This is a genomic window from Nesterenkonia cremea (genome assembly GCF_014642675.1).
Taxonomy (GTDB): domain Bacteria; phylum Actinomycetota; class Actinomycetes; order Actinomycetales; family Micrococcaceae; genus Nesterenkonia; species Nesterenkonia cremea.
In genome coordinates this window covers 1-56560 of sequence record NZ_BMIS01000010.1, presented here as the reverse complement: position 1 = coordinate 56560, position 56560 = coordinate 1, and the positions used below count along the sequence as shown (strand labels likewise).

Annotated in this window: 50 protein-coding genes, 3 tRNA genes, 1 rRNA gene and 2 pseudogenes (1 of these 56 cut by a window edge); 21 read left to right on the top strand and 35 right to left on the bottom strand. The window is 67.5% G+C overall.

All coding sequences use genetic code 11. The annotated features are described in order from the left end of the window. On the top strand, positions 1–1070 hold the 3' portion of the coding sequence (locus tag IEW85_RS10910) for an alkene reductase (RefSeq protein ID WP_188685598.1). Its footprint begins 7 nt before the window's first position; only the last 1070 of its 1077 coding nucleotides appear in the window; its start codon lies off the left edge, out of view; its stop codon occupies positions 1068–1070. Positions 1071–1173: 103 nt separating this feature from the next. Here IEW85_RS10910 and IEW85_RS10905 read toward each other — a convergent pair whose 3' ends face one another. Both IEW85_RS10905 and IEW85_RS10900 read right to left on the bottom strand, forming a co-directional pair. Then, positions 1174–2037 (bottom strand): EamA family transporter, encoded by an 864-nt coding sequence (locus IEW85_RS10905; RefSeq protein ID WP_188685596.1) that lies wholly within the window; start codon positions 2035–2037, stop codon positions 1174–1176. After that, a complete protein-coding gene (locus IEW85_RS10900; RefSeq protein ID WP_188685593.1) occupies positions 2034–2831 on the bottom strand; it encodes a MurR/RpiR family transcriptional regulator in 798 nt (265 codons plus the stop codon). The genes IEW85_RS10905 and IEW85_RS10900 overlap by 4 nt, the downstream gene beginning before the upstream one ends. A gap of 223 nt (positions 2832–3054) precedes the next feature. Between IEW85_RS10900 and IEW85_RS10895 the strand changes: the two genes are divergently transcribed. Then, positions 3055–4650, top strand: coding sequence for an MFS transporter (locus IEW85_RS10895; protein ID WP_188685591.1), 1596 nt, complete (start codon positions 3055–3057; stop codon positions 4648–4650). 131 nt (positions 4651–4781) lie between these two features. Next, positions 4782–5096, top strand: a complete 315-nt coding sequence (locus IEW85_RS10890; RefSeq protein WP_188685589.1) for a putative quinol monooxygenase — start codon at positions 4782–4784, stop codon at positions 5094–5096. Positions 5097–5237: 141 nt separating this feature from the next. On the opposite strand, the gene IEW85_RS10885 is transcribed toward IEW85_RS10890, so the two are convergent. The 5 genes from IEW85_RS10885 to IEW85_RS10865 all read right to left on the bottom strand — a co-directional run bounded on the left by IEW85_RS10885 (position 5238) and on the right by IEW85_RS10865 (position 9166). Beyond that, on the bottom strand, positions 5238–5441 hold the full coding sequence (locus tag IEW85_RS10885) for a cold-shock protein (protein ID WP_188685586.1): 204 nt from the start codon (positions 5439–5441) through the stop codon (positions 5238–5240). Positions 5442–5593: 152 nt separating this feature from the next. Continuing rightward, entirely contained in the window at positions 5594–6571 is a 978-nt protein-coding gene (locus IEW85_RS10880) for a glycine betaine ABC transporter substrate-binding protein (RefSeq protein ID WP_188685584.1), read from the bottom strand. Continuing rightward, positions 6568–7329 (bottom strand): ABC transporter permease, encoded by a 762-nt coding sequence (locus IEW85_RS10875; protein ID WP_188685582.1) that lies wholly within the window; start codon positions 7327–7329, stop codon positions 6568–6570. The genes IEW85_RS10880 and IEW85_RS10875 overlap by 4 nt, the downstream gene beginning before the upstream one ends. After that, a complete protein-coding gene (locus IEW85_RS10870; RefSeq protein WP_188685580.1) occupies positions 7329–8528 on the bottom strand; it encodes an ABC transporter ATP-binding protein in 1200 nt (399 codons plus the stop codon). The genes IEW85_RS10875 and IEW85_RS10870 overlap by 1 nt, the downstream gene beginning before the upstream one ends. Then, on the bottom strand, positions 8525–9166 hold the full coding sequence (locus IEW85_RS10865; RefSeq protein WP_188685578.1) for an ABC transporter permease: 642 nt from the start codon (positions 9164–9166) through the stop codon (positions 8525–8527). The genes IEW85_RS10870 and IEW85_RS10865 overlap by 4 nt, the downstream gene beginning before the upstream one ends. Positions 9167–9506: 340 nt before the next feature. Between IEW85_RS10865 and IEW85_RS10860 the strand changes: the two genes are divergently transcribed. The 3 genes from IEW85_RS10860 to IEW85_RS10850 all read left to right on the top strand — a co-directional run bounded on the left by IEW85_RS10860 (position 9507) and on the right by IEW85_RS10850 (position 13273). Next, positions 9507–10256, top strand: coding sequence for an SDR family oxidoreductase (locus IEW85_RS10860; RefSeq protein WP_229658971.1), 750 nt, complete (start codon positions 9507–9509; stop codon positions 10254–10256). Between the two features lie 66 nt (positions 10257–10322). Then, a complete protein-coding gene (locus IEW85_RS10855; protein ID WP_188685574.1) occupies positions 10323–11837 on the top strand; it encodes an FAD-binding oxidoreductase in 1515 nt (504 codons plus the stop codon). A gap of 14 nt (positions 11838–11851) precedes the next feature. Continuing rightward, a complete protein-coding gene (locus IEW85_RS10850) occupies positions 11852–13273 on the top strand; it encodes an FGGY-family carbohydrate kinase (RefSeq protein WP_188685572.1) in 1422 nt (473 codons plus the stop codon). A 39-nt stretch (positions 13274–13312) separates the two neighbouring features. On the opposite strand, the gene IEW85_RS10845 is transcribed toward IEW85_RS10850, so the two are convergent. From IEW85_RS10845 to IEW85_RS10825, 5 genes are read right to left on the bottom strand one after another with little or no spacing between them, the layout of a single operon-like run. Continuing rightward, the gene (locus tag IEW85_RS10845) at positions 13313–13882 is read right to left on the bottom strand and encodes a glycerol-3-phosphate responsive antiterminator (protein ID WP_188685571.1); all 570 of its coding nucleotides are present in this window, start codon (positions 13880–13882) and stop codon (positions 13313–13315) included. Then, positions 13872–16247, bottom strand: coding sequence for an FdhF/YdeP family oxidoreductase (locus IEW85_RS10840; protein WP_188685569.1), 2376 nt, complete (start codon positions 16245–16247; stop codon positions 13872–13874). Before IEW85_RS10840 ends, IEW85_RS10845 begins: the two co-directional genes overlap by 11 nt. Positions 16248–16256: 9 nt before the next feature. Continuing rightward, complete coding sequence (gene fdhD / locus IEW85_RS10835) at positions 16257–17141, bottom strand: formate dehydrogenase accessory sulfurtransferase FdhD (RefSeq protein ID WP_188685567.1); 885 nt, start codon at positions 17139–17141, stop codon at positions 16257–16259. Between the two features lie 4 nt (positions 17142–17145). Continuing rightward, the gene (locus IEW85_RS10830) at positions 17146–18462 is read right to left on the bottom strand and encodes a molybdopterin molybdotransferase MoeA (protein WP_188685565.1); all 1317 of its coding nucleotides are present in this window, start codon (positions 18460–18462) and stop codon (positions 17146–17148) included. 28 nt (positions 18463–18490) lie between these two features. Then, positions 18491–18814 (bottom strand): DUF6457 domain-containing protein, encoded by a 324-nt coding sequence (locus IEW85_RS10825; protein ID WP_229658970.1) that lies wholly within the window; start codon positions 18812–18814, stop codon positions 18491–18493. Between the two features lie 139 nt (positions 18815–18953). Between IEW85_RS10825 and IEW85_RS10820 the strand changes: the two genes are divergently transcribed. Continuing rightward, positions 18954–20498 (top strand): OFA family MFS transporter, encoded by a 1545-nt coding sequence (locus tag IEW85_RS10820; protein WP_229658969.1) that lies wholly within the window; start codon positions 18954–18956, stop codon positions 20496–20498. Positions 20499–20577: 79 nt separating this feature from the next. Here IEW85_RS10820 and IEW85_RS10815 read toward each other — a convergent pair whose 3' ends face one another. The 4 genes from IEW85_RS10815 to IEW85_RS10800 form a co-directional block, all read right to left on the bottom strand. Continuing rightward, entirely contained in the window at positions 20578–21243 is a 666-nt protein-coding gene (locus IEW85_RS10815; RefSeq protein WP_188685563.1) for an NTP transferase domain-containing protein, read from the bottom strand. Next, complete coding sequence (locus tag IEW85_RS10810) at positions 21203–21721, bottom strand: HNH endonuclease (protein WP_188685561.1); 519 nt, start codon at positions 21719–21721, stop codon at positions 21203–21205. Before IEW85_RS10810 ends, IEW85_RS10815 begins: the two co-directional genes overlap by 41 nt. Before the next feature lie 257 nt (positions 21722–21978). Continuing rightward, a complete protein-coding gene (locus tag IEW85_RS10805) occupies positions 21979–22863 on the bottom strand; it encodes a C40 family peptidase (RefSeq protein ID WP_229658968.1) in 885 nt (294 codons plus the stop codon). 474 nt (positions 22864–23337) lie between these two features. Continuing rightward, positions 23338–24072 carry an iron-dependent transcriptional repressor DtxR gene (locus IEW85_RS10800; RefSeq protein WP_188685558.1) on the bottom strand — a complete coding sequence of 245 codons (735 nt, stop codon included), beginning with the start codon at positions 24070–24072 and terminating at the stop codon, positions 23338–23340. A 28-nt stretch (positions 24073–24100) separates the two neighbouring features. Here IEW85_RS10800 and serC point away from each other — a divergent pair, with 28 nt between their 5' ends. Then, positions 24101–25225, top strand: a complete 1125-nt coding sequence (gene serC, locus IEW85_RS10795; protein ID WP_188685556.1) for a phosphoserine transaminase — start codon at positions 24101–24103, stop codon at positions 25223–25225. Between the two features lie 304 nt (positions 25226–25529). Here serC and IEW85_RS10790 read toward each other — a convergent pair whose 3' ends face one another. Both IEW85_RS10790 and IEW85_RS10785 read right to left on the bottom strand, forming a co-directional pair. Next, entirely contained in the window at positions 25530–25889 is a 360-nt protein-coding gene (locus IEW85_RS10790; protein ID WP_188685554.1) for a DUF3027 domain-containing protein, read from the bottom strand. 16 nt (positions 25890–25905) lie between these two features. Next, positions 25906–26286, bottom strand: a complete 381-nt coding sequence (locus IEW85_RS10785; RefSeq protein WP_188685552.1) for a cold-shock protein — start codon at positions 26284–26286, stop codon at positions 25906–25908. Positions 26287–26389: 103 nt separating this feature from the next. Between IEW85_RS10785 and IEW85_RS10780 the strand changes: the two genes are divergently transcribed. From IEW85_RS10780 to IEW85_RS10755, 6 genes are all read left to right on the top strand, one after another. Continuing rightward, positions 26390–26614 carry a hypothetical protein gene (locus IEW85_RS10780; RefSeq protein ID WP_188685550.1) on the top strand — a complete coding sequence of 75 codons (225 nt, stop codon included), beginning with the start codon at positions 26390–26392 and terminating at the stop codon, positions 26612–26614. Beyond that, complete coding sequence (locus IEW85_RS10775; protein ID WP_188685548.1) at positions 26611–28755, top strand: helicase-associated domain-containing protein; 2145 nt, start codon at positions 26611–26613, stop codon at positions 28753–28755. Before IEW85_RS10780 ends, IEW85_RS10775 begins: the two co-directional genes overlap by 4 nt. Beyond that, the gene (locus IEW85_RS10770; RefSeq protein WP_188685547.1) at positions 28752–30428 is read left to right on the top strand and encodes a DNA repair helicase XPB; all 1677 of its coding nucleotides are present in this window, start codon (positions 28752–28754) and stop codon (positions 30426–30428) included. Before IEW85_RS10775 ends, IEW85_RS10770 begins: the two co-directional genes overlap by 4 nt. 132 nt (positions 30429–30560) lie before the next feature. Further along, positions 30561–31289 carry a response regulator transcription factor gene (locus IEW85_RS10765; protein WP_188685545.1) on the top strand — a complete coding sequence of 243 codons (729 nt, stop codon included), beginning with the start codon at positions 30561–30563 and terminating at the stop codon, positions 31287–31289. Positions 31290–31373: 84 nt separating this feature from the next. Next, entirely contained in the window at positions 31374–33047 is a 1674-nt protein-coding gene (locus tag IEW85_RS10760) for a sensor histidine kinase (protein ID WP_188685543.1), read from the top strand. 129 nt (positions 33048–33176) lie between these two features. Next, entirely contained in the window at positions 33177–33467 is a 291-nt protein-coding gene (locus tag IEW85_RS10755) for a WXG100 family type VII secretion target (protein ID WP_188685541.1), read from the top strand. 166 nt (positions 33468–33633) lie between these two features. On the opposite strand, the gene groL is transcribed toward IEW85_RS10755, so the two are convergent. The 3 genes from groL to IEW85_RS10740 all read right to left on the bottom strand — a co-directional run bounded on the left by groL (position 33634) and on the right by IEW85_RS10740 (position 36437). Further along, a complete protein-coding gene (gene groL, locus IEW85_RS10750) occupies positions 33634–35271 on the bottom strand; it encodes a chaperonin GroEL (protein ID WP_188685539.1) in 1638 nt (545 codons plus the stop codon). 258 nt (positions 35272–35529) lie between these two features. Next, positions 35530–36192, bottom strand: a complete 663-nt coding sequence (locus IEW85_RS10745) for a LytR C-terminal domain-containing protein (protein WP_188685537.1) — start codon at positions 36190–36192, stop codon at positions 35530–35532. Then, positions 36189–36437: a DUF3263 domain-containing protein gene (locus IEW85_RS10740; RefSeq protein ID WP_188685535.1), complete on the bottom strand. Its 249-nt coding sequence runs from the start codon at positions 36435–36437 to the stop codon at positions 36189–36191. Before IEW85_RS10740 ends, IEW85_RS10745 begins: the two co-directional genes overlap by 4 nt. 156 nt (positions 36438–36593) lie before the next feature. On the opposite strand from IEW85_RS10740, the gene IEW85_RS10735 reads away from it, so the two are divergent. Then, on the top strand, positions 36594–37304 hold the full coding sequence (locus IEW85_RS10735) for a uracil-DNA glycosylase (RefSeq protein WP_188685533.1): 711 nt from the start codon (positions 36594–36596) through the stop codon (positions 37302–37304). Positions 37305–37338: 34 nt separating this feature from the next. On the opposite strand, the gene IEW85_RS10730 is transcribed toward IEW85_RS10735, so the two are convergent. The 6 genes from IEW85_RS10730 to IEW85_RS10705 form a co-directional block, all read right to left on the bottom strand. Further along, the gene (locus IEW85_RS10730; protein WP_188685531.1) at positions 37339–39564 is read right to left on the bottom strand and encodes a threonine/serine exporter family protein; all 2226 of its coding nucleotides are present in this window, start codon (positions 39562–39564) and stop codon (positions 37339–37341) included. Between the two features lie 105 nt (positions 39565–39669). Next, positions 39670–39746: transfer RNA gene (locus IEW85_RS10725), tRNA-Val, on the bottom strand. A gap of 105 nt (positions 39747–39851) precedes the next feature. Beyond that, positions 39852–40538 (bottom strand): SDR family oxidoreductase, encoded by a 687-nt coding sequence (locus IEW85_RS10720; RefSeq protein ID WP_188685529.1) that lies wholly within the window; start codon positions 40536–40538, stop codon positions 39852–39854. Between the two features lie 347 nt (positions 40539–40885). Then, positions 40886–42418 carry an MDR family MFS transporter gene (locus IEW85_RS10715; RefSeq protein WP_229658967.1) on the bottom strand — a complete coding sequence of 511 codons (1533 nt, stop codon included), beginning with the start codon at positions 42416–42418 and terminating at the stop codon, positions 40886–40888. A gap of 211 nt (positions 42419–42629) precedes the next feature. Continuing rightward, positions 42630–42702: transfer RNA gene (locus IEW85_RS10710), tRNA-Thr, on the bottom strand. 39 nt (positions 42703–42741) lie between these two features. Then, positions 42742–43638: a DsbA family protein gene (locus tag IEW85_RS10705; RefSeq protein ID WP_188685527.1), complete on the bottom strand. Its 897-nt coding sequence runs from the start codon at positions 43636–43638 to the stop codon at positions 42742–42744. 194 nt (positions 43639–43832) lie between these two features. Here IEW85_RS10705 and IEW85_RS10700 point away from each other — a divergent pair, with 194 nt between their 5' ends. Both IEW85_RS10700 and otsB read left to right on the top strand, forming a co-directional pair. Continuing rightward, positions 43833–45332 carry an alpha,alpha-trehalose-phosphate synthase (UDP-forming) gene (locus tag IEW85_RS10700; protein ID WP_188685525.1) on the top strand — a complete coding sequence of 500 codons (1500 nt, stop codon included), beginning with the start codon at positions 43833–43835 and terminating at the stop codon, positions 45330–45332. Then, positions 45329–46108 carry a trehalose-phosphatase gene (otsB, locus tag IEW85_RS10695; protein ID WP_188685523.1) on the top strand — a complete coding sequence of 260 codons (780 nt, stop codon included), beginning with the start codon at positions 45329–45331 and terminating at the stop codon, positions 46106–46108. The genes IEW85_RS10700 and otsB overlap by 4 nt, the downstream gene beginning before the upstream one ends. Before the next feature lie 121 nt (positions 46109–46229). Here otsB and IEW85_RS10690 read toward each other — a convergent pair whose 3' ends face one another. Continuing rightward, positions 46230–46715 carry an Lrp/AsnC family transcriptional regulator gene (locus IEW85_RS10690; RefSeq protein ID WP_188685521.1) on the bottom strand — a complete coding sequence of 162 codons (486 nt, stop codon included), beginning with the start codon at positions 46713–46715 and terminating at the stop codon, positions 46230–46232. A 131-nt stretch (positions 46716–46846) separates the two neighbouring features. On the opposite strand from IEW85_RS10690, the gene ald reads away from it, so the two are divergent. Then, entirely contained in the window at positions 46847–47938 is a 1092-nt protein-coding gene (gene ald / locus IEW85_RS10685; protein ID WP_188685519.1) for an alanine dehydrogenase, read from the top strand. A 116-nt stretch (positions 47939–48054) separates the two neighbouring features. Here ald and IEW85_RS10680 read toward each other — a convergent pair whose 3' ends face one another. Then, a complete protein-coding gene (locus tag IEW85_RS10680; protein ID WP_188685516.1) occupies positions 48055–48861 on the bottom strand; it encodes an IclR family transcriptional regulator in 807 nt (268 codons plus the stop codon). A gap of 66 nt (positions 48862–48927) precedes the next feature. Here IEW85_RS10680 and aceB point away from each other — a divergent pair, with 66 nt between their 5' ends. After that, a complete protein-coding gene (gene aceB, locus IEW85_RS10675) occupies positions 48928–50529 on the top strand; it encodes a malate synthase A (protein WP_188685514.1) in 1602 nt (533 codons plus the stop codon). Between the two features lie 57 nt (positions 50530–50586). On the opposite strand, the gene IEW85_RS10670 is transcribed toward aceB, so the two are convergent. Continuing rightward, positions 50587–51171, bottom strand: coding sequence for a TetR/AcrR family transcriptional regulator (locus tag IEW85_RS10670; protein WP_188685512.1), 585 nt, complete (start codon positions 51169–51171; stop codon positions 50587–50589). Positions 51172–51208: 37 nt separating this feature from the next. Then, on the bottom strand, positions 51209–51838 hold the full coding sequence (locus IEW85_RS10665; RefSeq protein WP_188685510.1) for a hypothetical protein: 630 nt from the start codon (positions 51836–51838) through the stop codon (positions 51209–51211). A gap of 131 nt (positions 51839–51969) precedes the next feature. On the opposite strand from IEW85_RS10665, the gene IEW85_RS10660 reads away from it, so the two are divergent. Further along, positions 51970–52046, top strand: a tRNA-Pro gene (locus IEW85_RS10660). A 244-nt stretch (positions 52047–52290) separates the two neighbouring features. Here IEW85_RS10660 and IEW85_RS10655 read toward each other — a convergent pair. The 3 genes and pseudogenes from IEW85_RS10655 to IEW85_RS10645 form a co-directional block, all read right to left on the bottom strand. Then, positions 52291–52506: pseudogene (locus tag IEW85_RS10655) on the bottom strand (IS3 family transposase); the annotation flags it as partial. 7 nt (positions 52507–52513) lie between these two features. Next, positions 52514–53911 carry an IS30 family transposase gene (locus IEW85_RS10650; RefSeq protein ID WP_188685508.1) on the bottom strand — a complete coding sequence of 466 codons (1398 nt, stop codon included), beginning with the start codon at positions 53909–53911 and terminating at the stop codon, positions 52514–52516. Between the two features lie 47 nt (positions 53912–53958). Further along, positions 53959–54909: pseudogene (locus tag IEW85_RS10645) on the bottom strand (IS3 family transposase); the annotation flags it as partial. Positions 54910–55075: 166 nt separating this feature from the next. Between IEW85_RS10645 and IEW85_RS10640 the strand changes: the two are divergent. Next, positions 55076–56359 carry an ABC transporter substrate-binding protein gene (locus IEW85_RS10640; RefSeq protein WP_188685506.1) on the top strand — a complete coding sequence of 428 codons (1284 nt, stop codon included), beginning with the start codon at positions 55076–55078 and terminating at the stop codon, positions 56357–56359. A gap of 84 nt (positions 56360–56443) precedes the next feature. Here the strand turns inward: IEW85_RS10640 and rrf are convergent. After that, positions 56444–56559: ribosomal RNA gene (gene rrf, locus IEW85_RS10635) — 5S ribosomal RNA — on the bottom strand. Position 56560: the final 1 nt, after the last annotated feature.

Below are 56560 nucleotides of genomic sequence, written 5' to 3'. Positions count from 1 at the left end.
CCCTCTTCTCCCCCACCACGCTGGGATCCACCGAGCTGGCCAACCGTCTGGTGATGGCGCCGCTGACCCGCATCCGCTCCGATGAGAACGGCGTGCCCACCGACGACGTCGTCGAGTACTACCGCCAGCGCGCCTCCATGGGCCTGATCGTCACCGAGGGCACCTGGCCCGTGGGCGAGGGACGCACCTGGCTGGGCCAGCCCGGCATCGAGGCCGAAGAGCACGTCGAGGGCTGGAAGCGCGTCACCGAGGCGGTCCACGCCGAGGGCGGCAAGATCGTCATGCAGATCATGCACGGCGGGCGCATCGGCCACTCCACGCTGTCCACCACCGGCCGGGTCACCGCACCCAGCGCTCTGGCGGCACCCGGCGAGATCCGCACCCCGGAGGGCAAACAGCCGCATCCGGTGCCACATGCGCTGACCACTGAGGAGGTCGCCGAGACCATCCAGCAGTTCGTCCGCGGCGCCCAGAACGCCATCGCCGCCGGCATGGACGGTGTGCAGATCCACGGCGCCAACGGCTACCTGATCCACGAGTTCACCGCCCCGGCCTCCAATGAGCGCACCGATCAGTACGGCGGCACGCCGGAGAACCGCGCCCGGCTGTCCGTGGATATCGCCGCCGCAGTGGCCGAGGCCATCGGCGCGGACAAGACCGGCATCCGGCTCTCCCCGCAGCACAACATCCAGGGCGCGCTGGAGGAGGACTACGACGACGCACTGGCCACCTACCGCGCCATGGCCGAAGGCTTCGCTGCGCTGAACCTGGCCCACATCGACATCCTCCACGCGGAACCGGCCTCCGAGCTGGTCCAGATGATTCGGAAGGTCTCCGGCACCCCGCTGATCGCCAACTCCGGCTTCGGCGTACAGACCACCCGCCAGGAGGCCATCTCCCTGGTGGAGCAGGAGGTGGCCGAGACCGTCGGCGTCGGACGCGCGGTGATCGCCAACCCGGACCTGGTCCGCCGCTGGCAGGAGATCCTTCCGGAGAACGAGCCCAACCCGGCCACCTTCTACGTGGGCGGTGAACGCGGGTACACCGACTACCCGTTCTACGAGGGCTGAAGGGTTCGAACCCTCCACCCCTCACGTCGATTGGGCGAAGAGTTGCCGTCTCAGTGCCTCGGAGGCGCTGAGACGGCAACTCTTCGCCCAAACAACTGCTGGATCAGCTCACCGCCACCAGGCTGATCCCGACGACGACCACCAGCGCCCCGGCCACGCGCCGCACCGGATCCGGCTCCTTGAACAGCCACCAGGCCAGCAGCGCCCCGATGACGATCGAGGACTCGCGCACCGGCGCCACCAGCGCCACCGAGGTGGTGGTCATCGCGTAGAGCACCAGGACATAGGCCAGCGGCGACAGGGCCGCGATGATGCCGACCTGTCGCCGGTCGGAGCGCCAGGTCGGCCTGATCAGCGCCCGCTTGCGGATCACCCAGGGCAGCATGATCAGGCACTGGACCGCCCCGCTGAACCCGAAGTAGAGGATCGGCTCGATGGCCAGATCGTTCACCGAGTAGTTGTCCCACAGCGTGTAGGCGGCGATGGCCGCACCGGTGGCCGAGCCGTAGAGCAGCCCGGCGCCCAACCCGGAGGCCCTCTGGAAGAGCCGGCGCCCGGTGACGATCAGGATCCCGCCGATGATCACCAGACCGCCCACCAGCGCCAACGTCTCCGGGCGCTCCCCCAAGACCGCGACGGCGACCACGATGGTCAGCACTGGGCCCACTCCGCGGGCCACCGGATACACCACCCCCAGGTCAGCCTTTCGATAGCCGGTCTGCAGCAGCATGGCGTAGGTGATGTGCAGCAGGGCGGTGATCATCGCAGCATAGAGCAGCTCCCAGCCGTAGCTGTCCCCACGCATGACCAGCAGCGTGAGCCCCACCGGCAGGCACAGCATGGCACCGGCGGTGTAGTACATCCAGACGAACACGGTGGTGTCCCCGCTGGAGCTCTTGGCCGCGATGTTCCACAGCGCATGGGCCACGGACGCGCCGAGGACCATCAGCAGCGCCAGCGTGCTCACTGTTCACCTCCGGGCAGGGCCAGTGCGGCGCAGAGCATGTCCACCACGGCCAGATGGGCGATCCGGCTGGAGGACTCCACCAGATGCTGGGCCTCCGAGACCCCCATGGCCACCAGCGGCAGATCGGCCACCTTGGACAGCGTGGAGCTGCTGAAGCTGGTGATCGCGATGATCTGTGCCCCGCTGCCCTGTGCGGCCTGGACGGTCTCCAGGGTCTGGCGGGTCTCCCCGGAGTGGCTGACCGCGATCACCACATCCTCGGCGTCGAGCTGTCCGGCCAGCAGCACTGCGGAGTAGCTGTCGGCCGAGTGCTGGACGGTGATCCCGTTGAGCGTGAGGCGGAAGGCGGCGTCGGCGGCCACGGCCAGCGAGGTGCCGGAGGCGACGAGCAGCACCCGGCGCGCTCCGGTGAGCAGAGTCCCGGCGCGCTCGATGTCGGTCGTCTCCAGTGTGGAGCGGACGGCCCGCAGGCTGCGGATGTGGCTGGCACTGATCAGCTCGATGACCTCCTGGGGTGATCCGGCCCGGCTGATCTGCGCCGCAGGCTCCTCTCCTGCTGCGGAGGACCGGGCCAGCGCCAGGCGCAGATGCGGCAGCCCGGTGAAGCCGGCCGCGCGGGCCGCGCGGACCACTGTCGCCGCGGAGACATCGGCCCGGGCGGCCACCTGTTGGGCATTGGCGTTGAGCACGAAGCCGGGGTCTTCGAGGCAGAGTCCGAGCACGCGCTGATGCCCGGGCCTCAGCCCGGGGAGCTGGGAACGCAGCTGGAGGAGGAAGGAGTCGCCATCGGCCACGTTTCATACCATATCACTGACGATGAAACGTAGTTTCCATCAATCCGGAGGCCTCCATCACTAAACATTACACATGTATAGTTTGAGTGCTACGCTGGGGAACACCCGGGAATCTCCCGGCAGGACGGTTCGCTGCCGATATGCCCCAGGCAGCAGGTTTTCCTCCTCGGATGCGCTGCGCCCCACCGTCCCGCGCAGCTGATCGAGAAAGGTAGAGGGGACGATGTCCTCCCAGTTCGTCGACTCTGTCGAACAGCCCACCCCTGCGTCTGCGCCCGACGCCGACCAGAACCGGCCGCTGCGCCGCACCGGCATCAAGCCCTGGCTGGGCCTGGCCACCCTGGTGCTGCCGGTACTGCTGATCTCCATCGATATGACCGTGCTGGGCTTCGCCGTGCCGTACCTGAGCGAAGCCCTCTCCCCCACCGGCAACCAGCTGCTGTGGATCGTGGACATCTACGGGTTCATGATCGCCGGTCTCCTGGTGACCATGGGCTCGCTGGGCGACCGGATGGGCCGGCGTCGTCTGCTGATGATCGGCTCGGCGGCCTTCGGCGCCGCCTCCGCAGTGGCCGCCTTCAGCGTCTCCGCGGAGATGCTGATCCTGGCCCGCGCCCTGCTGGGAGTGGCCGGTGCCACCCTGATGCCCTCCACGCTCTCGCTGATCCGCCACCTCTTCCCCGACCAGCGGCAGCGGATGATCGCCGTGGCAGTCTGGGCCTCGGCCTTCTCCGCCGGTGCGGCCTTCGGCCCGATCCTGGGCGGCCTGCTCCTGGAGCGCTTCTTCTGGGGCTCGGTCTTCCTGATCAACCTGCCGGTGATGGCGCTGATCCTGGTCTGCGCGCCGCTGCTGATCAGCGAGTCCAAGGACCCCAATCCGGGCCGCATCGACGTGCTCAGCGTGCTGCTCTCCCTGGCGGCCATGCTGCTGAGCGTCTATGGCATCAAGAAGCTGGCCGAGGGTGAACTGGCGGCCACCAGCTGGGCCTCCTTGGTCATCGGTCTGCTGGCCGGCGTGCTCTTCGTCCAGCGCCAGCGCCGCCTGACCCACCCGCTGATCGACCTGAGCCTCTTCGCCGTGCGCCGGTTCCGCGCGGCGATCACCGCGAACTTCATGCTGGTCTTCGCCCTGGTGGGCTCGCTGTTCTTCCTCTCTCAGCTGCTGCAGCTGGGCTATGGGATGAACCCCTTCGACGCCGGCCTGGCCCTGGTGCCCGGCCTGGCGATCTCGGTGCTGGCCAGCTTCGCGGTCATCCCGATCGCCAAGCGCTGCTCGCTGCGCGGCGTGATCAGCGCCGGCATCCTGATCGCGATGTCCGGCTTCGTGCTGCTGACCCAGACGCCGACGACGGACGGGATCCTGCTGGTGCTCATCGCCTTCGCCCTGCTGGGGCTGGGCATGGGACTGGCCGAGACTCTGACCAACGACGCCGTCCTCACCGCTGCTCCCCCGCAGCGGGCCGGCGCCGCCTCGGCCATCTCCGAGACCGCCTACGAGCTCGGCGGCGCCCTCGGCGTCGCCGTGCTGGGCAGCGTGCTGACCTTCGGCTACCGCACCGGTGTGCAGAGCGCCGAACTGGAGGGGGTCAGCGGATCTGCCCTGGACAGCGCCTCGGAGACCCTGGGCACGGCCACCGCCGCCGCGCAGGATCTGGAACCGGCGGCCGGCGAGGCGCTGCTGGCGGCCGCGCAGTCGGCCTTCGTGGACGGCGTCCAGCTGACCAGCGGCATCGCCGCGGGCATCATGGCACTGGCCGCGGCCACCGTCTTCGTACTGCTGCGCGGGGACCGGGAGAAGGCCTCGGCCGCCGCGAAGTGATCCTGAGGCGGCAGATCTGAGCCCGGCCGGGCGGAGGCCGTCGGCGTCGGCGGCTGATCCGGCCGCGATAGGCTGAGCGGGAAGGGCGATCTCGTCCTTCCCGCTCATCGTGTCTGACCGGAAGGATCGCTATGTCTGCCGTCATCGTCACCGCCGTCTTCCACCCCAAGGACGGGAAGAAGCAGGAGCTCGCCGATGCCATGCGCCGCGGCATCGAGGCCGTGCACACCGAATCCGGCTGCGAGCTCTACTCCATCCACGACGCCGAGGACGGCACCGTCACCATGATCGAGAAGTGGTCTTCGGCGGAGGAGCTGGACGCCCACGGCGAGGGCGAGCCGGTGAAGACTCTGCTGGCCGATATCGACGGCCTGGTGGAGGGCGCTCCCACGGTGACTCGGATGCACCCGCTGCCCCGCGGCACCCAGGAGCAGGGCTCCCTCTGAAGCGACAGGCACAGACAGAACCGGCCCCCGGTCTCGCAGTGAAGCGAGTCCGGGGGCCGGCCTGTGTCGGTTCAGACAGAACCCACGAGCTCCGGGTCCAGCGGAGACGCTGGTTCGCCGAGCTCAGAAAGCCTAGAAGACTTAGAGGGGGGTGACGTTCTCAGCCTGCAGACCCTTGGGGCCGCGGGCGGTCTCGAACTCAACCTGCTGGTCCTCCTCGAGGGAGCGGAAGCCGGAGGAGTTGATCGCGCTGAAGTGCACGAACACGTCGTCGGAGCCGTCCTGGGGGGCGATGAAGCCGTAGCCCTTTTCAGCGTTGAACCATTTAACGGTGCCAGTGGCCATGATGTTTCCTTACTATTACTTACTTTGCACCGATCTCACGATGCTTATTCCGTGCCCGACCTGGCCGGGCAGGCACGGAGTTCTGTGCGGCCACCAACTTGAAGAGGGCATGCGCCCTCTGGAGATGCATGACGTACATGCTTCAGCCTACGCTATTGACCCTCGGTCACATAACCCTCTTCCAGCAGAAATTCCCAGGCGACGTCGGCCGGCTCCTCACCGTCCACGTCCACCTGGGCGTTGAGCCCGGCCATCGTGTCATTGTCCAGCCGCTCGGTGAGCGGCATGATGAGGTCCTCCAGCTCGGGATTCTCCTCCAGGATCTCCTCCCCGAACACGGCTGAGAGGTTGTACCGCGGGAAGAAGTCCTCATCGTCCTCGAGCACCACCAGGTCCAGGGCGGGGATGCGCCCATCGGTGGCGAAGACCAGGCCCATGGTGCAGGCACCGTCGGCCGTGGCCTGGTAGATCGCACCCGAGTCCATGGTCCGCTGGGCATCGCCCTCCGGCACGGGCAGGTCATAGTGCTCGATCATCGGCTCGAAGCCGTCGTTGCGGGCGGCGAACTCGGCCTCCACGCAGAAGGTCTGCTCAGCCTCATCCAGCTCGGCGATGTCGGAGAGCGAGGTGATCCCCTGCTCCGCGGTCTCCTGGGTGACCGCCATCGCGTAGGTGTTGTCCACAGTGGAGGGCTCCAGCCAGACCATGCCGTGCTCACGGTCCTGGTCGCGGACCGCCTCGTACTGCTCCCACTCGTCGATGATGGGCTCCTCATGGCCCAGGTAGGTCAGCCAGGCGGTGCCGGTGTACTCCCACTGAAAGTCCAGGGCGCCCTGCAGCATCGCCTCACGGACGGCGTTGGAACCGGGGATGTTGGTCAGGTTCTGCACATCGGCCCCGGCGGACTGCATCAGGATCACGGCCATCTCGCCCAGAATGATCTGCTCGGTGAAGTCCTTGGACCCGACGTCGATGCTCACCCCCTCCAGGTCGATGCCTTCCACCGGGCCGGCCAGCTCGCCGGAGGGCGAATATCCCGCGGCGGTGCCCAACCCGCAGCCGGAGAGCAGCCCGACGGCGGCCAGGCCTCCTGCCAGGGTTCCGATACGTGTGCGCGCAGACGTTGTCATGCCAGTCCCTTCGGCTTGAGGAAGAGCTCCAGGATGCGGCCCACCCACTCGACCATCAGCGCGAGCAGGGCCACGAAGATCGCTCCGGAGACCAAGATCGGATAGCGGAACATGATGATGCCGGTCTGGATCAGCGTGCCCAGTCCGCCGGCGTCGATGAAGGTGGCGAAAGCCCCGGCACCCACCAGCAGCACCAGGGAGGTCCGCACACCGGTCATGATCACCGGAAGCGCCATGGGCAGCTCCACCCGCAGCAGCACCTGCCAGGAGGACATCCCCATTCCGCGGGCGGCCTCCACCACGGCCTGGTCCACGCCCCGCATACCGGTGATGGTGTTGGCCAGCACCGGCAGGAAGGCGTAGAGGCTCAGCGCCAGCACGGCGGTGCCGAATCCGAATCCGATGATCAGGGCCAGCAGCACCAGCACACCGATGACCGGTGCGGCCTGTCCCGCATTGGCCACGGCCATCACCGGCGGAGAGAAGAAGCGCAGCGCCGGGCGGGTCAGCAGCGTGCCCAGCGGCACAGCAAGTCCCACCACCAGCACTGAGCTGACCACGACGATCTGCACGTGGTCCCAGGTCATCTGGGTGATGTTGCCGGCGGTGATCAGCCGCGCCTCGATGGAGTCGAGGTCTGCGGTCAGCCGCCACACCACCCAGCCGGCCAGCACGGTGAGCACGAAGATCGGCAGCCCGCAGAGCAGGCCCTTGTCCTCGCGGGAGAGCCCGGCGGTCCGAGAGAGCAGCTGTCTCATCAGCTGGCCTCCCAGCCTGCCGAGGGCACTGCCCTGATCTGTCCGGTCTGGGTCTGCAGCGTGCGGATGTGCTCGGTCACCGTGTCATAGCTGATCACGCCCAAGTAGTCGCCCCGGGAGCCTCCGGTGACCATGGCGCCGCCGTGGCTGGAGACCAGCATGGCGTCCAGCGCATCGGAGAGCGTGGAGCGCTGGTCCACCACAGTCTGCAGCTCGTGGCTGAAGACCGGCACCGTCTGGTGCCGCTTCAGGCTGCGCAGGAACAGGTACTCCTTGGGGCGGTTCTGCGCATCCAGGATGACCACGGAGCGCTCACCGGCGGCCTCCACGCGGCGGACCACTTCATCCACGGATTCGCCCACCCGGCAGGTCTGCGGCTGGCTGAGCGGCAGATCGCCCACACGCAGCAGGGAGAGCTGCTTGAGCTTGGAGCCGGAGCCGATGAAGTCGGCCACGAAGTCATCGGCCGGCGCGGCCAGGATCTCCTCCGGGGCGCCGTACTGGGCGATCTCCGCACCTTCGCGCAGGATGAGGATCTGGTCGCCGAGCTTGATGGCCTCGTCGATGTCGTGGGTGACGCAGACGATCGTCTTCTGCAGCTCCTCCTGGATGCTCATCAGCTCGTCCTGGAGGCGCTGGCGGGTGATGGGGTCCACCGCGCCGAAGGGCTCATCCATCAGGATCACCGGCGGGTCTGCGGCCAAGCCGCGGGCCACGCCCACGCGCTGCTGCTGCCCGCCGGAGAGCTCCCGCGGGAAGCGGTCACGGTAGACGGCCGGGTCCAGCCCGACCATCTCCAGCAGCTCCTCCACCCGCCCCTTGGTGCGGGCCTTGTCCCAGCCGAGCAGTCCGGGAACCAGCCCGATGTTCTCGGCCACGGACATATGCGGCAGCAGGCCGCCGCCTTGGATCACATAGCCGATGGAGCGCCGCAGCTGGGTGGCATCCTGGCCGGTGATGTCCTCGCCGTCGATCAGGATCTGACCCGAGGTGGGCTCGATCAGCCGGTTGATCATCTTCAGCGAGGTGGTCTTCCCGCAGCCGGAGGGGCCGACGAACATGACGGTCTGCCCGGCCGGGACGGTCAGCGAGAGCCCGTCGACCGCCGGCCTGCTCTGCCCGGGGTACTTCTTGACGACGTCGACGAGCTCCAGCTGAGCTCCGGAGCCGTCAGGTGCTGTGGCGGTGGTCTGGTTCATGCTCGGATCCCCTTGGATGTGGTGAATCGGGACAGCAGGACGAGGAGGGCATCCAGGATCAGCGCCAGGATGATGATGCCGAGGGTCCCGACGAGCGCGTAGTTCAGCGCGTTGGCCCCTCCGACCTGCGTCAGTCCGGTGAAGATATAGGTGCCCAGCCCCGGACCCAGGGCGTAGGCGGCGATGGCGGCCACACCCATGGCCATCTGCGCCGAGACGCGGATGCCGGTCATGATCACGGGCCAGGCCAGCGGCAGGCGGACGCGCCAGAGCACGGCGGCGCCGCTCATGCCCTGGCCTCTTGCGGACTCGATGAGACTCGCCTCCACACCCTGCAGGCCGACGACGGCGTTGCGCAGCACCGGCAGTGCGGCGTAGAAGGACACCACGATCACCGAGGGGACGGTTCCGATCCCCACGATCGGCAGCAGCAGACCGAGCAGCGCGAAGGAGGGAATGGTCAGCCCGACGGCGGAGACCGCGTTGGCCACCGGGGTCAGGCGACGACAGCTGGTCACCAGCACGGCCAGCGCCACCGCGATGACGGTGGCCAGCAGCAGCGACTGGATGACCAGGGAGGAGTGTTGGTACGAGCGGAAGAGTATGTCCGCCCAGCGCGCGTCGATGAACTCGATCATCAGATGAGCTCCTCTCCAGAATGCGGGCGAATCAGACGCAGTAAACGCTAACGCAGTCTTGATATAAGTCAAGCCGATGGATAATCTAAGACTTTCAGGAGCTGCTTGAATTCGCGCCTGACCAGGATTTTGTGAAGAAGCACGACTCTCGGCACGTGACACACAGCGCACATCATGTAAGCTGTTCCGCAGCCAAAGCTTCATATCGACAGGGCCAGGGCGCCCGGTCACTCAGACACGAGAGAACAGTGACCCCTTGACCAGAGGGGATGACTGTTCTCTTTTTTGTTGCACGCGAGGTGGTGAGCACGGGATGAACAGCTATGATTTTTCAACAGATATGTTTTGCCTGAAAGGGAAACGGGCAATTGTCACCGGAGGAAATTCCGGGCTAGGTCGAGCTTTCTCCTATGCGCTCGCGCAGGCTGGCGCTGATATTTTTGTCCCGAGCATCACCGATGACGATGGCACCACGGAGCAGATTGTCACCGAGGCGGGACACTCCTACGAGTTCCTGGAGATCGACCTGACCACTCCGGAGGCACCCCGCCGGGTCATCGATGAGGCCCGCGAGCGCCTGGGCGGTCTGGACATCCTGGTGAACTCCGCGGCGATCAACCGGCTGGGCGACGTCGAGGAGTTCGACCGCTCCAAGTGGGACCCGATGGTCGCGGCAAATCTGACCGCTCCCTTCGCCCTGGCGCAGGCCGCAGCCGGCCACTTCATCGACCAGGGCAGCGGGAAGATCATCAACATCGCCTCGCTGTTCTCCTTCCTGGGCGGACAGCGCTCCCCCGCCTATGCCGCCACCAAGCACGGCGTGGCCGGGCTGACCAAGGCCTATGCCGATGAGCTCGCCGGCCACGGCATCCAGGTCAACGCGATCGCACCGGGCTACTTCGCCACCGCCCTGACCGAGGAGACTCGCCGGAATCCGGGGGCCAACCGGAAGATCCTGGAGCACATCCCGGCCGGCCGCTGGGGCGAGTCGAAGGACCTGATGGGAGCTCTGGTCTTCCTGGCCTCCTCGGCCTCCGACTACGTGAACGGCCACGTGCTCACCGTCGACGGCGGATACCTCGTCCGCTGACACCCCTGATGCGGGCGGCCTGTGCCGCCGGCACCCTCACGACCCTGTGAAAGGAACCGTCCCCTCATGATCGAGTCCCTGAGCTCCCTGAGCCGCGAGCAGATCGCCGAGCAGCTGCAGCAGCTGCTGCCCGCCGATCAGGTGGAGACCGCCCAGGAGGTGCTGGACGAGGCCCGAGTGGACCGCTTCAAGAAGTACCAGTCGGTCCACGGCCTCTACACCGCGCCGCGGCCGGCGGCCGTGGTCAGCGTCCGCTCCACCGAAGAGGTCTCCCGGATCCTCGCCTTCGCCCAGGAGCACCGGACCAACATCGTGCCGCGGACCGGCCGCACCGGCACCGAGGGCGGACTGGAGACCTCTGTGGAGGACAGCATCGTGCTGGACTGCTCCGCCATGGATGGAATCCTCTCCATCGACCCTGAGAACATGCAGGTCACGGTCCAGGCCGGCGTACCGCTGCAGCGCCTGGAGGACACGCTGCGCGCCCAGGGACTGACCACCGGCCACTCCCCGCAGTCCAAGCCCCTGGCCCAGTACGGCGGCCTGGTGGCCACCCGCTCCATCGGTCAGTTCTCCACGCTCTACGGGGCCATCGAGGATATGGTCACCGGCCTGGAGATCGTCTTCCCCGGCGGGGAGGTCAGCCGCATCAAGTCGGTGCCGCGCCGTGCGGCCGGCCCGGACATCCGGCATATCGCCATCGGCAACGAGGGCGCCCTGGGAGTGATCACCGAGGCGACCGTCCAAGTGTTCCGCTTCGAGCCGGAGAACTACGCCTTCCACGGCTTCCTGGTGGATGACATGGCCACCGGCACCGCCATCCTGCGCGAGGTCATCGTCAACGGCTTCCGCCCCTCAGTGACCCGCCTCTACTCCCCTGAGGATGCCGACCAGCACTTCTCGCACTTCTCCGAGGACCGGTGCGTGGTGGTGTTCGTGGCGGAGGGGCCGGCGTCGTTGGCCGCCGCCACCAGCGCCGAGATCGAGCGGGTGGCCGCCCAGCATGAGCACACCCGGGTGGATCCGGAGCTGATCCGCGAGTGGTTCGAGAACCTCAACTGGGGCGCCGAGAAGATCGAGGCGGAGAAGCGGGCCATGCTGGAGACCGCGCATCTGGGCTTCACCACGGAGATCTCGGTGAACTGGTCCGAGGTGGTCAGCCTGTACGACAGCATCATGACCCGCATCCGTGAGGAGTTCCCGCGTGCGGAGGATCTGACCATGCTCGGCGCCCACTCCTCGCACAGCTACCAGACCGGCACCAATCTGTACTTCGTCTACGACTACACGATCGGCTGCGAGCCGGAGCAGGAGCTGGGCGTCTACCACGCTCCGATCAACGCGATCATCGTGGAGGAGACCCTGCGCCACGGCGGCTCCATGGTCCACCACCACGGGATCGGCAAGTACCGCACTCCGTGGACCGAGCAGGAGCATGGCAGCGCCTACCCGATGCTGCAGAAGCTCAAGGAGTCCTTCGACCCGCAGGGCATCATGAACCGCGGCACGATCTTCCCGGCCGCCGGCGCCATCCCGCCGGAAGCTGAGAAGCCGGAGCTCGGGCAGCCCCAGCTCGACTGACTAGGCTTCACCGCATGCGTTATCTGGTCGGCATCGACAACGGCTCGCAGAGCTCCAAGGTCACCATCTTCGATGAGCAGGGACAGGTGGTCAGCCGCGCCGCCGTCGCCCTGCATCCGCTGCAGGCACCGGCTCCCGGCCTGGCTGAACACCCCGGGGACGACCTCTGGGAGTCCATCGGTGAGGCCTGCCGCCGCGCCATGGCCGCGTTCCCCGGCGCGCCGGAGGAGATCGCCGGCGTCGGACTGTGCACCATCCGGTTCTGCCGGGCGCTGCTGCGCGCGGACGGCACGCTGGCTCATCCGGTGCTCAGCTGGATGGATCCGCGGGTCTCCCGCTCCCATGATCCGCAGGACTACCCCGACGCCGACGCCGCCCACCCCACCTGGATCACCACCTCCTCGGGCTACATCGGCCAGCGGATGACCGGACGGTTCCGGGACACTGCGGCGAACTGCCAGGGCCTGTGGCCCATGGACACCGCCGCCTGGGACTGGAGCACGGAGCCGGAGGACTATGCGGCGGCAGGCATGGCCCGCGAGCAGCTCCCCGAGCTGGTCCAGCCCGGTGAGGTGCTCGGCGAACTGACCGAGGAGGCCGCTGCGCACACCGGTCTGCCGCAGGGTGTTCCGGTGGTGGCCACCGCCAATGACAAGGCGGTGGAGGCGCTGGGCTGCGGACTGCGGGAGGACAGCGAGCTGCTGATCTCCCTGGGCACCTACATCACCGCAATGTCGGTGCAGGATGAGCCGGTCGAGGCGCCTGAGGGTGAGTTCTGGACGAATTTCGCCTCCGAGCCCGGGCGTCATCTCTGTGAGAGCGTCGGGATCCGGCGGGGCATGTGGACCGTCAGCTGGTTCCGTGACCTGGTGGGCGAGGCCTCCGTGGAGACGCTCAACGCGCAGGCCGAGCAGGTCCCGGCCGGCTCCGACGGGCTGATGGCAGTGCTGGACTGGCTGGCTCCTGAGGAGGCACCGCACCGGCGCGGCAGCCTGGTGGGCTTCGACGCCCGGCACGGCCGCGGGCATATCCACCGGGCCATCCTGGAGGCCATCGCGCTGACCATGCACCGGCACAGCCGCGCCATGGAGGAAGCGCTGGGCTCAGGTGGGCAGCGGCGCTTCACCCGGGCCACAGTCTCCGGCGGCGGGGCTCAGTCGGATCTGATGATGCAGATCATGGCCGATGTCTTCGGGCTGCCCACCGAGCGAGCCGCCGGAGGGGCCGACCGCGGTGCGGCCCTCTGCGCCGCCGTCGGGACCGGAGTGACCGCCGGCTTCGAGGAGGCCGCGGCCGCTATGGTGCCCAGTGCCGAGGTCTGGGAGCCGGACCCGCAGCGGCATGCGCTCTACCGGCGGCTGGGCGCGCTGCACGGGCGCATCACCGATCACACGGATCAGCTCTACCGGGAGCTGGCCGAGCTCGAGCTGGAGTGAGCTGAGGCTGGGCCGCTCCGGCCGGCTGAAGGCTCCCGCCTACATCTCCCAGACTTCGCGGCTGGAGGAGGCCACGGCCACCGCTCCGGCGGCGAGCGCCTCCATCACGTCGGTGCGGTCGCAGACCAGGCCGCCGGCGATCATCGGGACCTCGGTATCCTCCTTGAGCCAGGTCAGCACCCGCGGCACACAGCCGGGCAGGATCTCCAGCAGATCGGGCTGGGCCTGGCCGACCACGCGGGGCAGCTGGCCGTAGGACATGGAGTCCACCAGGAAGAAGCGCTGCACGGCGCAGAGTCCGTGCCGTCGGGCGGCGCGGATCATCGAGGTCTTGGTGGAGAGGATGCCGTCCAGCCGGGTGTTCTCCACCAGCCAGTCCACCACCACGTCCCGGCCGGAGAAGCCGTCGATGAGGTCCACGTTGACGAAGACCACACGGCCGGCCTCCTTGGCCCGGGTCACTGTGCGGGCGATGTCCAGCACGGAGCCGTAGAGCAGGAAGAGCACCTGACGATCGGACCGTAGTGCGGCCTCCAGCCCGTGCTCATCTTTGATGTTGGCGACGATCGGGTCGTCGTGCAGCAGCTGCTGGACCGCCTCAGACTGCAACCGCTGACTCCAAGCCCTGCTCCTCTTCCTCACGGGCCTCCTCGGAGGCCGGCTCGAACCTGACCATCATGGCTTTGAAGCCCGGGGTGTTGGACTCCCGGGCCACCAGGTCCCGGTGCACCAGGGCGTTGGCCTCCGGGTAGTAGGCGGCCACACAGCCGCGCGCCGTCGGGTAGGCCACCAGGCGGAACCGTGCCGCCCGGCGCTCCTCGCCGCGGAACCTGGAGACCACATCCACCACATCGCGGTCGGAGAAACCGGTCTGGACCAGATCGTCCGGGTGGATGAGGATGACCCGGCGGCCTCCGGAGATCCCGCGGTAACGGTCGTCCAGGCCGTAGAAGGTGGTGTTGTACTGATCGTGGGAGCGCATGGTCTGCAGCACCAGGTGGCCCTCGGGCGGCGCCAGGTACTCCAGGTCCCGCACGGTGAATCCGGCCTTCCCGTCCGCCGTGGCGAAGGAGCGCTGATCCCGCGGCGGGTTGGGCAGCACGAACCCATACTTGTCCCGGACCCGCTCGTTGAAGTCCTCGGTGCCGGACACCACACGGGAGGCGTGGTCGCGGATGACGTCGTAGTCATCTGCCATGGCCTTCCAGTCCACGGCGTGGTCCTGACCGAAGACCGCCTCGGCCATGCGGGCGATGATCACCGGTTCGGCCAGCAGGTGGTCGGAGATCGGGTCCAGGCGTCCCTGGGTGGAGCTGACCACGGACATGGAGTTCTCCACGGAGAGGAACTGTGCCCCGCCGGGATGCTTATCATCCTTGTCCGAGCGGCCCAGCGTAGGCAGGATGATCGATGTCTTGCCGTGGACCACATGGGAGCGGTTGGGCTTGGTAGAGATGTGGACGGTCAGCCCGGTCTTCTTCAGCCCAGACTCCATCAGGGCGGTGTCCGAGTTGGCCATGGCCAGGTTTCCGCCCAAGGAGACGAAGACGTCCACGTTCCCCTCGGCCATCTGATACATGGACTCGGTGGAGTCGAAGCCGTGCTCGCGCGGGGACTCGATACCGAATTCGGCGTCGAGCTTGTCCAGGAACCACTCGGCGGGCTTCTCCCAGATGCCGAAGGTGCGGTCGCCCTGGACGTTGGAGTGGCCGCGGACCGGGCAGGCGCCGGCGCCAGGCTTGCCGAAGTTCCCCTGCAGCAGGAGCAGGTTGATGATCTCCTTGATGGTGTCCACCGAATGCGGCTGCTGGGTGATCCCCAGCGCCCAGCAGAAGATGGTGGCCTTGGACTTGGCCAGCAGCTCGCCGATCTCCTCGATCTCGTCCCGCTGCAGGCCGGTGGCCAGCTCGATCTCGTCCCAGTCCAGCTCGGCGCGGGCGGCCCGGTACTCCTCGAAGCCCTTGGTGGAGGACGCCACGAACTCGCGGTCCACCACGCTGCCGGGGTTCTCCTCCTCCTTGCGCAGCAGGATGTGGCCCAGCGCCTGGAACAGCGCCTGGTCTCCGCCCACCTTGATCTGCAGATACTCATCGGAGATCCGGTCGCCCTTGAGCATGCCCTGTGGAGTCTGCGGGTCCTTGAAGCGCAGCAGCCCCGCCTCGGGCAGCGGGTTGACCGCCACCACCTTGCCGCCCTTCTTGCGCGCCTCGGCCAGGGAGCCCAGCATGCGCGGATGGTTGGTGCCGGGGTTCTGCCCCACCACGAAGATCAGCTCGGACTGCTCGATGTCCTCCAGGGAGACGGTCCCCTTGCCGATCCCGATGGTCGGGTTCAGCGCCGTGCCGGAGGACTCGTGGCACATGTTGGAGCAGTCGGGGAGGTTGTTGGTGCCCAGGCTGCGGGCGAAGAGCTGGTACATGAACGCCGTCTCATTGGCGGTCCGGCCCGAGGTGTAGAAGGTGCAGCGTTCCGGCGTCGTCGCTCGGACGTGCTCACCGATGGTCTCGAAGGCCTCGGCCCAGCTGATCGGGGTGTAGTGGGTCTCGCCCTCGCGCACGATCATCGGGTGGGTGATCCGGCCGGACTGGCCCAGCCAGTACTCGGTCCTCTGCTCCAGCTCGGCGATGGAGTGCTGGGCCCACCACTCGGGGGTGGCCACACGCTTGGTGTTCTCCTCGGCCAGCGCCTTGGCGCCGTTCTCGCAGAACTCGACCTTCTTGCGGTCTCCGGTGACCGACTCGGGCCAGGCGCAGCCGGGACAGTCCACGCCCCGGTCCTGGTTCACCCTGAACATGGAGCGCACCGTCCGGGAGAACCCTCCCTGGGTGAGGCCCCGCTGGAAGGAGACCGTCACGGCCTTGAGCCCGGCGGCATAGTCCTTGGGCCCGCTGACCTTCAGCTTCCGTTCGTCGATGTCCTCGAGCTCAACCGTGTGTCCCCGCACGTCATCCTGGTTGCGTCCCTGGTCATCCATACCTAGATTCTACCGGCCGGCGGCCTGCTGGAGGGAGGGGTCCTCGGCTGAAATTCGGTGCTCATGGGTGTAGAGGTTCACGCTGCGTCCCCGGGAGAAGCCGGCCAGGGTCAGCCCGGAGCGTTCGGCCAGATCTGCGGCCAACGACGACGGCGCCCCCACGGCGCTGAGCATCTCGATGCCGGCCAGCGCGGCCTTCTGCACCAGCTCGAAGGAGGCCCGCCCGCTCACCTGCAGGACAGTTCCGGTCAGCGGCAGACGGCCTTCGGTGAGCGCCCAGCCCACCACTTTGTCCACAGCGTTGTGCCGGCCCACATCCTCGCGCAGGCACAGCAGATTCCCCTCCCCGTCGAAGAGCCCGGCGGCATGGACTCCGCCGGTCTTGGAGAAGACCTTCTGGCTCTCGCGCAACGTATCCGGCAGCTGCAGCAGCGTCTCAGCGCTGATGCTCAGCTGGGGCCCGGCGTCCGGCGCGGGCGGCAGCGTCTTCTCCACCTCGTCGATGCTGGTGGTCCCGCAGATGCCGCAGGCCGAGGTGGTGACCACATTGCGCCGCTCGCTGACGGAGGTGCGCATGGGGGCCAGCAGCGGGTCCAGGTCGGCGTCGAGGACGTTATAGGTCTGGTTGCCCTGCTCATCGGTGCCGGCGCAGTAGCGCAGCCCGCGCAGCTCCTCGGGGCTGCGCACGATCCCCTCGGAGACCAGGAAACCGGCGGCCAGCTCGAAGTCGTGGCCGGGGGTGCGCATGGTGACGGTGAAGGACTCCCCGCCCAGCCGGATCTCCAAGGGCTCCTCGACGGCCAGCGTATCGGCGCGGCTGCGCGTGGTGACCTCGCCGGTCTCCTGGTCCCGCATCATGCGGGTGACCCTGCGGCGCTGGGTGACGCGTCCCATCTGGCTAGCTCCTCCTCGGCGGGCCGCTGTGCGGCATCGGGCTTCTGACATCGGAACGGCCCAGCACCTCCAGGCATTCCGTCGGGTCTCCGGCGGCCAGGCCCTCGGCGGGCACCACAGCGAAGATCTCGGCCTGGGCCAGTCCGCGCATCATATGGGCCTGGGTGTGTTCCGACAGGTGGACCACAGGACCCCCGACACCGGCGCTGAGCCGGGCAGGCACCAGCCGCACTCCCCCGCGGCCGCGGCGGGGAGCTCCGGAGACCTCCCCAGCGGCCTGGGCCTGCAGCGGCTCCGGAGGACGGCGGCCGCCCAGGGCGATGATCAGCGGCAGGCCCAGGACGGTCAGCGCGGCGAATCCGGCCAGCGGGTTGCCCGGCAGGCCCAGGATGTAGGTGCCGGGGCGAGTGCGGTCCGCCCCGGGGATGCGGGCGAGCAGCGCCGGGTGGCCAGGGCGCATATCCACATGGCTGACCAAGATCTCGGCGTCGAGTTCGGCGAGCACCGGGCGAAGGGTATCGGCGCGGGAGGCGGCCGTGCCTCCGGTGGTGATGATCAGATCCGGGGCGGGCTGCTGGTCGATGAGCGCACGGAGCGCGGCGGGATCGTCCTGGATCCGGTGTACGTCCTCGACCTGCGCACCGGCCTCCTGGAGCATAGGCGGCAGGGCCAGGCCGAAGACGTCGCGGACCTCGCCGGGGCCGGGCAGCCCGGAGGTGATGACCTCGGAGCCGGTGAGGATGAGCCTCACCCGGGGGCGCGGGATCACCTGTACCGTGTCATAGCCGGCCACGGCGGCCGCGGCGGCACCGGCGGCGGTGAGTCGCTCCCCGGCGGGGAGGATCAGGTCCCCCGCGGCGGCCTCCACGGCCACGGGGCGGATATTGCGCCCGGGCTCCAGATCCGGAGTCTGCTCGGCGGCATACAGCGTCCCGTCCTGCAACTGGGCACGTTCGGACCGCAGCACGGAGACGGTGCCCGCAGGCACCGGAGAGCCGGTCACGACGCCGACCGCCTCCCCCTCGGCCAGCGGGGCCAGCAGTGTGCCGGGCCCTCCGGCGCCGTCGGGACGGGCGCGCCAGGAGGGTGCTGGGTGGCTCTGTCGGTCGTGGCTGTGCGGCTGGTTCTGCTGATGCAGCGCCGGCGTCGGGGTTCCCAGCGCCCAACCGTCCATGGCGGAGGTGGCGGCATGGGGCACATCCAGCTGGGCATGCAGGGCCCCGGCCAGCACGCAGCCGGTGGCCTGGTGCAGCGGCAGCGGCTCAGCCGGCAGGGCAGGCTGGGCGGCTGCAGTGCTGCGCGCCTGGTCGAAGCTCGCCATCACAGGGTCCGCGGCCGGCGTCGGGAGCTCATCCCACCGCCTGGGAGCGGCGCTCCAGCAGCTGTTCGGCCACGCGGGAGGCCGCGCGGACGGCTTTGGTGTAGTCAGCCTGACCGGAGGCCTCGGCCAGTCCGGTCACGTAGCCCACCAGGAAGGTGGTGATCGGGGCCGAGGGACGCACGATGGTGTGGGCTGCCTGGCCGGCGAGCTTGAGCAGGGCGTCGATGTCGATCTCGACGTCCTCGATCTCCAGATGGTGCGTCAGCTCCCTGACCCACAGATCGATGGCTTCACGGGCGGCCTGCTGCTCGGTCTTCTGCGGGCCCTCGGCAAGCGGGTTGCTCTCAGCCATCGTCGGTCTCCTCACAGGTGGATTCGAGAGGGTTCTGCTCTCAGGTTCTCACAGGTCGGAGCCACAGGGCCCATCCCCATCGATGATAGTGCTAGCGTTGTGACGCTACTCACGGACTCGTCTCAGAAGGAGAGGACTCATGTCCGCTGCGGCACCACCGCGCTCTGCTCCTATGCAGAAGATCACCGCTGGTCCCGACTTCAACAGATGGCTGATCCCGCCCGCAGCACTTGGCATCCACATGTGTATCGGGCAGGTCTACGGGACATCGGTCTACCGCGATGCCATCCAAGTCCACTTCGATGCCAGCCATACCGCCATCGGGATCATCTTCTCCCTGGCGATCGTGATGCTGGGGCTCTCCGCCGCACTCTTCGGCAGCTGGGTGGACCGCAACGGGCCGCGGCGCGCCATCCTGGCCTCAACCGTCTGCTGGGTCTCCGGGTTCGTGATCGGATCAGTCGGCATCTTCGCCGAGCAGCTGTGGCTGCTCTACCTGGGCTACGGCGTGATCGGGGGCATCGGCCTGGGCATCGGCTATATCGCGCCGGTGTCCACACTGATGAAGTGGTTCCCCGACCGCCCCGGAATGGGCACCGGCATGGCCATCATGGGCTTCGGCGTGGGCGCGATGATCGCCACCCCGCTGTCCAACTTCTTCATGAACATCTACAACGGCGGTGCCCCCGGGGACGGAGAGGTCCACTCCGGATCCTCAGTAGGAATGCTCTTCCTGACCCTGGCCGCCCTCTACCTGTGCATGATGCTCTTCTCCGCCTTGATCGTGCGAGTCCCGGCCCCCGACTGGAAGCCTGCCGGCTTCGAACCCGCCGCGCAGAAGAAGAACGTCTCCCAGAACAATGTGCGGGTCAACACCGCGATGAAGACCCCGCAGTTCTGGCTGCTGTGGACCGTTCTGTTCGTGAACATCACAGCCGGCATCGGCATCTTGGAGCAGGCCAACGCGTTCGTGCGCGACTTCTTCCGCGACGGCGACGGCAACACCGCCGTAGCGCTGGCCGCCGCCGGCGGCTTCGTGGCCTTCCTGTCCCTGACCAACACCCTGGGCCGGTTCATCTGGGCCTCCACCTCGGACAGGATCGGGCGGAAGCCCATCTACATGATCTATCTGGGCCTGGGCGCTCTGCTCTACTTCTCCTTGGCCACGTGGGGGAACACCTCGATGGCGCTGTTCATCGTGCTGGCCGGCATCATCCTGTCCTTCTACGGAGGCGGATTCGCCACCATCCCGGCCTACCTCCGCGACCTCTTCGGCACGTTCCAGGTGGGCGCGATCCACGGCCGCCTGCTGACAGCCTGGGCCTGCGCCGGCGTGGCCGGCCCACTGATCGTCAACGGCTTCCTCGACGCCGCCGGCGGCGAGCCGGGAACACTGACCGCCGATGCCTACCGCCCGGCGCTGTACACGATGGTCGGTCTGCTGGTGGTCGGGTTCATCGCCAACCTGCTGGTCCGCCCCGTGTCGGCGGAGCACCACATGGAGAACGAATCCAGGGGCGCTGATGAGCATTCAGCCGACTCCGGCAACGCGGAGGAGCCCGTGGCGGAGCCCACCGGCAAGCCGATCGTCCCGGTGCCGGCAGCCTGGCTCATAGTGGGGATCCCGATCCTCTATGGCCTGACGTACACCTTCATCAACGGGGTCCAGCTCTTCCTGCACTGACCACTCGCCCCTGCGTTCAGGCCGGAGTCCCTGCCAGCAGTCCGACCCCACGGACGGCAGCCTGGCAGAGGCTTCGGCCTCATCCAGGCCTGTGGACGTGCAGACGACGAGCATCCTCAGGTGTGTCCACGTCGGCGCCGAGCCCTTCCGGCAACGTCGGGTGCAGTGCGTCGATGCCCTCCAACAGGATGCGCAGCGGTCTGCCTTCCGCCTCCTGCGCGGTGATCTCCCTCGCGCGGGCACGCAGCGGGCAGCCCGGGATGAGCGAGGCCAGGTGCTGCAACGCTCCGGTGCCGTCCTGCGGGATCACCGCCCGCTGACCGGCCTGGTCCAGCTGGGCCCAGAGCCAGTCCAGCAGCGGAACCGGATCCACCACGTCGACGGCGGCCAGCAGGACTCGTCCCGGACGTTCAGTCAGCAGCCCTGCCTCTTCCAGGGCGAGCACCCCCGCTCGGGCCGCAGCAGCCGGCCCTCCCAGCGGCGGATCCTCCCGTGTGAGCAGCGTGCCCGCCGGCAGGTCCGCCCGCAGACTCTCAGGCCCGACGACGACGGTGGGAACCCCCCGCTGGGCCAAGGCCTCGGTCCAGTGCTGCATGAGAGTGGATCCGTCGCGGCGCAGCCGCGCTTTATCAGCGCCACCGAGCCGTCGGCCGGCGCCGCCGGCCAACAGCACTGCGGTCAGCCGGTCAGCCTCGCGGTGTCCTTCAGGCCGCTGCAGCGCCGGCTCCGAAAGCGGTGTGGTCAAGGAAGGGCCTCCAGGATTCGTAGGGTGCGTCGAGCTCCTGCGGAAGCCACATGTGCTGGGTGGGTGCGGCCGGCGTCGTAGTGAGCTTCCAGCCGAGCTGGTCGAGGGTCTTATCGCCCTTCTTGACGTTGCAGGGGCTGCAGCAGGCCACCAGGTTCTCCCAGCTGGACTGGCCGCCGCGGGCACGGGGCACCACGTGGTCCACAGTGCCGGCCGGGCGGGAGCAGTAGACGCAGAGCCTGTGGTCCCTGCGCAGGACGCCGCGGCGCGAGGGTGAGCTGGGCCGATGACGGGCCACACGCACATAGCGGTGGAGCAGGATCACAGCCGGCCGTGGGATCAGGGCAGAGGGAGAGACGATCGGTGCGCCCTCTTCGGCGAGCACACTGGCCTTACCGCGCATCACCAATAGGGCGGCGCGGCGTGAAGACACGACGCTCAGCGGCTCGTAGCCGGCATTGAGCACCAATGTGCGCATGTCCGGTCCTCCCTGACATGGGAGCCAGAACCAGCCGGAACCCTCAGCCGAGGCCGAGGATGGGGCCGGTGCGGCACCCTCCGTCATTCTGGACCAAGAATAGGACGAAATCGCTCACAGCCAAATTCTCATGACATCCACAGCATGGCGGAACCGCCGTCCGGGCACAGAGAAAGCCGCGAGCCCGGCTCCCGGAGGAACCAGGCTCGCGGCCCGAGATTTTCTGTTATGCCTTATGCGCTATCCGGCTGAAGCACTCAGGCGCGGTAGTAGCCGGTCGGGTTGTGCCAGCCCTCGTGCAGGCCGTGCAGGCGCACGCCGCCGGAGGGGGTGGCTGAGATGACCTGGCCGTTGCCGACGTAGATGCCACCGTGGGAATCGCCGTTGGCGAGCACGATGTCGCCCGGCTCAGGGCTGCTGACGGAGGTCAGGGAGGAAGCCATGCCATAGGTGGTGCGCGGAAGTGACTTGCCGGCCTGGTTGTAGGCCCAGTTGATGAAGCCGGAACAGTCGAAGCCTGCAGTGGTGGTGCCGCCCCAGGAGTAGGGGGTGCCGACGCCGGCGTAGGCTGCGGAGACGATGGAGCCGCCGCCGGCCGGAGCGGATGCCGGCTCGGGCTGGGACTCAGTCTCAGCTGCGGGCTCGGACTGCTGCTCCTGCTGAGCGGGAGCCTGCTGGGTCTGCTCAGCCTGCTGTGCGGGGGCCTCCTGAGCAGGGGCCTCCTGGACCGGAGCCTCCTGCTGTGCGGGAGCCTCTTCCTGGACCGGAGCCTCTTCCTGGGTGGTGGGCTGCGGAGCCGGCTCGGGCTCAGGCTCAGGCGCCGGAGTGGAGGAGACGACCGGGCGGTCGAAGGTCAGCTCAGCGCCCTTGGACGCAGTGACCGCGACGTTGGAGCTGCTGCTGGCACGCTCCACGTTCAGGTCGGACTGTGCGACCTGGAGCGTGGTGACCTCGCGCCCCTGGGAGTCGTCAGCTGCCGCGTTGGCTGCGGCGCCGGAGGTGATGACCAGGCCGGAGGTGGCCATGGCTACGGCTGCGCCGCGGCCGACGGTGCCGGCGTTGCTGGCCACAGCGCGTGCGATGGACGGCTTGGCCTGGCGGCGACGCTCACGGCGCGAGACGAAAGTCTGGATGTCTGTCACTTCTAGAAAACCTCTCCCTGTTCGGACGAAGCTGCCGGTGTGGAGTTCCGAGCTGGGAAGCTCGTCTGCTCCAGGTCCTGTCATGACCGCTGGCTTCGTCCCCTGCCTTATGCGGTAGTTATTGCGAACGGCTCCGATCAGCGGCAGGTGGCAATACCTGACCGGAGGAGCCCAGGCGCCATGTCTGTCCTGAGCACGGATACGACTGTATAACGGATCGATATAAATGTCACGCTGAGATCACGGAGCGTGTCACCGAGCCGTGATCCACGGACACCCAGTCCTCCCCGCAGGCCGCTGACCTGCGGTTTCAACGAGCAGTGCTTGGATAACGGCTCGTTACAAAGGATCACAACGGGCCGTTGGAGGGCCGATCTCCCCCGATTTCGGAGGCACATGGCACGCAGACCCAGCTGAATCACAGCTGAATCACAGCTCCAGCTCCCGTGGCCGGACAATGTCACCTAAGGACGGTCAGGCCTGCTCGGCCACGAAGATGTGCTGAGCGACCTCCAACGGCAGCTCCACCTCCAGGGCCCCGGCCTCCTCGCCGTTCTCGGCCGGGGTGACCACCAGGGTCACATAGGCCTCGGAGAGCTCACCGAGCTCCACCTGAGCGCCGGGACGCAGGCCGGCGTCGAGAAGCTGCTCCAGGACTTCAGGCTCCACCTGGATGGACTCAGCAAGGCGCTGCACGACCCACAGCCTCCGCCCGGATCCGTGGCCGCTGTCCTCGGCCGCCTGGCGCAGCGTTGTCAGAGCCAGCGCAGCCGCGTCGGCGCTGCGCGGCAGCCCCAACTTCTCCAGCCCCGGGATCGGATTGCCGTAGGGGGACTCCACCGGGCTGTCCAGAATCTCCACCAGACGACGCTCCACCCGCTCGGACATCACGTGCTCCCAGCGGCAGGCCTCCTCATGGATATAGGGCCAGTCCAGACCGATCACATCGGAGAGCAGCCGCTCGGCCAGCCGATGCTTGCGCATCACCTGCACGGCCAGATCACGGCCGTCCTCCGTGAGCTCCAGGCGCCGCTCCTCCGTCAGGTTCAGCAGACCGTCGCGCTCCATGCGGGCGACGGTCTGGGAGACCGTCGGGCCGGAGTGCTCCAGGCGCTCGGCGATCCGCGCACGCAGGGGCACGATGCCCTCCTCCTCGAGATCGAGGATGGTGCGCAGGTACATCTCCGTAGTATCGATAAGATCGGTCACGAGACCAGCATATATATAAGGAGTATCGATGCCTGCTGAGCGGGTCACCATCCCGAGCGAACTGCTTCCCTCCGACGGACGCTTCGGCGCCGGCCCTTCCAAGGTCCGGCCCGAGCAGGTGCAGGCGTTGAACGACGCCGGACGCTCCCTGCTCGGCACTTCTCACCGGCAGGCCCCGGTGAAGGACCTTGTGGGCGAGATCCGTGAGGGGCTCCACACCTTCTTCCACGCGCCCGAGGGCTACGAGGTGGTGCTCGGCGTCGGCGGCTCCACCGCGTTCTGGGACATCGCCGGCTTCGGACTGGTGGAGCAGAAGGCCCAGCACCTGAGCTTCGGCGAGTTCGGCTCCAAGTTCGCCAAGGCCACCGACAACGCCCCGCATCTGCAGCCCTCCAGCATTCTGAAGGCTGAGCCGGGCACACGCCCCGCTCCCCAGGCAGAGCCCGGCGTGGACGTCTACGCCTGGCCGCACAACGAGACCTCCACCGGTGTGGCCGCCGACGTGACACGGGTCCAGGGCGCCGACGCCGGCTCGCTCGTCCTGGTCGACGGCACCTCCGCCGCAGGCGGACTGGCCGTGGACATCAGCCAGACCGACGCCTACTACTTCGCCCCGCAGAAGAACTTCGCCTCCGACGGCGGCCTCTGGCTGGCCATGATGTCGCCGGCAGCCCTGGAGCGCGCCGAGAAGCTCGCCGCCCAGCGCTGGATCCCGGACTTCCTGAGCCTGACCACCGCCATCGACAACTCGCAGAAGAACCAGACCTACAACACCCCGGCCCTGGCCACTCTGGTCACCCTGGCCGAGCAGGTCCGCTGGCTCAACGACTCCGGCGGCATGGACTTCGCCGCAGCACGCACCGCCGACTCCGCCGGCCGGGTCTACGCCTGGGCCGAGGGCCACGAGCTGGCCACGCCCTTCGTCCAGCGGCCCGAGGACCGCTCCAACGTCATCGTGACCGTGGACTTCGACGACAACGTCGACGCCGCCGAGATCGCCTCCACGCTGCGCGCCAACGGGATCGTCGACGTCGAGCCCTACCGCAAGCTGGGCCGCAACCAGCTGCGCATCGCCACCTTCGTCAGCATCGAGCCTGAGGACATCACCCAGCTGCTCCAGGCGATCGACTTCGTCCTGGAGCGCCAGCGCTGACCGTGGCTTGAGCCCGTCGGAGGGCCCGGTCTCTCGCGCGCCTGGCGTTTTCCGGCCCTGCCCAAAAGCCGCGCATGGCTGCCGGCCGAAGCACCATCGATCGGCACGGATGAGTCGTCAGGTTGCGCCCGGCCCCACCCAGACGTGCCGATCGACGCCCGCACGAGGTCCGGGTGTGTGATCAGATACGCGCGTTATCAGCGCCGAATCGGGCGATATGACGGCCTGATCTGATCACACCTCCGCTCACGGCGCCGGCGGCTGAACTCCCCCGGCACGACGAAGAACTCGGCAGAACCAGGAACTAAGCAGAAGCCGGCTCGGCGTCGGGGACGACGTCTCCCAGCTTCTCCTTCTCCTTCTCGTTCATCCGCTCGGCCCAGGGGATCCATTTGGGGGCCAGCAGCGAGTCCTCGCCGGGCAGCAGGCCCAGCTCGCAGACGGTGACCTTCTTGGTGCGCGGGGCGCGTGCCACGGTCACGTACCACTCCCAGCCGCGGTACCCGGGCTTATCGGCGGCGAACCGGTGGGTCAGCAGCCGGTCCTCCTCCGGGACGGCGGACACATGCGGTCCGATCTGTTCGATCGGCGCGATCTCCTTCAGCGCGTCCAGCGCCAGCTGAGTGGCTTCGGCGAGGACGGCGTCCTTCTTGGGCTTGGGCATGGTGTTCCTTCGGCGCTCAGGCGTCGAAGTCGTCGGCGACGCGGCGGAGCATCGCGGCGATCTTCTTCGACTGCGCGGACTGGGGGTAATGGCCGTTGCGGAGCTGGCCGGTGGTGTTGTCGAGGAGGGTCACCAGGTCTTGGACCAGGGTGGCCATATCTTCTGCGGGGGTGCGCTTGGCGCGCGCCACGGAGGGGCCCCTGTCGAGGACTCGGACCGAGAGGGCCTGTTTGCCGCGACGGCCGTCGGCGATGCCGTACTCCATCCGGGTCCCCGCCTTGACGGTGACACCGGAGGGCAGGGCCGAGGAGTGCAGGAACACTTCCTGCCCGTCGTCGGAGGTCAGGAATCCGAAGCCCTTATCGGCGTCGAACCACTTCACTTTTCCGGTCGGCACGTTCGTTCTACCTCGTTCTGGTCGGTCTCCCGCCAGGGCGGCGGGGGATGATGATGGGCCTCTAAGACTACCGCTGTGGCGCGTCAGGGATAGAATCGGTGCTATGTCCCGTTCTGCCCGTGCGATGCTCCTGGCCGGTGTGGCCATCACTGCGGCCTCCTTCCTGGCCCTGCTGGCGATCTTGGGGCTCTACTTCGCTGGAGCCGATCCGCATCCGAGCCTCTATTTCACTGCGCTGTGGGGCTTCCCGGTGGGCTTCACGCTGATGATCGTCTACATGCTGATGGCGATGAGCCGGCGCCGCCGTCGCCGCACCGCCCTTGGATGAGCGGCACCACCACCTTCGGGCTCACTGAGCTGAGCGCGCACTGCGCGCAGCTGGACGACGCCGGCCTGGCCGCACTGCTGCGGGTCCGCCCGGATCTGCTGAACCCTGCCCCGGCGGATATGACCAGCCTGGCCGCCCGTGCCCAGTCGGAGATGAGCCTGCGGCATCTGGTCCAGCATCTCGACGCCGGCACGCTGCATCTGCTCCAGGCGCTGAACCGTGGAGAGCCCTACTCCGCCCAGGCGGCTCCTGAGGCCGCCGCCGCTCTGGAGCGGGCGGGCGTCCTGCTGGAGGTCGCCGGCGAACCTGCCCTTCCGGCCAATCTCCCCCATGTCCTGGAGAACGTCCCGGCCGGGCCGCCGGCCCCACCGCGGCCGGGTGCGAAGCCGGTGATGTCCGCACTGGTGGAGAACGCCTCTCTGGCGGCGATCTCGGAGCTGCTGAGCGAGGTGGAGGATCTCCTGACCACTCTGGAGGAGAGCCCGGCGGCCACGCTGCGCACCGGCGGGGTGGGAATGCGTGAGCTCAAGCGCATCACCTCGGCCCGCAGCGGGGCCAGCTCCCCGAAGGACCCTGAGGTGGGTGAGACCGGCTGGCTGGTCGAGCTGTCCGCCGCGGCCGGGCTGATCGAGCCCGACGCCGACTCCGGCCATTGGGCTCCCACCCGTCTGGCCGCCCAGTGGCACCGTGCCGGCCGCCATCACCGTCTGCAGCTGCTGGTCTCCGGCTGGCTGCTGGCCCCACGCTCTCCGCTGCTGCTGCGCGGCCCGCACCCTTCGGCCCGGCTGGCCCCGGTGCTGACTCCGGAACGCCAACGCGGCGACGCCCCGGCCCTCCGCGACCGGCTGCTGCGCACCGCTGAGGCGCTGACCGGGCCTAAGCCCGCTGAGCTCTACACCCTGGACTGGCCCGACGACGCCGAGCCCGGCCCGGAGACCTTCTCCGGCCCCCTGCTGGAGCAGCTGGCCTGGGACCGACCGCTGCTGACCGCCCGCACCCGGCATGTGCTGCTGCCCATGGTCCGGGAGGCTGAGCGTCTGGGTCTGCTGGCCATGGGCGCGCTGAGCGCCGCCGGCCGCGCCGTCGTCGAGGATGCCGATCTGCTGGCCGCCGGGGAACCGCCGTCGTCGTTGAGCTCACATCTGGAAGCGGCCCTGCCGCCGCTGGTGGAGACGGTGCATCTGCAGTCAGATCTGACCGCGGTGGCCACCGGCACCCTCTCCCCCGGCACCGCCCAGGCGCTTGGTCAGCTGGCCGCCAAGGAGACCCGCGGCGACGTGCCCACCTACCGCTTCAGCGCCGAGACCCTGCGCGGCGCCCTCGAGTGCGGCTGGAGCCCCGAGGGAATCCGCGAGTTCCTCACCCAGCACAGCCTCAGTGAGATGCCCTCTCCGCTGAGCACTCTGATCGACGACGCCGTCCGCACCACACCCAGCGTGCGCATGGGCTCCGCAGGGGCCTGGATCGTGGAGCCGGATCCGCAGCTGCGCGCGGCCCTGCTGGCCCAGCCGGAGCTGAGCAGCCTGGGTCTGGAGCATCTCAGCGGGGAGGTCCTGGTCTGCGAGGCCTCGGCGGAGCAGCTGCGCAGTGCTCTGCGCCGGGCCGGGGTCCGCACCTCACATCCCGACGGCGCCCCCGCCCCTGCCGCGCAGACCACGGCGAGCGCGCCACCCGCCTCGACAGGCGCCGCCGCGAACAGCGCGGTGCGGATGACGGCCGCCGACAGCCCGGGCTCATCGCCGGCCGCGGCGGCGGCCTGGCAGCTGACCGCCTCGCCCTGGCAGCAGTCCCCGGTGCGCACGGTGACCCCACAGATGCTGGCGCGGAATCCAGAGGTGATCGACCGCGCCCTGACCGCCCTGCGTTCCGGCGGGACCGGCACCAAGGTCTCGGAGCTGGGGAATGACTCGGCCCTGGCCGGCGCTGATGTGGTGGGCACGCTGCGCGAGGCCATCCGCCGGCGTCGCACCGTCCGGATCACCCGGGCGGGCAGCGGCGGCACCGAGCACACTGCGGTCGGAGTGCCCACGGCCATGAACGCCGGCCGGCTGCGTCTGCGCCATGAGGACCGAGAGGAAGAGTCCCTGCTGCTGATCCACCGCATCACCGCCGTCACGGAGAAGGAGTCCAGCTCGGCATGAACAACGGACCGCTGATCGTCCAGTCCGATAAGACTGTGCTGCTGGAGGTGGACCACGAGCAGGCCGATGCCGCGCGCCGGGCCGTGGCCGCCTTCGCCGATCTGGAGCGGGCCCCGGAGCATGTGCACACCTACCGGATCACTCCGCTGGGGCTGTGGAACGCCCGGGCGGCGGGTTTCGACGCCGAGTATGTGGTGGACACCCTGCTGAACCTCTCCCGCTTCCCGGTGCCGAACGCGCTGCTGATCGACATCGCGGACACGATGAGCCGCTACGGCCGCCTGCGCCTGGAGAAGGATGAGGTCCACGGGCTGGTGCTGCGCACCGCTGAGACCGAGGACGAAGAGGCTGTGCTGGAGGAGATCCTGCACACCAAGACCATCGCTGCGCTGCTGGGCCCGCAGCTGGATGAGCGCACAGTGGCCGTCCACGGTCAGGCCCGCGGGGAGCTGAAGCAGGAACTGGTGAAGCTGGGCTGGCCCGCCGAGGATCTGGCCGGCTATGTGGACGGCACCCCGCACCGCATCGATCTGGATCAGCAGGACTGGAGCCTGCGTGAGTACCAGAAGCAGGCGGTGGACACCTTCTGGGCCTCCGGGTCCGGCGTCGTGGTGCTGCCCTGCGGCGCGGGCAAGACGCTGGTGGGTGCCGGAGTGATGGCCACCAGCGCCACGATCACGCTGATCCTGGTGAACTCCACCGTCTCGGCCCGGCAGTGGAAGGCGGAACTGCTGCGCCGGACCTCGCTGACCGAGGAGGAGATCGGGGAGTACTCCGGGGACCGCAAGGAGGTCCGCCCGGTCACCATCGCCACCTATCAGGTGCTGGCGGTCAAGCGCGGGGAGCTCTACCCGCATCTGGACCTGCTCAACGAGCACGATTGGGGCCTGATCATCTATGACGAGGTCCATCTGCTGCCGGCCCCGGTCTTCCGGATGACCGCAGACCTCCAGGCCCGACGCCGACTGGGCCTGACCGCCACGCTGGTGCGCGAGGACGGCCGCGAGCGCGAGGTGTTCTCGCTCATCGGCCCCAAGCGCTTCGACACTCCGTGGAAGCAGATGGAGGCCCAGGGCTGGATCGCCCCGGCCCAGTGCATCGAGGTGCGCACCGATCTGCCGCGCGGGGCGCGGATGGAGTATGCCGCCGCCCCGGACCGGGAGAAGCACCGGCTGGCCGCGGGCTCGGAGGTGAAGGACGACGTCGTGAAGCGTCTGGTGGCGCGGCATCGCCATGAACATGATGAGGCCAAGGGCGAGCAGATCCTGGTGATCGGCCAGTTCGTGGAGCAGCTGGAGCGCATCGGCGAGGCCCTGGAGGCCCCGGTGCTGACCGGGCAGACCTCCACCGCCAAGCGTCAGGAGCACTTCGACCGGTTCCGCCGCGGGGAGCTGGATGTGCTGGTGGTCTCGAAGATCGCGAACTTCTCCATCGACCTGCCGCAGGCCTCGGTGGCCATCCAGGTCTCCGGGACCTTCGGCTCCCGGCAGGAGGAGGCCCAGCGGCTGGGCCGGCTGCTGCGCCCGGATACGGAGGCTGAGCAGAAGCGCGCCCACTTCTACAGCGTGGTCACCCGGGACACGGTGGATATGGACTACGCCGCCAAGCGTCAGCGCTTTCTCTCGGAGCAGGGGTACGGCTATACGATCCTCAGCGATGAGGACATCGTCTGAACCTCACACTCTGAGGGTCAGAACTTATTCGACAGTCTGATCTCCGGCTGAGCTGGGGCATCCCGAGTCAGCCCACCATATGAAGAGCATCCGTCCAGGAAACTCCCAGAATTGGGAGGGACACTGGACGCCGTGACTGACAAGACTCCGGAAGCAAAGCTGCTCGTCGTCGACGACGAGCCCAATATCCGTGAACTGCTGGCCACCTCCCTGCGCTTCGCAGGATTCGAGGTCGCCGCAGCCTCCAACGGCCGCGAGGCCCTGGACACCGCTGAGACGTTCCAGCCGGACCTGGCGGTGCTCGACGTGATGCTGCCCGATATGGACGGCTTCTCCGTGACCCGGAAGCTGCGGGCCGCCGGCAAGCATTTCCCGGTGCTCTTCCTCACCGCCCGGGATGACACGGAGGACAAGATCACCGGGCTCACGGTGGGCGGCGACGACTATGTGACCAAGCCCTTCTCCCTGGACGAGGTCGTGGCCCGCATCAAGGCTGTCCTGCGCCGCACGGCGCCCTATGAGGACGAGGACGCCGTGGTGCGGCTCGACAACCTGGAGATCGACGACGACGCCCACGAGGTCCGCCGCGACGGCGATGTCATCGACCTCTCTCCCACTGAGTTCAAGCTGCTGCGCTACCTGATGATGAACCCCAACCGGGTGCTGTCGAAGCAGCAGATCCTCGACCATGTCTGGGAGTACAACTTCAACGGGGACGCCTCCATCGTGGAGTCCTACATCTCCTACCTGCGCCGGAAGATCGACTCCGGCGCCGAGGGCGCTCCGATGATCCAGACCAAGCGCGGCGTGGGCTACGTGCTGCAGACCTGGGAGCGCCGCCAGCGCACCCAGGGCCTCTGAGGCCACAGTGCTCCGCCCAGCACGGCCGCGCTGCGATGACACCGTCTCTGCTGCGGGCATGCTGAGCGCCGTATCCTGGGTGTGATGAGCTTTCGCCCGTTCCTCGCCCTCTCCCGCGTGTGGAGAGGGTCCAGCCTCCGCACCCAGCTGGTGGTGATCATCGCCGGGCTGCTGCTGCTGACCCTGGCGGTCACCACCTTCGTCTCCGCCTCGCTGTTCCGGCAGGAGCTGATCAGGAACCTGGATGAGGACCTGATCACCAACCGCAACAACGTCTCCATCTATCTGACCCAGCGTCAGCCGGTGGAGGACTATGGCAACGAGCTGGCCATCGTGCGCTTCTACGGCGTCATCCTGGACAACGACGGCCACCCCTCCCAGGACGATGACGGCGGCCTGCGGGCCACCCACTTCCAGTTCGAGGGCCAGGACCTGCCGGATATCGAGCCGATCCCGGCTGATGAGGCTATGGAGCGGGCCGGCGAATCCTTCGACGTCCCCGGCACCGAGGAGAACTCCCGCGGATGGCGGGCCCAGGTCTATCGACTGGAGTCCGGTGAGGGATCGCTGGTCATCGCCCTGCCCATGGAGCAGGTGGAGACCTCGGTGGAGCGCGCCACCTTCCTGGTGGCCACCATCGGCCTGCTGGCCACATTGGGCGCCTCCACCATCGCCTATGCCGTGGTGACCCGCGCCTTCCGCCCGCTGTTCCGCGTGGAGAAGACCGCCGGGCAGATCGCCGGCGGCGACTTCTCCCAGCGCGTGGAGACCTCCGCTCCCCCGGAGACGGAGATCGGCCGACTCTCCTCCTCGCTGAACGTGATGCTGGAGCATATCGAGCAGGCCTTCTCCGAGAAGGAGGCCTCCGAGCAGAAGATGCGCCGGTTCATCCAGGACGCCTCCCATGAGCTGCGCACCCCGCTGGTGACCGTCCGCGGCTTCGCCGAGCTGTACCGCCAGGGCGGCGTGAGCGACAACCCGGAGGCCGTGAGCACGGCCATGGACCGCATCGAGTCCGAGGCCAAACGGATGGGCAACCTCGTGGAGGACATGCTCACCCTGGCCCGCCTGGATGAGCAGCGGCCGCTGCAGCTGGCCCCGGTGGACCTGAACCTGATCGCCCATGACACCGCCATGGATATGAGCGTCAACGCCCCGGACCGCGAGGTGCGGGTGATCGGACTCGACGGCGGAAGCCCCCGGCCGGCCCCCACCGTGGGCGATGAGGGCAAGATCCGCCAGATCGTGACCAACCTGGTCACCAATGCGCTGCGCTACACCCCGGAGGGCACGCCGATCGACCTCGCAGTGGGCACCAGCTCTCTCATCGAGGGCCGTCCGGACTCCGTATTGGAGGTCCGCGACCACGGCGAAGGCATCCCGGAGGACGACGCCGAGAAGATCTTCCAGCGCTTCTACCGCGCCGATAAGGCCCGCGACCGCGAGACCGGAGGCACTGGCCTGGGGCTGGCGATCTGCGCGGCCATCGCCGCCCAGCATGACGGCACCATCCGGCATCGGGAGACCGAGGGCGGCGGGGCCACGATGGTGGTGCGCCTGCCGATGGTGGAGCCCAGCGACCAGTCCGACCACGTCTCCGACGCCGACGAGCATGAGGCCGCGGAGGCGGAGGCCGACGAGCTGGCCGAGGCTGAGGCGCACGCAGAGGCGCAGGAGCAGGGCGATGAGCAGGCCCCGCTGGAGGATCCCACAGAGGATGAGGGTCCCGACGCCGGCGAGGATTCCTCCACACGCTGACCCCCCGGTGCCGCCGACACGCACGGCACTCCACCGAAGCGCCTCAGCCGTGTCCACAGCGGCTCCCGGCTCCGTAGCGTCGGAGATGTCCTACAGAAGGATCTTCGACGCGACAAAGGAGCACAGATCATGCCCGTTCTTCAGATCGACACCGCTGACCTGATGGCCAAGAGCCAGACCGTGGAGGCCACCATCGGGCGCATCCAGACCGATGTGAACTCCATGGAGACTCAGCTGCGCCAGCTGCAGGAGTCCTGGAAGGGCTCGGCCGGCAGCGCCTTCCAGGAGGTGCTCACCCAGTGGCGCTCCACCCAGATGCAGGTGGAGCAGTCCCTGATGAGCGTCCGGCAGGCGATGGCTCAGGCCTCCACCCAGTACGAGGAGACGGAGACCGCCGCAGCGGCCTTGTTCCAGCGCTGACACCCTCGTTTTACCAAGGCATTCTCAGATTACCCCTGCATATATGCGTAGGTAGGACGAGAACAGCTTGGTAAAACGCGAGTCAGCCGCAGATGCAGAGAGCCCCCGCAGCCTCGAAGACTGCGGGGGCTCTCTGCTGTCGCCTGGGGGCGAGGTGATCAGAGGATCACATCATGCCGCCCATGCCGCCCATGGGGTCCATACCCTCGGCGCCTGCGCCGGCCGGGTTCTTCTCCGGCTTATCGGCGACGACTGCCTCAGTGGTCAGGAACAGGGAAGCGATGGAGGCTGCGTTCTGCAGAGCAGAGCGAGTCACCTTGACCGGGTCGTTGACGCCGGCCTCCAGCAGGTCCTCGTAGTCGCCGGTGGCGGCGTTGAGGCCGTGGGCGTCCTGCAGGCCCTTGACCTTCTCCGCCACGACGCCGGCCTCCTGGCCTGCGTTGATGGCGATCTGCTTCAGCGGAGCCTCCACGGCGAACTTCACGATGTTCGCACCGGTGGCCTCGTCGCCCTCGAGCTTCAGGGACTCGAAGGCGCGTGCCCCGGCCTGGATCAGGGCCACGCCGCCGCCGGCGACGATGCCCTCGTCCACTGCGGCCTTGGCGTTGCGCACAGCATCCTCGATGCGGTGCTTGCGCTCCTTGAGCTCCACCTCGGTGGCTGCGCCGGCCTTGATGACGGCCACGCCGCCGGCCAGCTTGGCGAGGCGCTCCTGGAGCTTCTCGCGGTCGTAGTCGGAGTCGGAGTTCTCGATCTCAGCCTTGATCTGCTGAACGCGGCCCTCGATCTCGGACTCCTCGCCGGAGCCCTCCACGATGGTGGTCTCGTCCTTGGTGACGACCACCTTGCGGGCGGTGCCCAGCAGGTCCAGAGTGGCGTTCTCCAGCTTGAGGCCGACCTCCTCGGCGATGACCTGGCCACCGGTGAGGATGGCGATGTCGGCCAGCATGGCCTTGCGGCGGTCGCCGAAGCCGGGAGCCTTCACAGCCACGGACTTGAAGGTGCCCTTGAGCTTGTTGACCACCAGGGCTGCCAGGGCCTCGCCCTCGACGTCCTCGGCGATGACCAGCAGCGGCTTGCCGGACTGCATGACCTGCTCCAGGACGCCGACGACATCCTTCACCGAGGAGATCTTGGAGTTGGCGATCAGGATGTAGGGATCCTCGAGGACTGCCTCCTGGCGCTCTGCGTCGGTGACGAAGTAACCGGAGAGGTAGCCCTTGTCGAAGCGCATTCCCTCGGTGAGTTCGAGCTCGAGGCCGAAGGTGTTGGACTCCTCGACGGTGATGACGCCTTCCTTGCCGACCTTGTCCAGCGCCTCGGCGATGAGCTCGCCGATCTGCTGGTCAGCCGCGGAGATGGAGGCGGTGGCTGCGATCTGCTCCTTGGTCTCCACCTCCTTGGCGGATTTGAAGAGCTCGGCGGTGACGGCGTCCACGGCCTTGTCGATGCCGCGCTTGAGGCCCATCGGGTCAGCACCGGCGGCCACGTTGCGCAGACCCTCCTTGACCAGGGCCTGGGCGAGGACGGTGGCGGTGGTGGTGCCGTCGCCTGCGACGTCGTCGGTCTTCTTGGCGACCTCCTTGACCAGCTCGGCGCCGATCTTCTCGTAGGCATCCTCGAGCTCGATCTCCTTGGCGATGGAGACACCGTCGTTGGTGATGGTGGGGGCGCCCCAGGACTTCTCGAGCACAACGTTGCGGCCGCGGGGGCCCAAGGTGACCTTGACCGCGTCAGCGAGGCTGTTCAGGCCCCGCTCAAGGCCGCGGCGGGCCTCTTCATCGAATGCAATAGTCTTTGCCATGGTGGCACGTGTCCTTCCTGGACTCGGCTTGTCGATAAACCGTGATGGATGACTCGTAGGTGCCCGCGACGGACGGCCTGCCCCGCGTCACCGGGGCGTTGTGGCCTCACCTGATGAGGTTCTCAGTCCACCCTCTGCTGGCAGTCATGCCAGGAGAGTGCTAATCAATATTTAGCACTCTGCCCAGGAGAGTGCAAGATGCCGAAGCTCTGCTCTCCCCTGGGCAGAATGTGCTCTCAGAGTGCTGTGCGGATCAGCTCACTGACCGGGCGCGTACTCCTCGCCCACCACCACGGCGACAGTGGTGAACTGATCGCTCTCCTGAAGGTTGTCGATGCCCATATCGGAGGCGAGCTGCTGGGCGAACTCGGCGTCCTCGGCGGAGTGGTAGATGACCGGAGTGGTCTGTGCGTCCCACTCCCAGTTGTTCAGAGCGGTGACGTTGTAGCCCTGCTCCTCCAGCTGTGACTCTGCACTGGCGGCAGTGCCCTCGGGGCCCTGGTGGTTGAAGACCTGGACGGGAGTCTCCATATCGACCTCAGTCTCTTCCTCGCCCTGGCCTTCCTCGCCCTGAGCGGCGTCGTCCTGGCCTTCCTCGCCCTGAGCCGCCTCGTCCTGGCCGTCCTCATCCTGAGCGGCGTCGCCCTCGGCGTCATCGCCGTCATCCTGGTCGGCGTCCCCCTGCTCCTCAGCGGCGCCCTGGTCACCGGCCGTGGTCTCAGTGTCATCGTCATCACCGAAGACCAGCCAGGAGAACAGGCCCACCACCAGCACGACGGCGGCCAGCAGTCCGATCCATTTCAGCCCGCCGCCACCCGCAGCGGCACCGCCTGCGGCGGCCCCGGGGGCGCGGTGCTTGCCGGCCTCACCGGACTGGTAGGGCGGGACATCATCGAACTCGTCATGGGGGTGCTGGCTCATGGTTTCATCCTCCTCGCGCGCTGCCTGGCATCACGCTGGCGGCGCAGACGCTTGACCAGCATGGGGTCGTGCGCAAGCGCCTCTTCGGTGTCGATCAGGCGATTCAGTGTCTGGTAGTACGCCACGGAGGTCATGCCGAGCTGGTCGCGGATGGCCTGGTCCTTCGCCCCGGCGTATTTCCACCACTGGCGCTCCAGCGCCAGAATCTTCTCCTCCTCAGCGGAGAGTCCACTACGTACGTCCACGGTGCCATCCTACGGGGAGCTGAGGGAGTTCTCCGCCATCTGCCCCGTTGTGTTTTTGCGCCCTCCGAGGCAGTCGCTAGGCTGAGGACAGAGGCATGAGGGGGCCACGACCTCACACGTTCAGCAGTCGACAAGGACCCGGTCAGAAAGAGCACTATGAGCCGTTCTGAGCAGGAGCAGGAGCTCTCGCCCTCACTCGTGGCTCCCCTGGAGCCCGCTTGGGAGCAGGCACTGTCCTCCCAGGCCGAGCGCTTCGCCTCCATCCGCGAGGAGCTCACCCGACGCCGCGAGCTGGGCGAGGACATCCTCCCGGCCCCGACCCGCGTGCTGCGCGCCTTCCGTCAGCCCTTCGACCGGGTCAAGGTCATCATCCTGGGACAGGACCCCTACCCGACCCCCGGGCACCCGATCGGCATGTCCTTCGCCGTGGCCCCCGACGTGCGGCCGCTGCCACGCAGCCTGCAGAACATCTTCAAGGAGCGTCAGGACGATCTCGGCCTGGCCCCCTCCGAGCACGGGGACCTGAGCACCTGGGCCCACCAGGGGGTGCTGATGCTCAACCGTGTGCTGACCGTCAGCGCCGGCAGCCCCGGCTCGCACCGAGGGATCGGCTGGGAGGAGATCACCCGGACCGCCCTGGAGGCCCTGGTGGAGCGCGGCACCCCGCTGGTCTCCATCCTCTGGGGCGCCGATGCGCGCAAGATGGCGCCGCTGCTGGATCAGGGCGAGCACACGGCCGTGATCACCAGCCCCCACCCGTCTCCGCTCTCTGCCCGGCGAGGCTTCTTCGGCTCGAAGCCCTTCTCCCGGGCCAACCAGGAGCTGGAACGTCTGGGCGCTGAGCCCATCGACTGGCAGCTGCGCTGAGTCCGACGCCGGCCACCCAGCACAGCTCGCGACCTCAGCGGTTGCGGGTGCGCGAGCGCTCGTTGGACTGCAGGCTGGAGGTCAGCGGACGCATGGACACGTCGCCGAGCACGATCCCGGAGGCGATGGCCAGAATGATGATCAGCGCGTTGAACAGCTCGGCCAGGCCGCCCATCATCGACATGACCATCGTGGTCTCGGGGTTCTCGATCGCGATCTGGTACATGCCGCGGAAGACCATGAGGCCGGGCAGCATGAACATCATGGCCGGCACTGCGACCACCAGCTGCGGGGCACCCATGCGCAGCGCCACCACGCGGCCCAGCGCACCCACGATGGTCGCGCCGATGATCGGGGTGATCCGCTCCCCCAGACCGATGAGCTCGGCGGCGTAGAAGCCGGCGAAGCCCAGCGCGGAGACCGCCCCGATGGGCAGGATCATCCGCAGGCGCGCCTGCTCCACGATGGCCGCGCAGGAGCCGGCGAAGAACACCAGCACGATCAGCACCGGCGCCGGATAGATGCGCGTCAGACCATCGGCGATGACGATGTGCGGGGCGCCCATCAGGTCCCAGATCACCACTGCGGCCATGATCCCGGAGGTCATGCCGGCGAAGGCGATCATCGAGGAGAGCAGACGGCCGGCCGCGGTGATCGGGAAGCCGTTGATCGCATCCTGGATGGCTGAGACCACTCGCGCCGAAGGGAGCAGGATCATCAGGGATCCGGCCACCACCATGGACGGGGTGATGTCCACGCCCATCGTGAAGGCACCCATGGCGAGGAAGGACGCGACGAATCCGCCGGCCGCCAGGCCGAAGTATTCGGGCACCCGCCAGGTGGTCAGCTGCCGGGTCAGCCACAGCACGATCAGCGTGCCGAAGAAGCCCAGCGTGGCATCCAGCAGGGGCGCACCCAGGAAGCTGGCGAAGAAGCTGGCGAAGAAGCCGCCGGCCACCGTGACCACCCAGCGCGGGAACGGCTTGGGCTCCCGAGTGATCTCCTCCAGCCGCTGTGCGGCGTCGCTGCGGGTCATCCGTCCGGCGACGATGTCGGCCACCAGCTGGTGGACCGCCGCCAAAGCCTTATAGTTCCCGGACCAGGAGCGCACCACACGGACCCGCGAATAGGGGATCCTCCCCTCCGGGGCCCAGTTGAGGCTGATGGACTGGTTGGTGATGTCCACGTCGGTGTTCTTCATCCCGAAGGCGGCCGTGGTGGCGATGATGGAAGTCTCCACCTCCAGGGCGCCGGCGCCGTAGCGGAACAGAGTCTCACCGAGGTCCAGCACGAAGGCGATGGTGGCCGGCTCCTCCGACTCCATCGGCGCCTCGGCCTGCTGCGGGTTCGCGAACGGAGTGCCCTCCAGCCGGTCGAGGATCGGCATGGCGGAAGTCATGGGCGCCTCGGGGCGCATGATCCGCCGGAAGGCCTGCTGGACCTGCTGGGGCTTGAGCTTCTGGTCGAAGACGGTGCGGTCGAAGATCGGCGCACCCTTCAGGCGCTGCGGGCCGATCTTCTCGCGGATTCGGCTGGGCCGCAGGACGGAGCGGCGGCGCAGCGGTGCGGCTTCCAGCGGGGTGGAGGGCAGGTTGCCGATCGAGGAGGTGAAGGACAGGTCCAGAACTCCCGACGCCGACGTCGGCTCCCCCTCCTGCTGGCTGCGGGCGGCCTCGGCGGCGCGCTGCTCCCAGGGGGAGACGGCCTCAGTGCTGCCGGTGGTGGGGATCTGCGGACCCAGCGCCTCGGTGTGGGACCAGTCTCCGGTGCTGGGGAAGGACTCCCAGTAGTCCCGCGCTCCGCCCTGGATGGGGTCGGAGGCGTAGCGGTTGGGCTCCATCGTCTGCGGAGCCTCGACCTCGGGATAGGCGTAGGTGTGCAGGTGGTGGTCCAGATCCTCGGTGGAGGGGGCGGAGACTGCGGAGTTCACCGCCGTGTAGGTCCGCTGGAACTCGGGATCCGGGGTGAACTCGTGGCGCGAGCCGGAATCGTCCTCGCGCTCCTCGACCGCGCGGTCGGCGGCCTCGGCGTCGTACTCCTCCCATTCCAGGGCGGCCTCAGCCTCAGTGGAGGCCTGCCAGGAGGAGGCGATGGAGGAGGTCAGGGACTTCACGAAGCCGCCGGAGGACTCCTCCTCGGCCTCATCGTCGGATGCCGCGGAGGAACGCACCACAGGAATCGCGGAGACATCTGCTGTGGGCGCGGAGATCATCGGATCGATGGCCTCCGGCTCGTAGCTCTCATCGCGATCTGACGACAAAGCCCCTCCCTTCCTGCAATACAACCACAAAATGACCCGGGATGTCCCGGGTCATTTTGTGGTGAAGTCGGTCGGTGGTGCCTGATGAGTTCAGGCCAGAAGTTGTGGTGGATCTGAATGGACTCGAACCATCGACCTCACGCGTGTGAAGCGTGCGCTCTAACCAACTGAGCTACAGATCCTCGGTGCACCACTGCGCATCGCGCCTGAGTGCCATAGAAGATTAGCACCTCGAGGGGCCGGAGATGAAATTCCAGCCCCTCGAGGCGCTGATCGGCTGAAAGCCTTCAGCGGATGGCCTCCTCCAGCGGAGTCTCGCCGTCGAAGAAGTTCACCGTCTGCTTCACCGCGACACGCTCACTGAGCACATGGGCGATGACTTCGGCCACGTTCTCCCGGGAGGTGTGGGTGACCCCCTCGCCGCCTTCCTCCTTGGCCGCGGCGGCGCCGTCGGCGTCGAGGATCTGCAGCTTCCGGGAGGCGGGATCCAGGGTCAGACGGCCGGGCCCGAGGATGGTGTAGTCCAGCTCGGTGCCGCGCAGGTAGTTGTCGGCGTGGTGCTTGGCCGCCGCATAGGGATAGAAGGAGTTCTCCGGTTCCAGCGTGTGGATGTCGGTCTCCGCGCGGGCGTAGGAGACCATCACGTAGCGGCTGACTCCGGCCTGGGCCGCGGCATCCATGGTGCGCATGGCCGCGTCCTGGTCCACTGCCTTGGTGCGGGCGGGGCTGCCTCCGCCGGCGCCGGCGGAGAAGACCACAGCCTCGGCTCCGGCGAAGGCCTCGGCGAGCGCCTCCACATCGGCCTGCTCCACGTCCAGGAGCACCGGATCGGCCCCGGCGGCGGAGACGTCCTCGGAGTGCTCGGGATTGCGGATGACCGAGTCCACCGCATAGCCGGCCCGGGTGAGCTTGGGTGCGGCGAGCAGGGCGATCTTGCCGTGCCCGCCGATGATGACCACTCGCTTCTCAGACATGGAAACCTCTCTTCGTCGTCGTATCCACCCGGGACAACACAGCCCCCTGAGCAGAAATTTCAGAGATTTCGCAAAATGGGGCTTGCGTATTAATTATGGCGCCCGTAAGGTAGTACTCACTTGGGTGCGACAGGGGCCCGCCTGGTGCGGGCGGGCCCCGCTTCCAAGAAGAGGCCCGCAGGGGCTTCTGAGCCAGACTTCCTCTCCACCAGAACTGAACACACAGAAGGGCCCGGCGGGATGATCAGTGCATCCCACCGGGCCCTTCGCCGTGGTGTTCTGTTGTGGCGCCCGGACCGGCCGGCCGGACCTGTCGGCCGCTGAGCCGGGTCAGCGGCCGACGCCGATCAGGAGGGCTCCTTCTCCAGAGCCTCCTCGATCACGACCTCCTCGGCATCCTCATCGCCGTCCTCAGCCTTGGTGGCCCGCAGCGTGGCGCCCAGGATCAGCGTGCCGATGCTCAGCACAGCCGCTGTGCGGAACGCGGTGCGGAAGCCCTCGAGCTCGGCCTCGGCCGCCGTCGCACCCTGGGAGACGGCCATGGCGGCGCCGATGCCCATCACGGCCACCAGTGCGGCGGTGCCGATGGCGGCGGCCAGCTGCTGCAGCGTGTTCAGCGCGGCCGAGCCGTGGGAGTACAGCGGCTGCGGCAGCGGGTTCATCGCCGTGGTGAAGCCCGGGGTGAACAGCAGCGCCAGTCCGGAGGAGAGCACCACGTGCAGGGCCAGGACCATCGCGATCGGCGTATCTGGGGCCAGCATGCTCATCGCCAGCAGGGACAGGATCAGGATGCTCGCACCGGGGGTGACCAGAGGCTTGGGCCCCACCTTGTCGTAGAGCCGGCCCACCGGCGGGGCCATCAGCGCCATGAGCACACCGCCGGGCAGCATGAGCAGACCGGTCTCCAGCGTGCCCAGACCGCGGGCCTGCTGCAGGAACATCGGCAGGATGATGAGCGCGCCGAACAGGGCGATCATCATCAGCAGCATCATCGCCAGGGCCCGGGTGTACATCGTGTACTTGAAGGGCTTGAGGTTCAGCAGCGCGGACTCGGACTTCTGCAGACGGATCTGCAGCAGCACGAAGCCGGCCAGGCACAGCAGGCCCACGCCGAGGACGATCAGCGCCACCGGGTCCACGCCGCCCTCGGCGCCGGCGTCGAGGTCCTCGGTGCCGTGGCCACCGCCGATCTGGCTGATGCCGTAGACCAGGCCGCCGAAGCCGGGGACGGCCAGCAGCAGCGAGGGGATGTTGAGCGGCTTGCCCACAGTGCCCGGCGTCGGGTCCAGACGCGGGCGGCCCAGCAGCAGGGCGATCACGGCGATCGGCAGGATGGTCAGGAACATCCAGCGCCAGTCGGCCAGGTGCAGGATGAGCCCGGAGAGCGCCGGGCCGGTGGCCGGGGCCACGGAGATCACGATGGCGATGTTGCCCATGACCACGCCGCGGCGGCGCAGCGGGACCAGGGTCAGCACCGTGGTCATCATCAGCGGCAGCATGATCGCAGTGCCCGCGGCCTGGACCACACGGCCGGCCACCAGGAACTCGAATCCGGGGGCCGCCGCACACAGGGCGGTGCCGGCGATGAACAGGGCCATCGCGGCGGTGAACACGCCGCGCAGGCTGAAGCGCTGGATGATGAAGCCGGTGGTCGGGATGACCACGGCCAAGGTCAGCATGAACGCAGTGGTCAGCCACTGGATGGTGGTCTCGGTGACCTGGAACTCCGCCTGCAGAGGAGTCAGCGCGACGTTCATGATGGTCTCGTTGAGGATCATCACGAAGGCTGCGACCAGCAGCGAGCCGATCGTGAGCTTATGCGCGCGCGGCATCTTCTCCTCAGCGAGATCCGGCGACGCGTCAGTGGTCGTGTCAGACAATCTGGAGCCTCCATCAGCCCTGATGCTCAGCACAGTCCACAGGCTGAGGCTCAGGGATCAGAACGTTCTGCGGGACGGGAATCCTCTGGAAAGGCCGCCGACCTGCACGCCGCAGGGCAGGCCGAACGGCGGAAGTCTCTGAGAGGACGAACCGCAGATGAACATGAGAACGCCCGGAAGCGCTGGGGCATTCCGGGCATTCATGAATCAGAGCCCCCTGCCGGGTTCGAACCGACGACCTGCTGATTACAAATCAGCTGCTCTACCAGCTGAGCTAAGGAGGCTTGGCGCGCAGAGGACTGCGACGCCGACTGCTCAGTCTATCACTCTCCCTGCGCGGGGGCCTCCTGCTGAGCAGGATCCTCTTCGGCCTCGCCCTCGGCGGCATCCTGCTCGCCATCCTGCTCGGCGTCGCCGCCGTGGTCCTCGATGGCGGAGTTCACCGCCTCAGCGAAGGCGCCCTCCTGCCAGCCTTCGATCTGCTCGCCGTCCACAAAGATGGTGGGCGTGCCCTGAATCTCCTGGGCCTGCGCCTGAGCGGTGGTGTAGCCGGTGAAGGCGTAGTACTCGTTGTCGTCCATGCACTGGGAGATGTCCGCGCCCAGACCGTCGGCGGCGCTGACCAGCTCATCCACCGACTGGTCCGGGTTCACCGTGGCCTGCCCGAGGAAGTCGTAGAAGTGTTCCGGGGACTCCTCGGCCACGCAGGCGATCGCACCGTTGGCGCGCTGGGCGTACTGGCCCACAAAGTTCACCGAGCGATACTCCACGGTGATCTGGCCGGCGTCGAGCCATTCGCCAATCTGCTCGTGGTTCTCCGCCTCGAACTGCTGACAGGACGGGCAGGAGGGATCGGTGTAGATGACCACATGGGGGACCTCGCCCTCCTCGGTCTCCACATAGGCGGGCAGGTCGCCGCCGGGGACCTCGTCGGTGGAGACCTCGCCGAGGTCATCGCCCTCAGCCAGCTCCGTGGTGGAGGTCAGCGTGATGCCGCCGTGCTCATTGGCCACCGAGGGCGCCTGACCGGTGGTGTACTGGCCACCGCCACCGCCACCGCGGTTGACCACCCAGAAGGTCAGGCCGACGACCACTGCGACCGCAACGGCCACCACGCCGAGGCGGAGCAGCAGCGAGCGCGTGCGCTCCTTGCGCTCCTGCTCCTGCTGCATCTTCCGCGCCTGCTCGCGGGCGCTGCCGTTCTGCGAAGTCCGAGCCATGGAAATCTCCGATATGCACTAGTTGAAGAGCTGAAAAAGCCTCATCCAGGGTAGCTCCTCAGCCTGGGGCTTGTGCATTTCCCACCCGGACGGATGCTGAATGATCCCAGGTAGGCTTACAGCAGACACCGGCGTCGCCGCCGTCGTCTTCACCGCTGTTCGGGAAGGAAGGGTGCATCGCATTGGCTGAAGGCATGACGAAGAAAGACGGGTACGACTTCGTGGTGGTGGCCAACCGGCTGGCCGTCAATCGGGTGACCGAGGAGGACGGCAGCACCGGATGGCAGCGCTCCCCCGGCGGCCTGGTCACCGCATTGGCTCCGCTGATGGCCGCCTCCGACGGCGCTTGGGTGGGCTGGCACGGCGCCCCGGACGAGACTCTGGAGCCCTTCGACCATGAGGATATGCACCTGGTCCCGGTGCCGCTGAGCGCCCAGGAGGTCGAGGACTACTACGAGGGCTTCTCCAACGGCACGCTCTGGCCGCTCTACCATGACGTGATCGCCCGGCCCGACTTCCACCGGCACTGGTTCGAGGCCTACCGCCGGGTGAACCGCCGCTTCGCCGAGAACGCCGCGGCCGTGGCCGCCCATGGTTCAGTGGTGTGGGTGCAGGACTATCAGCTGCAGCTGGTCCCGGCGATGCTGCGCGAACTGCGCCCGGATGTGAAGATCGGCTTCTTCAACCACATCCCCTTCCCTCCCCCGGGCCTCTTCGCCCAGCTGCCCTGGCGCCACTCAGTGCTGCGCGGCCTGCTCGGCGCGGATCTGATCGGCTTCCAGCGCGGCTCCGACGCCACCAACTTCCAGCGCGCGGTGCACAACCGGCTGGGCTACTACGTGGACGAGGACCGCATCCACGTGCCCACTGAGACCAGGGCCCATGACGAGGGCTCCCCTCTGGCAGGCTTCGACGCCGACGCCGACCGCGGCACCGCGGCCCGCCAGGAGGCGGCTCCGGACACCGGCAGCGCCCGGATGGTGGAGGCCAAGTCCTTCCCCATCTCCATCGACACCGAGACCATCACCGAGCTGGCCCAGCGGGAGGACATCATCGCCCGGGCCGCGGAGATCCGCCGCGAGCTCGGCAGCCCGGAGACGGTGCTGCTGGGTGTGGACCGGTTGGACTACACCAAGGGCATCCGGCACCGGATGAAGGCCTTTGAGGAGCTGCTGCAGGAGAAGAAGCTCACCGTGGGCGAGGCCTGCCTGGTGCAGGTGGCCAGCCCGTCCCGTGAGGGCGTGGAGTCCTACCAGCTGCTCAAGGAGGAGATCGAGCAGACGGTGGGCCGGGTCAACGGCGAGTTCGACACCATGGGCCACACCGCCATCCGCTATCTGCACCATTCCTACCCCATGGAGGAGATGGTGGCGCTGTATCTGGCCGCCGACGTCATGCTGGTGACTGCGCTGCGCGACGGCATGAACCTGGTGGCCAAGGAGTACGTGGCGGCGCGGCAGGGGGACGACGGCGTCCTGGTGCTCTCCGAGTTCACCGGCGCCGCCGATGAGCTGCGCCAGGCGCTTCTGATCAACCCCCATGACATCGACGAGCTCAAGGCTGCGATCGTCAAGGCGGTGAAGATGGACAGCGAGGACGCCCGCGGCCGGATGGAGGTGCTGCGCCGCCAGGTGGTCTCGCACAACGTGAAGCGCTGGGCGCGCGAATTCCTCGACCACCTGGAGGAGCTGTGAGCACGCCGAACGCTGTGGACCCCCAGCTGCAGGCCGCCCTGGAGCGGGTGGCCGCCCATGAACAGATCCTCATCGCCCTGGATTTCGACGGCTGTGTGGCCGAGCTGGTGCCCGACGCCGACGCCGCCCGACCGGTCCCGGCCAATGCGGAGGCCATCGGGCGGTTGGCCGAGGTGCCGGGAGTGACGCTGGCCTATGTCTCCGGCCGGCCCCTGGCGACTCTGCGCCGGCTGGCTTCCCCGCCGGAGGGCACGCTGCTCTTCGGCTCCCACGGCGCCGAGCGCTGTCTGGGTCCGGACTCTCCGGGGCTGGAGCTCAGCGCCCAGGAGGAGATCGCGCGGACCTCGATCATCGACTCGTTGGAGCAGGTGGCGTCCACCGCCGAGGGCGCCTGGGTGGAGCCGAAGCCCGCGGGTGCGGCCATCCATGTCCGCCGCGTGGAGGATCCCGAAGCGGCCGAGAAGGTCCTCGAGGAGGCCCGGGCCGCATTGGCCCTGGTGGACGGCGCCCATGTGAAGGAGGGCAAGGCCGTGGTGGAATCCGTGGTGGTGCTCTCCACCAAGGGCGAGGCCATCACCGAGCTGCGCTCCCATGTGAAGCCCGGCGCTGTGCTCTTCGCCGGCGATGACGTCACCGATGAGCATGGCTTCGCCGTGCTGGAGAACGACGACGTCGGCGTGAAGGTCGGCGAGGGCAGCACTGCCGCGGAGCACCGGATCGGCGCCCCGGCGGATCTGGCCGACGTGCTGGAGGCGCTGCGACAGCTGCGCAGCTGAACTGGGCTGAGCTGACTGGACTCGGGCCGAACTCGGCAGCTCCTGACGGAATGCCGCGAGTTGTAACTCGCGGCATTGCCGCAAGCTCGCGGCATTCTGCGTCTGAACCGGGCCCGTCTGACTAGCTGGGCAGTCCGCCGCGTCCCTGGTGATGTTCGAAGACCATATTCGTCTCGGTCAGCGCCACTGAGGGATTGCTGGAGAGGTTGTCCAGCACGAACTGGCGCACGTGGTCGGCGTCGCGGACCTGGACGTGGATCAGGAAGTCCTCCGTGCCGCCGAGCACGAAGAGCTGGGAGACCTCCGGCAGCGCCCGCAGCTCCTCGGTGATCCGACCCATCATGTGCCGGGCGCCCGGGCGGATCCGCACATTGACCAGCGCCTGGAAGGTATAGCCCAGGGCCCGCGGACTGATCGTGGTGGTGAACCCGGTGATCACACCGCTCTGACGCAGTCGGCGGATCCGTGCCAGGCAGGCGCTCGGAGAGAGCTCCACTGCCCGGGCGAGGTCCGAGTTGGCCGTGCGGGCGTTCTCGCTGAGCCGGCGCAGCAGCTCGGTGTCCACCTCATCCAGGGCCGCAGCAGAATCGTTGGCATGATGCGGCATCCGCCCACCCCTTTCAGAACGTCAGCCGCACTTCTGCGGCCTCTCACAGAATTATATGCGGCAGATATCGACCAGCACGAAAGACTGAGGGATATTGAAGGTGTCCAGCTGCTGATCGTTCGGAGAGAAGAATGCGCGTCGGAGTCCCCGCAGAAGTGAAGAACCACGAATACCGGGTCGCACTGACCCCTGCCGGGGCTGCGGCGCTGACGGCCGGCGGACATACGGTGCTCGTCCAGTCCGGGGCCGGTGCGGCCTCGGGCTTCCATGACGCCGACTACGCGGAGGTGGACGCGGAGATCGTGACCTCCGCCGCCGAGGCTTGGAGCGCGCAGATGGTGCTCAAGGTCAAGGAGCCGGTGGCCCAGGAGTACGGTTTCCTGCGCGAGGACCTGGTGCTGTTCACCTATCTGCATCTGGCCGCCGACCGAGCACTCACCGAGGCCCTGATGCAGGCCGGCACCACCTCCATCGCCTATGAGACCGTCCAGCTGGGCGACGGCTCCCTGCCGCTGCTGACCCCGATGAGCGAGGTCGCCGGCCGGCTCTCCGTGCTGGAGGGCGCCTCCCATCTGCGCGCCCACGCCGGCGGGGCCGGAGTGCTGCTGCCCGGCGTCCCGGGGACCCGCAACGGGCAGGTGCTGGTGATCGGTGGCGGCGTCGCCGGAGTCAACGCGGCCCGCGTGGCTCAGGGCCTGGGTGCTGAGGTGACCGTCATGGACATCTCGCTGCCGCGGCTGCGGCAGGTGGACGAGGCATTCCGCGGCAGCATCCGCACGCTGGCCTCCACCCCCTATGAGATCGCCCAGCAGGTGGGGCAGTCGGATCTGGTGGTCGGGGCCGTGCTGGTGCCCGGGGCGGCTGCGCCCAAAGTGGTCACCGAAGAGATGGTGGCCGCGGCCCGGCCCGGAACTGTGTTCGTGGACATCGCCGTGGATCAGGGCGGCTGCTTCGAGGGATCCCGGCCGACCACCCACCACGAGCCCACCTTCTCAGTCCACGATGCGCTCTTCTATTGCGTGGCGAATATGCCCGGCGCCGTGCCCGCCACCTCCACGCCGGCGCTCACCAATGCCACGCTTCCCTATGTGCTCAAGCTCGCCGACGCCGGCTGGGAGGCTGCGCTGGCGGCCGATTCCGCACTGGCCGAGGGGCTGAGCACCGCGGGCGGCCGGCTGCACCACCCCTCCGTGGCCGAGGTGCACGGCCTGCCGCTGGGCTGAGCTGAGCAGACCTGGATCGAACAGAGCTGGGCTGAACAGGTCTGGCCTGGGCTGAGCTCAACGCGGCCAGCGTCGGGTGGCCGGCGTCGGGAGCTCTGCGAGCGCGAGACCCAACCTCAGCTGCGGCTGTACCTGCGGCCGATCGCTGCCGCGGTGCGCTTCATCAGCGGAACCGCATGCCGGACGAAGGCATCATCCACTCGTGCCGTGGGCCCGGAGACCGAGAGCGCCATCCGCGTGGGCCCCTGCGGCACCGGCACGGCCAGGCAGCGGACGCCGAGCTCCTGCTCCTCATCATCGAGGGCGTAGCCCTGCTGTCCGATCACCGGCAGCTGCTCCAGCAGCGGACCCGGCTTGGTCAGCGTCTTCGCGGTCATCGAGGGCATCCCGGTGGAGGCCATGACGGCACGGACCCGGTCGGGCTCCATCGTAGCCAGCATGGCTTTGCCCACCGCCGTGGAGTGCATAGAGGCACGGCGGCCGACTTCGGTGAACATCCGCATGGACTGCGGCGAGGGCACCTGGGCGATGTAGACGACCATCTCGGACTCCATGGCCGCCATGTTCACGCTCTCCCCGAGCTCCCCCACCAGCGACTGCATCTGCGGGACGGCCAGCCCGCCCAGCTGACGGGTGGCGGCCTCCCCCAGGGGGACCAGATTGGCGCCCAGGGCGTAGCTGCGGTCGGGGAGCTGGTGGACCAGACCCCGTGCGATCAGCGTATGCAGGAGCCGGTGGACTGTTGGGCCGGCCAGTCCGGTCTCGGCCTTGAGCTGACCCGCCGTACCGGTGCCGCCCAGCGACACCAGAGCGTTGAGCAGATCGAAGGCCCGCTCCAACACCTGGACCCGCTGCGTCTCGGGACGTTTGGCAGGGGTGGGCTCCGCCGCCCCAGAGTCCGCAATGTGGACTTTATCTTCCATAATCCGAATCTTATGCCAAAGATGGAACAGTCACCAGAACCGATGACCTGCGAAGGAGCAGTCAGCATGACCATCACCGTGAAGGAGCCCTACGAGGTTCCCGGCTCCGAGCCGATCCTCACCGAGGACGCCCTGGCCTTCATCGAGGAGCTGCACGCCGAGTTCGGCGGCACCCGCAACGAGCTCCTGGATGCCCGCAAGACCGCTCAGGCCGAGGCCGCGAAGACCGGCACTCTGGACTTCCCGCCGGAGACCGCGGAGGTGCGCGCAGGCGATTGGACCGTGGCCGAGCAGCCGGAGTCGCTGAAGGACCGCCGCGTGGAGGTCACCGGTCCCGCCGCCCCGGCCAAGATGGCGATCAACGCGCTGAACTCCGGCGCCAAGGTGTGGCTGGCCTGCATCGAGGATGCCCTGTCCCCGAACTGGTTCAACCTGATCGACGCCCAGAAGAACCTCTACGGCGCGGCCCGCAGGAACCTCTCCTTCACCTCCGCGGAGGGCAAGGAGTACACGATGCGCGATGACGTCACCCTGCCGACTGTGGTCATGCGCCCGCGCGGCTGGCACCTGCCGGAGAAGCACATCGAGATCGACGGCAAGCCTGCCATCGGCGGCCTGGTGGACTTCGGCCTGCACTTCTTCCACAACGCGAAGGTGCTCAGCGACAGCGGCGAGGGCCCGTTCTACTACCTGGCCAAGCTGGAGCACTACCGCGAGGCCCGGCTGTGGAACGACATCTTCACCTTCGCCGAGAAGAAGCTGGGGATCCCTCACGGCACCGTCCGCGCCACCGTCCTGATCGAGACCCTGCCCGCGGCCTTCCAGATGGACGAGATCCTCTACGAGCTGCGCGATCACGCCTCCGGGCTCAACGCCGGCCGCTGGGACTACCTGTTCTCCCTGATCAAGTACTTCCGCAGCTCCGGCGATAAGTGGGTTCTGCCCGACCGCGCCCAGGTGGGCATGACCCAGCCCTTCATGCGGGCCTACACCGAGCTGCTGGTCAAGACCTGCCACAAGCGCAACGCCTTCGCCATGGGCGGCATGGCGGCCTTCATCCCCAACCGCCGTGAGCCGGAGGTCACCGCCAAGGCCATCGAGAAGGTCCGCGACGATAAGTCCCGCGAGGCCAACGACGGCTACGACGGCTCCTGGGTGGCACACCCGGACCTGGTGGAGCTCTGCGCCGAGGAGTTCACCAGGGTCCTGGGTGAGAACCCCAACCAGATCAGCCGCAAGCGCGACGACGTGGAGATCGGCCCGGCCGATCTGCTGAACACCGAGGCAGCCGAGGGCGATGTCACCGAGTCCGGCGTGCGGGGCAACCTGTACGTGGCGATCTACTACACCGCCGTCTGGCTCTCCGGAAACGGAGCGGTGGCCATCCACAACCTCATGGAGGATGCGGCCACGGCGGAGATCTCCCGCTCCCAGATCTGGCAGCAGATCCACAACGGCACCGTGACCTCGGACACAGGCAAGACCATCACCCGCGAGCTGGTGGAGACCCTGCTGAACGAGGAGGTCGAGCGCCTCCGCGGTGAGATCGACGACGCCGACACCTTCAGCAAGTACTTCGAGCCGGCCGCCGACGTGGTCCGGAAGCTGGTGCTGCACAAGGAATACCTGGACTTCCTCACGCTGCCGGCCTACGAGTACATGGACTGATCAGTGAGCCGTTCGGTCAGCTGAGCTGATCGGCCGTGCCGGATGGGCCGCTGAGGCTCAGTTCCGGTGAGCGAGCAGAGAGCGCAGACCTTGTGCATAGAGGTCTGCGCTCTGTGTCGTCAGGGCCGAGGATGCCTCGGCGGAAGACACCTGCGCCGAGGATCTCTGAAGCGAAGCTGTCTCGAACGAGGAGGGCTGCTCCGCCGTCGCGAGCAGGGCGATGTTCTGCTCCGCGGCCACGGCACCCAGAGCGAAGCGCATGATGACCGCACTGCGCTGACGGGCCTGCTTGTCATCAAGGCCATGGATCCGCAGAGAGGCTTCCAACGCGGGCACCGGCGGGATGCGCTGGTCCAGGCCATAGGCGATGAGCAGGAGGTCACCGCCGTCGCGCAGCGGCAGGACCAGGTCGCGGAACTGCTGCATCAGCTCGAAGGGGCCGGCGTCGGTGTTCTGCAGCGGGGCCAGCAGCTGGTGCGCCACGCGCCGCAGAAGCTCCTGCTTATGGGGCACGTGATAGTAGAGGGCACCTGGGCGCACGCCCAGCTCAGAGGCCAGCCGGCGCATGGTGACATCGTGGAGGCCATAATCGGTGAGCAGATCCTGGGCCGCCCGGACGATACGCTCAGAGCTCAAGGACATGACCGCTCCCCCGCTGCGTGGTCACAGCCGCCAGTGATCACAGCCCCTGGTCCCGGAAACGCTTCTCATCGGTGTCGGTGAGGGACTCCTCCAACAGCCAGCGGTTGGTACGCAGGGCATGGAGGTCCTGACGGACCACCCGGTCGCGGGTTTTGGCCACAGCCTCAGCGAGCAGACTGACCTGCGACTTGAACTCGGAGGCGTGCTGGGGCTTCTCAGCGTCGGGAAGCTGCAGGAAGACCTCCAGAGTCTGGGGCAGTTGGCGCTCCACCGTTCGGCGGACGCCCTCCTGATGTTCAGGGACGCGGTCCAGGGAGGACCAGCGCTCCACGATCTCCTCCAGGCCGACCACCATCATGCGCAGCTGACCCTGCGTAGAGGGTGGCAGCTGCTGAGAGCGGCCACGGATGGTCTGGTCCAGGGAGCCCAGCTGCTTCTGCAGCTCCTGCTGCTCGGAGCGGACCTCTGTGGCGCGCTGCTGCAGGGACAGTTCCCGGCCGTGCATCAGACCATAGGCGCCCGCACCTCCCGCAGCACCCAGCGCGACGCCGGCCACGATGGCCCAGGGGTTGGGAAGCAGCAGAAGCGTGAGCCCGAGGCAGAGGATCACGAACGCCGCTCCGGAGACGAGGAGCTTCAAGCGGTGCGGCTGAGGGCGTTCGTTCATGTCATTAAGACTATCCCCGAAACCTCAGTGAGAGCATGACAGACGAAGGGACCTTCGTTTTGCTTCCATGCCCGGGCAGTCGCTACTATTGAACTCTGCGTTTCCTAGCCTCTGGGCCAGATCGCAGGCCACGGGGTGTGGCGCAGTTTGGTAGCGCGCCTCGTTCGGGACGAGGAGGTCGTAGGTTCAAATCCTGTCACCCCGACCACAGATCCCTGATCATTCAGGGATGAAGCCCGGCATCAGCTCTTCTGGTGCCGGGCTTTTCTGCGTTCTACGTGAAACATCTGTGGCTGATGCGCCTGAGGGCCTCCCCACCGCGCCGGTCAGCGCTCACGAAACCATTGAACCGCACTGGGATGGATGGAGACTCCGTCTATAGGGATTCCACCAGCTCATTGGGTCTGGTGTTGTCATCGTAGAACAGGGTCTCGAACTGCGCTGGCGGCCGGTCACCGAGGTACCCATGGNAGAGTCGCCAGCTCCACATCTTCGACTGTCTTCCATGGACCGCGATGGGTGCGCACCGGTCCTCGGATGAGCTCGGCCTTGTAGTAACCGTTGACGGTCTCGGCCAGAGCATTGTCGTAGCTATCCCCGACAGTGCCGATGGAAGGGGTGGCCCCGATTTCGGCCAGTCTCTCGCCGTAGCGAATGGATGTGAATTGGCCGTATTCAACGGGTCGTCGCAACAGTGTGTTGTTGGACTGAGCGTAGTTGATCGGCGAACGCCTCGGCGGGAGTGCGCCACCCCAAGATCCCGCGTGGCCGGTTGTTCATGGCGGTGGCGATAGCTGCGATCTCGGTGGCGTTCCACCTGGAGAGGTCAGTGCCTTTCGGGAAGTATTGCCGAAGCAGACCATTGAGGTGCTCGTTGGAGCCACGCTGCCAGGGACTCTTCGCGTCAGCGAAGTACACCGGCAGCCCAGTCTCTTTCGTCAGCAGCGCATGTGCCGAGAGCTCTTTGCCGCGGTCCCAGGTCAAAGAACGGCACAGCTGCTCAGGCAGATGGGTGATCGACTTCGCCAGAGCGTCTTTCATGGTCAACGCCCCATACCCCGCCAGTGCCGGGCCGTTCTTCGTTGGTCGAATTTGCCCGTACCCGGCCTGGCGGGGCAGGTGGACCAGTATCGCGTAGCGGGTGGTGCGCTCGATCAACGTGGCCACGGCCGAACGCTTCAACCCGATGATCAGGTCACCTTCCCAGTGCCCGGCGATCTTGCGGTCCTCGACCTCCGTGGGACGCTTCTCAAGCACCGTCTCCGCAGTCACGTGCGCCCAGGCTTGTTGGCGGGTTCTCGCTCTCGGTGTCCGTTTGGCCCGGCCTCGGCGCAGGTGCCAGGACTGCTTGCGCTCAAGCCCGCCACGGCCCTCAACGTAGAGCGCCTGGTAGATCGCCTCATGGGAGATCCGCATCGACTCATCCTCAGGGAAGTCCAAGGGCAGGCGCCGAGCGATCTGCTGAGGGCTCCAGCCGGTGACCCACTCCCGGTCCCCGCGGTGAGGTTTGTTCTTTCCACCCCAGATCGGCCCGGCGGGGCCGACGATCTTACCTTCGGCGGTGACGATTTCACCGCTGAGCTTGTCTTGGACGTACTGGCGTAACTGGTGGTGGGCGACCAGCTTCGCGGTCTTGGGTCGCTTGGCTCGGCGTTCGGCGTGCCACTGCGCTGTTGATGCTTTGTACTCCAGGCGGTAGGTGCGAGTGGAGGCGTTACGGCGCAATTCCCGAGAAATGGTCGACGGGCTGCGGCCCAGTCGCTTTGCGATCTCACGGACTCCGACTTCCTGGGCGCGCCATAAGGCGATGTCCTCCCGCTCAGCTGAGGAGAGGTATCGTCCGGAGGTGGTGGGTGCCAGTCGTGGATTCACTCCACCAGCATGCTTGAACCAGCGGTGAGCTACAGGCTCTGAAATCCCAGCGGCGACCGCGGCTTCTCGAGTCTTCGCGCCGGCCGCGATAGCTTCCCAGAAGCGGACTCTGTCCTGACGCCACGCGATGCTGGGGCGTCCTGGCGAGAACATGAGCCCTCGCTCTTCCCTGATCTTCTTCTGCCTCGGACTAGTGCCCATCGAACACCTCCATCGGGTAGGTGTTGCGACGACCAGTTGAATACGGCTTGAGATCCTGCATCGCTGTGGCACCGTAGCTGCATATGCCGCGGGCCTCGAGACCAGCGGGCCATCTCGATGGCATCGAGCACCGTCTCGGTGCGCATCGTAGAAGCGACCCGCCAGCCGACGATCGCCCTGCTGAAGGCATCGATGATGAAGCAGACATAGGCCACACCGGCCCAGGTCGGCACGTAGGTCAGATCGGTGACCCAGAGCCGATTCGGCGCGATCGCGGTGAACTCGCGATTGACCAGATCCGGATGCCGCGGGGCTTCAGGATCAGGTGCGGTGGTGCGAACCTTTTTGCGCCGGAGGACACCTTCGAGGCCAGCGTGGCGCATCAGTCTGGCTGTCTGATCTCTGCCGATCTGCAGGCCGGCCCGGTTCGCAGCCTTCCAGAGCTTCCTGGCTCCATAGACCCCGTAGTTCTGGGCATGGAGGGCCACCAGCTGCGGGATCAGCTCGGCATCCCTGAGGCTCCGGGCCGAGGGGGCGCGGTTCTTTGCGGCGTAGTAGGTGCTCGTAAGCCACCTGCAGCAGAGTGCAGATGGGCTCGACTCCGAGTCGACGACCGTCGATGACGTCGTCTCTGTTGGCGTCGATGAAGGCGACTATCTCGGTGACTGGCGGTCGAGCTCCGCCCCGAAGAAAGTCGCGGCCCGCTTCAAGATCTCGTTGGCGCGCCGCAGTTCACGGTTCTCTTGTTCCAGGGCTTTCTCGCGGGCCGACTGCTCGGTGCTCTGGCCCGGGGCGTGGCCTTCATCGATGTCTGCTTGGCGGACCCAGGACCGGACTGACTCGGGGCCGTAGCCGAGCTGAGTAGCCACCCGCTTCACGGTGCCGCGGTCGGTGCCCAGCTCCTGGCGCAGCTGGCGGACCATTCGCACCGCCGCGGCCTTCTCCTGCTCGGAGTATCGGCGCGTGGTCGCGTTGCCCGGTTTGATCTCTTGTGGCATGTCTCCATCATCCTTTCCAAACGATGGAGTCTCCAAGAATCCCAGTGCGGTTCACATTGACCCCCTCCCCTGCCCTATTTAGTCTTAGGGTCATACATATTGTGCTGCACGTCACATTCAACGCATTCGCGGTTGGGATGTGGAGCCAGAGGCGAAGGGAGAGGGCATGAGGAGAAGGACGCGCACATCCATCGCAGGATTCGGAGCCGGAACGCTGCTGGCGATCTCAGGCTGCGGAGGCGGGAACCTGGACGGGGCGAATGTCTGGATCCTCACCGGCGGCATCTGGGACCGAGTGGGCGAGGACATCGAGAACTACAACGAGCAGGCCGAGGACGGGCAGCAGCTCACCATCGAGACCTTCGAGAACGAGTCCTATAAGGAACGCATCCGCACCTCCATCGGATCAGGCGAGGCGCCCACGCTCATCATGTCCTGGTCCGGCGGTCCGCTGGCCGAGTATGTGGACCAGGACCAGGTCATCGATCTCTCCGGAGAGGTGGACGCGCTGCAGGCTCGGGTTCACGACTCCGTATGGGACAACGGCGTGATCGACGGCGGTGTGTACGGCGTCCCGGTAACCGATGTGGCTCCCGGAGTGCTCTACTACAACGAGGCGCTCTTCGAGCAGGTAGGCCTGGATGTTCCAGAGACCTGGTCTGAGGTGGAGCAGGCCATCGAGGTCTTCAACGATCATGACATCACTCCCTTCTCCATGGCAGGAGGGTCTGTGTGGCCGGCGCTGATCTGGCTGCAGTATCTGACCGACCGCCATGGCGGCGAAGAGGTGTTCCAGGCCGTGGTGGATGGAGAGCCCGATGCGTGGTCACAGGAATCCATCCTCTACGCGTTGGAGATCATGCAGGAGTTGACCGAGAAGGGCGCCTTCGATGAGACCTTCATGGGCGTGACCGCGGATCAGAACGAGGATGCTCGCCTCCTGGCCGACGGAGAGGCAGCCATGCTGGTGCAGGGATCATGGGTCTTCCTGACTATGCACGACGACTACCCTGACTTCGCCGAATCAGGAGACTTCGGCTGGACGACCTTCCCCGCGCTCGAAGAAGGAGCCGGAGACCCCAGCAACGTGGTCGGCAACCCTACGCAGTTCTTCTCGGTCTCCGTTGATGCCACAGAGGAGGAGCAGCAGATTGCTCTGGACTACCTCAACAGCTGGGTCTATAACGACGAGATGGTGCAGACCATGCTGGAGACCCAGAGCGTCCCACCGCTGACGGATATCGACGATCACATGGATGGGATGGAGGATCCCGACTACTTGGAGTTCATCGACACTCTGGTGGATGAGGCCAACCACTTCCAACTGTCCTGGGACCAGGCCGTGATGCCGAATGAGGAGCAGCCCCTGATCGAGAACCTGGAGAACCTGCTGCACGGCAACATCACGCCGCAGGAGTTCGTCGAGAATATGAACGCCCTGCGTGAATGAGGCGAAGTCGAAGAGCCTGTTAACGCAGTCGACGCCCGGTCAAGAGCTCCATTGCTCTCGATCCGGGCGTCGACTCTAATGTGTGTTCGGCGGCGACCTACTCTCCCACACTCTTTCGGGTGCAGTACCATCGGCGCAGTAGGGCTTAGCTTCCGGGTTCGGAATGGGATCCGGGCGTTTCCCCTACGCTATGACCGCCGT

Coding starts and splice junctions, on each gene's coding strand:
- IEW85_RS10825 (WP_229658970.1), bottom strand. CDS start 18,814: ATGGCTGAGAGCAACCCGCTTGCCGAGGGCCCGCAGAAGACCGAGCAG.
- IEW85_RS10860 (WP_229658971.1), top strand. CDS start 9,507: ATGTTTTGCCTGAAAGGGAAACGGGCAATTGTCACCGGAGGAAATTCC.
- groL (WP_188685539.1), bottom strand. CDS start 35,271: ATGGCAAAGACTATTGCATTCGATGAAGAGGCCCGCCGCGGCCTTGAG.
- IEW85_RS10700 (WP_188685525.1), top strand. CDS start 43,833: ATGACGAAGAAAGACGGGTACGACTTCGTGGTGGTGGCCAACCGGCTG.
- IEW85_RS10760 (WP_188685543.1), top strand. CDS start 31,374: ATGAGCTTTCGCCCGTTCCTCGCCCTCTCCCGCGTGTGGAGAGGGTCC.
- IEW85_RS10720 (WP_188685529.1), bottom strand. CDS start 40,538: ATGTCTGAGAAGCGAGTGGTCATCATCGGCGGGCACGGCAAGATCGCC.
- IEW85_RS10770 (WP_188685547.1), top strand. CDS start 28,752: ATGAACAACGGACCGCTGATCGTCCAGTCCGATAAGACTGTGCTGCTG.
- aceB (WP_188685514.1), top strand. CDS start 48,928: ATGACCATCACCGTGAAGGAGCCCTACGAGGTTCCCGGCTCCGAGCCG.
- IEW85_RS10705 (WP_188685527.1), bottom strand. CDS start 43,638: ATGGCTCGGACTTCGCAGAACGGCAGCGCCCGCGAGCAGGCGCGGAAG.
- IEW85_RS10870 (WP_188685580.1), bottom strand. CDS start 8,528: ATGAACCAGACCACCGCCACAGCACCTGACGGCTCCGGAGCTCAGCTG.
- IEW85_RS10650 (WP_188685508.1), bottom strand. CDS start 53,911: ATGGGCACTAGTCCGAGGCAGAAGAAGATCAGGGAAGAGCGAGGGCTC.
- IEW85_RS10780 (WP_188685550.1), top strand. CDS start 26,390: ATGTCCCGTTCTGCCCGTGCGATGCTCCTGGCCGGTGTGGCCATCACT.
- IEW85_RS10810 (WP_188685561.1), bottom strand. CDS start 21,721: ATGCGCACATTGGTGCTCAATGCCGGCTACGAGCCGCTGAGCGTCGTG.
- IEW85_RS10875 (WP_188685582.1), bottom strand. CDS start 7,329: ATGAGACAGCTGCTCTCTCGGACCGCCGGGCTCTCCCGCGAGGACAAG.
- IEW85_RS10865 (WP_188685578.1), bottom strand. CDS start 9,166: ATGATCGAGTTCATCGACGCGCGCTGGGCGGACATACTCTTCCGCTCG.
- IEW85_RS10840 (WP_188685569.1), bottom strand. CDS start 16,247: ATGGATGACCAGGGACGCAACCAGGATGACGTGCGGGGACACACGGTT.
- IEW85_RS10790 (WP_188685554.1), bottom strand. CDS start 25,889: ATGCCCAAGCCCAAGAAGGACGCCGTCCTCGCCGAAGCCACTCAGCTG.
- IEW85_RS10745 (WP_188685537.1), bottom strand. CDS start 36,192: ATGAGCCAGCACCCCCATGACGAGTTCGATGATGTCCCGCCCTACCAG.
- serC (WP_188685556.1), top strand. CDS start 24,101: ATGCCTGCTGAGCGGGTCACCATCCCGAGCGAACTGCTTCCCTCCGAC.
- IEW85_RS10665 (WP_188685510.1), bottom strand. CDS start 51,838: ATGAACGAACGCCCTCAGCCGCACCGCTTGAAGCTCCTCGTCTCCGGA.
- IEW85_RS10690 (WP_188685521.1), bottom strand. CDS start 46,715: ATGCCGCATCATGCCAACGATTCTGCTGCGGCCCTGGATGAGGTGGAC.
- IEW85_RS10755 (WP_188685541.1), top strand. CDS start 33,177: ATGCCCGTTCTTCAGATCGACACCGCTGACCTGATGGCCAAGAGCCAG.
- IEW85_RS10735 (WP_188685533.1), top strand. CDS start 36,594: ATGAGCCGTTCTGAGCAGGAGCAGGAGCTCTCGCCCTCACTCGTGGCT.
- IEW85_RS10640 (WP_188685506.1), top strand. CDS start 55,076: ATGAGGAGAAGGACGCGCACATCCATCGCAGGATTCGGAGCCGGAACG.
- IEW85_RS10830 (WP_188685565.1), bottom strand. CDS start 18,462: ATGGCGAGCTTCGACCAGGCGCGCAGCACTGCAGCCGCCCAGCCTGCC.
- IEW85_RS10820 (WP_229658969.1), top strand. CDS start 18,954: ATGTCCGCTGCGGCACCACCGCGCTCTGCTCCTATGCAGAAGATCACC.
- IEW85_RS10855 (WP_188685574.1), top strand. CDS start 10,323: ATGATCGAGTCCCTGAGCTCCCTGAGCCGCGAGCAGATCGCCGAGCAG.
- IEW85_RS10880 (WP_188685584.1), bottom strand. CDS start 6,571: ATGACAACGTCTGCGCGCACACGTATCGGAACCCTGGCAGGAGGCCTG.
- IEW85_RS10850 (WP_188685572.1), top strand. CDS start 11,852: ATGCGTTATCTGGTCGGCATCGACAACGGCTCGCAGAGCTCCAAGGTC.
- ald (WP_188685519.1), top strand. CDS start 46,847: ATGCGCGTCGGAGTCCCCGCAGAAGTGAAGAACCACGAATACCGGGTC.
- IEW85_RS10885 (WP_188685586.1), bottom strand. CDS start 5,441: ATGGCCACTGGCACCGTTAAATGGTTCAACGCTGAAAAGGGCTACGGC.
- IEW85_RS10680 (WP_188685516.1), bottom strand. CDS start 48,861: ATGGAAGATAAAGTCCACATTGCGGACTCTGGGGCGGCGGAGCCCACC.
- IEW85_RS10890 (WP_188685589.1), top strand. CDS start 4,782: ATGTCTGCCGTCATCGTCACCGCCGTCTTCCACCCCAAGGACGGGAAG.
- fdhD (WP_188685567.1), bottom strand. CDS start 17,141: ATGGGACGCGTCACCCAGCGCCGCAGGGTCACCCGCATGATGCGGGAC.
- IEW85_RS10895 (WP_188685591.1), top strand. CDS start 3,055: ATGTCCTCCCAGTTCGTCGACTCTGTCGAACAGCCCACCCCTGCGTCT.
- IEW85_RS10775 (WP_188685548.1), top strand. CDS start 26,611: ATGAGCGGCACCACCACCTTCGGGCTCACTGAGCTGAGCGCGCACTGC.
- IEW85_RS10670 (WP_188685512.1), bottom strand. CDS start 51,171: ATGTCCTTGAGCTCTGAGCGTATCGTCCGGGCGGCCCAGGATCTGCTC.